Origin of the sequence: Agrobacterium sp. OT33, assembly GCF_017313365.1 — a bacterium.
GTDB classification, from domain to species: domain Bacteria; phylum Pseudomonadota; class Alphaproteobacteria; order Rhizobiales; family Rhizobiaceae; genus Agrobacterium; species Agrobacterium rhizogenes_A.
The window spans coordinates 338788-390620 of sequence record NZ_JAFLMZ010000002.1 but is presented as its reverse complement, the minus strand read 5'-3'; the positions used below and the strand labels follow the sequence as shown (position 1 = coordinate 390620).

General features: G+C 57.7%; 66 protein-coding genes, 2 tRNA genes and 1 pseudogene (2 of these 69 only partly in view). 40 read left to right on the top strand and 29 right to left on the bottom strand.

Annotated elements, in window-relative coordinates:
- The 3 genes in view from JZX88_RS06030 to JZX88_RS06020 are tightly spaced (at most 15 nt apart) and all read right to left on the bottom strand, a layout consistent with a single transcriptional unit that may run on beyond the window.
- Nucleotides 1–282, bottom strand: the 5' end (the start) of a protein-coding gene (locus JZX88_RS06030) for a hypothetical protein (RefSeq protein WP_206912930.1). Its footprint begins 387 nt before the window's first position; only the first 282 of its 669 coding nucleotides appear in the window; the start codon lies at nt 280–282; its stop codon lies beyond the left edge, outside the window.
- Nucleotides 279–623: a hypothetical protein gene (locus JZX88_RS06025; protein WP_246753440.1), complete on the bottom strand. Its 345-nt coding sequence runs from the start codon at nt 621–623 to the stop codon at nt 279–281. The genes JZX88_RS06030 and JZX88_RS06025 overlap by 4 nt, the downstream gene beginning before the upstream one ends.
- Before the next feature lie 15 nt (nt 624–638).
- Nucleotides 639–1037 carry a hypothetical protein gene (locus tag JZX88_RS06020; RefSeq protein WP_246753439.1) on the bottom strand — a complete coding sequence of 133 codons (399 nt, stop codon included), beginning with the start codon at nt 1035–1037 and terminating at the stop codon, nt 639–641.
- Nucleotides 1038–1086: 49 nt separating this feature from the next.
- Here JZX88_RS06020 and JZX88_RS06015 point away from each other — a divergent pair, with 49 nt between their 5' ends.
- Entirely contained in the window at nt 1087–1287 is a 201-nt protein-coding gene (locus JZX88_RS06015) for a hypothetical protein (RefSeq protein WP_206912929.1), read from the top strand.
- Nucleotides 1288–1444: 157 nt separating this feature from the next.
- Here JZX88_RS06015 and JZX88_RS06010 read toward each other — a convergent pair whose 3' ends face one another.
- From JZX88_RS06010 to JZX88_RS06000, 3 genes are all read right to left on the bottom strand, one after another.
- On the bottom strand, nt 1445–1759 hold the full coding sequence (locus JZX88_RS06010; RefSeq protein ID WP_206912927.1) for a hypothetical protein: 315 nt from the start codon (nt 1757–1759) through the stop codon (nt 1445–1447).
- The gene (locus tag JZX88_RS06005; protein WP_206912925.1) at nt 1759–2541 is read right to left on the bottom strand and encodes a hypothetical protein; all 783 of its coding nucleotides are present in this window, start codon (nt 2539–2541) and stop codon (nt 1759–1761) included. The genes JZX88_RS06010 and JZX88_RS06005 overlap by 1 nt, the downstream gene beginning before the upstream one ends.
- A 178-nt stretch (nt 2542–2719) precedes the next feature.
- The gene (locus JZX88_RS06000) at nt 2720–2923 is read right to left on the bottom strand and encodes a Cro/CI family transcriptional regulator (protein WP_206912923.1); all 204 of its coding nucleotides are present in this window, start codon (nt 2921–2923) and stop codon (nt 2720–2722) included.
- Nucleotides 2924–3005: 82 nt separating this feature from the next.
- Between JZX88_RS06000 and JZX88_RS05995 the strand changes: the two genes are divergently transcribed.
- Nucleotides 3006–3755 carry a helix-turn-helix transcriptional regulator gene (locus JZX88_RS05995; protein WP_206912920.1) on the top strand — a complete coding sequence of 250 codons (750 nt, stop codon included), beginning with the start codon at nt 3006–3008 and terminating at the stop codon, nt 3753–3755.
- Here the strand turns inward: JZX88_RS05995 and JZX88_RS05990 are convergent.
- Both JZX88_RS05990 and JZX88_RS05985 read right to left on the bottom strand, forming a co-directional pair.
- Nucleotides 3740–4003, bottom strand: coding sequence for a hypothetical protein (locus JZX88_RS05990; protein ID WP_206912918.1), 264 nt, complete (start codon nt 4001–4003; stop codon nt 3740–3742). The genes JZX88_RS05995 and JZX88_RS05990 overlap by 16 nt on opposite strands.
- A gap of 370 nt (nt 4004–4373) precedes the next feature.
- Nucleotides 4374–4625 carry a hypothetical protein gene (locus JZX88_RS05985; RefSeq protein WP_206912916.1) on the bottom strand — a complete coding sequence of 84 codons (252 nt, stop codon included), beginning with the start codon at nt 4623–4625 and terminating at the stop codon, nt 4374–4376.
- A gap of 162 nt (nt 4626–4787) precedes the next feature.
- On the opposite strand from JZX88_RS05985, the gene JZX88_RS05980 reads away from it, so the two are divergent.
- From JZX88_RS05980 to JZX88_RS05880, 21 genes and pseudogenes are all read left to right on the top strand, one after another.
- Complete coding sequence (locus JZX88_RS05980) at nt 4788–5126, top strand: hypothetical protein (RefSeq protein ID WP_206912915.1); 339 nt, start codon at nt 4788–4790, stop codon at nt 5124–5126.
- A 4-nt stretch (nt 5127–5130) separates the two neighbouring features.
- On the top strand, nt 5131–5547 hold the full coding sequence (locus tag JZX88_RS05975; RefSeq protein WP_206912914.1) for a hypothetical protein: 417 nt from the start codon (nt 5131–5133) through the stop codon (nt 5545–5547).
- 52 nt (nt 5548–5599) lie between these two features.
- Nucleotides 5600–5782, top strand: a complete 183-nt coding sequence (locus JZX88_RS05970) for a hypothetical protein (RefSeq protein WP_206912913.1) — start codon at nt 5600–5602, stop codon at nt 5780–5782.
- A gap of 25 nt (nt 5783–5807) precedes the next feature.
- Nucleotides 5808–6083: a hypothetical protein gene (locus JZX88_RS05965; protein ID WP_206912912.1), complete on the top strand. Its 276-nt coding sequence runs from the start codon at nt 5808–5810 to the stop codon at nt 6081–6083.
- Between the two features lie 23 nt (nt 6084–6106).
- Nucleotides 6107–6289 (top strand): hypothetical protein, encoded by a 183-nt coding sequence (locus tag JZX88_RS05960; protein WP_206912911.1) that lies wholly within the window; start codon nt 6107–6109, stop codon nt 6287–6289.
- Between the two features lie 30 nt (nt 6290–6319).
- Entirely contained in the window at nt 6320–6562 is a 243-nt protein-coding gene (locus JZX88_RS05955; protein WP_206912910.1) for a hypothetical protein, read from the top strand.
- Nucleotides 6562–6795, top strand: coding sequence for a hypothetical protein (locus tag JZX88_RS05950; RefSeq protein ID WP_206912909.1), 234 nt, complete (start codon nt 6562–6564; stop codon nt 6793–6795). The genes JZX88_RS05955 and JZX88_RS05950 overlap by 1 nt, the downstream gene beginning before the upstream one ends.
- The gene (locus JZX88_RS05945; RefSeq protein WP_246753438.1) at nt 6783–7676 is read left to right on the top strand and encodes an ERF family protein; all 894 of its coding nucleotides are present in this window, start codon (nt 6783–6785) and stop codon (nt 7674–7676) included. The genes JZX88_RS05950 and JZX88_RS05945 overlap by 13 nt, the downstream gene beginning before the upstream one ends.
- A complete protein-coding gene (locus JZX88_RS05940) occupies nt 7673–8284 on the top strand; it encodes a lambda exonuclease family protein (protein ID WP_206912907.1) in 612 nt (203 codons plus the stop codon). The genes JZX88_RS05945 and JZX88_RS05940 overlap by 4 nt, the downstream gene beginning before the upstream one ends.
- On the top strand, nt 8284–9051 hold the full coding sequence (locus JZX88_RS05935; protein WP_206912906.1) for a recombination protein NinB: 768 nt from the start codon (nt 8284–8286) through the stop codon (nt 9049–9051). Before JZX88_RS05940 ends, JZX88_RS05935 begins: the two co-directional genes overlap by 1 nt.
- A complete protein-coding gene (locus tag JZX88_RS05930) occupies nt 9048–9251 on the top strand; it encodes a hypothetical protein (RefSeq protein WP_035198509.1) in 204 nt (67 codons plus the stop codon). Before JZX88_RS05935 ends, JZX88_RS05930 begins: the two co-directional genes overlap by 4 nt.
- 223 nt (nt 9252–9474) lie before the next feature.
- Nucleotides 9475–9879, top strand: a complete 405-nt coding sequence (locus JZX88_RS05925) for an HNH endonuclease (protein WP_206912905.1) — start codon at nt 9475–9477, stop codon at nt 9877–9879.
- Nucleotides 9876–10067, top strand: a complete 192-nt coding sequence (locus JZX88_RS05920) for a hypothetical protein (RefSeq protein WP_206912902.1) — start codon at nt 9876–9878, stop codon at nt 10065–10067. Before JZX88_RS05925 ends, JZX88_RS05920 begins: the two co-directional genes overlap by 4 nt.
- Entirely contained in the window at nt 10064–10954 is an 891-nt protein-coding gene (locus tag JZX88_RS05915; RefSeq protein WP_206912901.1) for a hypothetical protein, read from the top strand. The genes JZX88_RS05920 and JZX88_RS05915 overlap by 4 nt, the downstream gene beginning before the upstream one ends.
- Nucleotides 10944–11252: a hypothetical protein gene (locus JZX88_RS05910; RefSeq protein ID WP_206912900.1), complete on the top strand. Its 309-nt coding sequence runs from the start codon at nt 10944–10946 to the stop codon at nt 11250–11252. The genes JZX88_RS05915 and JZX88_RS05910 overlap by 11 nt, the downstream gene beginning before the upstream one ends.
- Nucleotides 11249–11812 (top strand): hypothetical protein, encoded by a 564-nt coding sequence (locus JZX88_RS05905; RefSeq protein WP_206912899.1) that lies wholly within the window; start codon nt 11249–11251, stop codon nt 11810–11812. The genes JZX88_RS05910 and JZX88_RS05905 overlap by 4 nt, the downstream gene beginning before the upstream one ends.
- 3 nt (nt 11813–11815) lie before the next feature.
- Nucleotides 11816–11980, top strand: a complete 165-nt coding sequence (locus tag JZX88_RS05900) for a hypothetical protein (protein ID WP_206912898.1) — start codon at nt 11816–11818, stop codon at nt 11978–11980.
- A gap of 139 nt (nt 11981–12119) precedes the next feature.
- Nucleotides 12120–12302 (top strand): annotated as a pseudogene (locus JZX88_RS26090) (hypothetical protein); the annotation flags it as partial.
- Nucleotides 12302–12505 (top strand): hypothetical protein, encoded by a 204-nt coding sequence (locus tag JZX88_RS05890; RefSeq protein WP_206912896.1) that lies wholly within the window; start codon nt 12302–12304, stop codon nt 12503–12505. The pseudogene JZX88_RS26090 and the gene JZX88_RS05890, both read left to right, overlap by 1 nt.
- The gene (locus JZX88_RS05885) at nt 12493–12819 is read left to right on the top strand and encodes an ASCH domain-containing protein (protein ID WP_206912895.1); all 327 of its coding nucleotides are present in this window, start codon (nt 12493–12495) and stop codon (nt 12817–12819) included. The genes JZX88_RS05890 and JZX88_RS05885 overlap by 13 nt, the downstream gene beginning before the upstream one ends.
- Nucleotides 12820–13021: 202 nt before the next feature.
- Nucleotides 13022–14089 (top strand): tyrosine-type recombinase/integrase, encoded by a 1068-nt coding sequence (locus tag JZX88_RS05880; RefSeq protein WP_206912894.1) that lies wholly within the window; start codon nt 13022–13024, stop codon nt 14087–14089.
- A 65-nt stretch (nt 14090–14154) separates the two neighbouring features.
- On the opposite strand, the gene JZX88_RS05875 is transcribed toward JZX88_RS05880, so the two are convergent.
- Nucleotides 14155–14239: transfer RNA gene (locus JZX88_RS05875), tRNA-Leu, on the bottom strand.
- Between the two features lie 189 nt (nt 14240–14428).
- Between JZX88_RS05875 and lipB the strand changes: the two genes are divergently transcribed.
- The 3 genes from lipB (at nt 14429) to JZX88_RS05860 (ending at nt 17302) form a co-directional block, all read left to right on the top strand.
- Nucleotides 14429–15160: a lipoyl(octanoyl) transferase LipB gene (gene lipB, locus JZX88_RS05870; protein WP_174029459.1), complete on the top strand. Its 732-nt coding sequence runs from the start codon at nt 14429–14431 to the stop codon at nt 15158–15160.
- A gap of 66 nt (nt 15161–15226) precedes the next feature.
- Entirely contained in the window at nt 15227–16294 is a 1068-nt protein-coding gene (locus JZX88_RS05865; RefSeq protein WP_065115711.1) for an NAD(P)-dependent alcohol dehydrogenase, read from the top strand.
- A 72-nt stretch (nt 16295–16366) separates the two neighbouring features.
- On the top strand, nt 16367–17302 hold the full coding sequence (locus JZX88_RS05860) for a DMT family transporter (RefSeq protein ID WP_065116210.1): 936 nt from the start codon (nt 16367–16369) through the stop codon (nt 17300–17302).
- An 18-nt stretch (nt 17303–17320) separates the two neighbouring features.
- On the opposite strand, the gene JZX88_RS05855 is transcribed toward JZX88_RS05860, so the two are convergent.
- From JZX88_RS05855 to yajC, 5 genes are all read right to left on the bottom strand, one after another.
- A complete protein-coding gene (locus JZX88_RS05855) occupies nt 17321–17779 on the bottom strand; it encodes a hypothetical protein (protein WP_065115712.1) in 459 nt (152 codons plus the stop codon).
- A 129-nt stretch (nt 17780–17908) separates the two neighbouring features.
- Complete coding sequence (locus tag JZX88_RS05850) at nt 17909–18754, bottom strand: phytoene/squalene synthase family protein (RefSeq protein ID WP_206912893.1); 846 nt, start codon at nt 18752–18754, stop codon at nt 17909–17911.
- A gap of 23 nt (nt 18755–18777) precedes the next feature.
- On the bottom strand, nt 18778–19170 hold the full coding sequence (locus JZX88_RS05845) for an Mth938-like domain-containing protein (RefSeq protein ID WP_065115714.1): 393 nt from the start codon (nt 19168–19170) through the stop codon (nt 18778–18780).
- Nucleotides 19170–21734, bottom strand: coding sequence for a protein translocase subunit SecDF (secDF, locus tag JZX88_RS05840; RefSeq protein ID WP_174029462.1), 2565 nt, complete (start codon nt 21732–21734; stop codon nt 19170–19172). Before secDF ends, JZX88_RS05845 begins: the two co-directional genes overlap by 1 nt.
- 82 nt (nt 21735–21816) lie before the next feature.
- Nucleotides 21817–22164 carry a preprotein translocase subunit YajC gene (yajC, locus tag JZX88_RS05835; protein WP_003495911.1) on the bottom strand — a complete coding sequence of 116 codons (348 nt, stop codon included), beginning with the start codon at nt 22162–22164 and terminating at the stop codon, nt 21817–21819.
- Between the two features lie 207 nt (nt 22165–22371).
- Between yajC and JZX88_RS05830 the strand changes: the two genes are divergently transcribed.
- Both JZX88_RS05830 and fdhA read left to right on the top strand, forming a co-directional pair.
- Nucleotides 22372–23244 (top strand): ATP-binding protein, encoded by an 873-nt coding sequence (locus tag JZX88_RS05830; RefSeq protein WP_110760452.1) that lies wholly within the window; start codon nt 22372–22374, stop codon nt 23242–23244.
- A gap of 343 nt (nt 23245–23587) precedes the next feature.
- On the top strand, nt 23588–24778 hold the full coding sequence (gene fdhA, locus JZX88_RS05825; protein ID WP_065116211.1) for a formaldehyde dehydrogenase, glutathione-independent: 1191 nt from the start codon (nt 23588–23590) through the stop codon (nt 24776–24778).
- 92 nt (nt 24779–24870) lie between these two features.
- On the opposite strand, the gene JZX88_RS05820 is transcribed toward fdhA, so the two are convergent.
- Entirely contained in the window at nt 24871–25524 is a 654-nt protein-coding gene (locus tag JZX88_RS05820; RefSeq protein WP_065115717.1) for a TetR/AcrR family transcriptional regulator, read from the bottom strand.
- 111 nt (nt 25525–25635) lie between these two features.
- Between JZX88_RS05820 and JZX88_RS05815 the strand changes: the two genes are divergently transcribed.
- Complete coding sequence (locus JZX88_RS05815) at nt 25636–27030, top strand: cytochrome P450 (protein ID WP_206912891.1); 1395 nt, start codon at nt 25636–25638, stop codon at nt 27028–27030.
- A gap of 59 nt (nt 27031–27089) precedes the next feature.
- Here the strand turns inward: JZX88_RS05815 and JZX88_RS05810 are convergent, their stop codons facing one another.
- The 3 genes from JZX88_RS05810 to JZX88_RS05800 all read right to left on the bottom strand — a co-directional run bounded on the left by JZX88_RS05810 (nt 27090) and on the right by JZX88_RS05800 (nt 29247).
- Nucleotides 27090–27293: a DUF3126 family protein gene (locus JZX88_RS05810; protein ID WP_003524869.1), complete on the bottom strand. Its 204-nt coding sequence runs from the start codon at nt 27291–27293 to the stop codon at nt 27090–27092.
- Between the two features lie 151 nt (nt 27294–27444).
- Nucleotides 27445–28269 carry a serine O-acetyltransferase gene (gene cysE, locus JZX88_RS05805; RefSeq protein WP_065115719.1) on the bottom strand — a complete coding sequence of 275 codons (825 nt, stop codon included), beginning with the start codon at nt 28267–28269 and terminating at the stop codon, nt 27445–27447.
- A 201-nt stretch (nt 28270–28470) separates the two neighbouring features.
- Nucleotides 28471–29247: an alpha/beta fold hydrolase gene (locus JZX88_RS05800; protein ID WP_065115720.1), complete on the bottom strand. Its 777-nt coding sequence runs from the start codon at nt 29245–29247 to the stop codon at nt 28471–28473.
- Nucleotides 29248–29417: 170 nt separating this feature from the next.
- On the opposite strand from JZX88_RS05800, the gene JZX88_RS05795 reads away from it, so the two are divergent.
- Together JZX88_RS05795 and JZX88_RS05790 are read left to right on the top strand one after the other, a co-directional pair.
- Nucleotides 29418–29663 carry a zinc-finger domain-containing protein gene (locus tag JZX88_RS05795; protein WP_065115752.1) on the top strand — a complete coding sequence of 82 codons (246 nt, stop codon included), beginning with the start codon at nt 29418–29420 and terminating at the stop codon, nt 29661–29663.
- 30 nt (nt 29664–29693) lie between these two features.
- Nucleotides 29694–30863 carry an FAD-dependent monooxygenase gene (locus JZX88_RS05790; protein WP_206912890.1) on the top strand — a complete coding sequence of 390 codons (1170 nt, stop codon included), beginning with the start codon at nt 29694–29696 and terminating at the stop codon, nt 30861–30863.
- Between the two features lie 9 nt (nt 30864–30872).
- Here the strand turns inward: JZX88_RS05790 and JZX88_RS05785 are convergent, their stop codons facing one another.
- Nucleotides 30873–32060, bottom strand: a complete 1188-nt coding sequence (locus tag JZX88_RS05785) for a cystathionine beta-lyase (protein WP_110760457.1) — start codon at nt 32058–32060, stop codon at nt 30873–30875.
- Between the two features lie 376 nt (nt 32061–32436).
- On the opposite strand from JZX88_RS05785, the gene JZX88_RS05780 reads away from it, so the two are divergent.
- From JZX88_RS05780 to JZX88_RS05760, 5 genes are all read left to right on the top strand, one after another.
- Nucleotides 32437–33459: an amino acid ABC transporter substrate-binding protein gene (locus JZX88_RS05780; protein WP_065115755.1), complete on the top strand. Its 1023-nt coding sequence runs from the start codon at nt 32437–32439 to the stop codon at nt 33457–33459.
- 108 nt (nt 33460–33567) lie between these two features.
- Nucleotides 33568–34764: an amino acid ABC transporter permease gene (locus tag JZX88_RS05775; protein ID WP_065115756.1), complete on the top strand. Its 1197-nt coding sequence runs from the start codon at nt 33568–33570 to the stop codon at nt 34762–34764.
- 3 nt (nt 34765–34767) lie between these two features.
- Complete coding sequence (locus JZX88_RS05770; RefSeq protein ID WP_206912889.1) at nt 34768–35925, top strand: amino acid ABC transporter permease; 1158 nt, start codon at nt 34768–34770, stop codon at nt 35923–35925.
- An 11-nt stretch (nt 35926–35936) separates the two neighbouring features.
- Nucleotides 35937–36710 (top strand): amino acid ABC transporter ATP-binding protein, encoded by a 774-nt coding sequence (locus JZX88_RS05765; protein ID WP_065115758.1) that lies wholly within the window; start codon nt 35937–35939, stop codon nt 36708–36710.
- A 462-nt stretch (nt 36711–37172) separates the two neighbouring features.
- Nucleotides 37173–37247, top strand: a tRNA-Glu gene (locus tag JZX88_RS05760).
- A gap of 263 nt (nt 37248–37510) precedes the next feature.
- Here the strand turns inward: JZX88_RS05760 and JZX88_RS05755 are convergent.
- On the bottom strand, nt 37511–37804 hold the full coding sequence (locus JZX88_RS05755; RefSeq protein WP_206912888.1) for a hypothetical protein: 294 nt from the start codon (nt 37802–37804) through the stop codon (nt 37511–37513).
- 998 nt (nt 37805–38802) lie between these two features.
- On the opposite strand from JZX88_RS05755, the gene dgt reads away from it, so the two are divergent.
- Together dgt and JZX88_RS05745 are read left to right on the top strand one after the other, a co-directional pair.
- Nucleotides 38803–40275 (top strand): dGTP triphosphohydrolase, encoded by a 1473-nt coding sequence (gene dgt, locus JZX88_RS05750; RefSeq protein ID WP_206912887.1) that lies wholly within the window; start codon nt 38803–38805, stop codon nt 40273–40275.
- 82 nt (nt 40276–40357) lie between these two features.
- A complete protein-coding gene (locus tag JZX88_RS05745; RefSeq protein WP_206912886.1) occupies nt 40358–41275 on the top strand; it encodes a hypothetical protein in 918 nt (305 codons plus the stop codon).
- Nucleotides 41276–41439: 164 nt separating this feature from the next.
- Here the strand turns inward: JZX88_RS05745 and JZX88_RS05740 are convergent, their stop codons facing one another.
- The 4 genes from JZX88_RS05740 to JZX88_RS05725 all read right to left on the bottom strand — a co-directional run bounded on the left by JZX88_RS05740 (nt 41440) and on the right by JZX88_RS05725 (nt 43531).
- Nucleotides 41440–41766, bottom strand: coding sequence for a hypothetical protein (locus JZX88_RS05740; protein ID WP_206912885.1), 327 nt, complete (start codon nt 41764–41766; stop codon nt 41440–41442).
- A 535-nt stretch (nt 41767–42301) separates the two neighbouring features.
- Complete coding sequence (locus JZX88_RS05735; RefSeq protein WP_206912884.1) at nt 42302–42475, bottom strand: hypothetical protein; 174 nt, start codon at nt 42473–42475, stop codon at nt 42302–42304.
- A 1-nt stretch (nt 42476) separates the two neighbouring features.
- Entirely contained in the window at nt 42477–42803 is a 327-nt protein-coding gene (locus tag JZX88_RS05730; RefSeq protein WP_206912882.1) for a cell wall anchor protein, read from the bottom strand.
- A gap of 23 nt (nt 42804–42826) precedes the next feature.
- Nucleotides 42827–43531, bottom strand: coding sequence for a peptidoglycan recognition family protein (locus tag JZX88_RS05725; RefSeq protein ID WP_206912881.1), 705 nt, complete (start codon nt 43529–43531; stop codon nt 42827–42829).
- A 127-nt stretch (nt 43532–43658) separates the two neighbouring features.
- Here JZX88_RS05725 and JZX88_RS05720 point away from each other — a divergent pair, with 127 nt between their 5' ends.
- Nucleotides 43659–44423 (top strand): class I SAM-dependent methyltransferase, encoded by a 765-nt coding sequence (locus tag JZX88_RS05720; protein WP_206912880.1) that lies wholly within the window; start codon nt 43659–43661, stop codon nt 44421–44423.
- Nucleotides 44424–44549: 126 nt separating this feature from the next.
- On the opposite strand, the gene JZX88_RS05715 is transcribed toward JZX88_RS05720, so the two are convergent.
- Nucleotides 44550–45119 (bottom strand): hypothetical protein, encoded by a 570-nt coding sequence (locus JZX88_RS05715; protein WP_206912879.1) that lies wholly within the window; start codon nt 45117–45119, stop codon nt 44550–44552.
- A gap of 9 nt (nt 45120–45128) precedes the next feature.
- Nucleotides 45129–46541: a hypothetical protein gene (locus JZX88_RS26085; protein ID WP_246753437.1), complete on the bottom strand. Its 1413-nt coding sequence runs from the start codon at nt 46539–46541 to the stop codon at nt 45129–45131.
- 95 nt (nt 46542–46636) lie between these two features.
- Between JZX88_RS26085 and JZX88_RS05705 the strand changes: the two genes are divergently transcribed.
- On the top strand, nt 46637–46837 hold the full coding sequence (locus tag JZX88_RS05705) for a hypothetical protein (RefSeq protein ID WP_206912878.1): 201 nt from the start codon (nt 46637–46639) through the stop codon (nt 46835–46837).
- A gap of 3 nt (nt 46838–46840) precedes the next feature.
- On the opposite strand, the gene JZX88_RS05700 is transcribed toward JZX88_RS05705, so the two are convergent.
- From JZX88_RS05700 to JZX88_RS05690, 3 genes are all read right to left on the bottom strand, one after another.
- Nucleotides 46841–48742 (bottom strand): hypothetical protein, encoded by a 1902-nt coding sequence (locus tag JZX88_RS05700; RefSeq protein WP_246753436.1) that lies wholly within the window; start codon nt 48740–48742, stop codon nt 46841–46843.
- Nucleotides 48743–48946: 204 nt separating this feature from the next.
- A complete protein-coding gene (locus JZX88_RS05695; protein WP_206912876.1) occupies nt 48947–51262 on the bottom strand; it encodes a hypothetical protein in 2316 nt (771 codons plus the stop codon).
- Nucleotides 51262–51833 carry the 3' portion of a tail fiber domain-containing protein gene (locus JZX88_RS05690; protein ID WP_206912874.1) on the bottom strand. Its footprint extends 934 nt past the window's final position, so 572 of the gene's 1506 nt are visible here — the last part of the coding sequence; its start codon lies off the right edge, out of view; its stop codon occupies nt 51262–51264. The genes JZX88_RS05695 and JZX88_RS05690 overlap by 1 nt, the downstream gene beginning before the upstream one ends.

The window sequence follows — 51833 nt, the reverse complement described above, 5'->3', positions numbered from 1 at the left end:
GATCAGGTCGCTGTCATAGGTGCCGATTCCATGAGCGCGTAGTTCGTTGCCGATGACACCGGTGCCACAGGCCGGCCCCCAGATGACCGGGAATTCCTTCAGGCGATCCAGCTCGGCGTGGATAACAGCACGAATGGGTTCGATGGGCGTCGGATAGAATTCGTTCTCCTCACGCTCCAGCGCATCGATCTTTGAATATGTGCCATCGAGAAGCTTGACTGGAACAGGCTTGCTCTTCTTGCCAGTAGCGCGGAACAGCCCGCGTGCGGAAGGAGCGTTCATGCCGCCGCCTTACTGGCGATAGATATCGCCCAATCCTGCGCTTCCTGTGCACTGCCCAGGCGAACCATCTTGCCGCCTCGCCAGAAGTCGTTGAAAGCTTGCTGATTGCTGTTGAGGTCTTTGCCGTAGGCTGTGCCGTTGGTCTTGCATTCGACCAGATAGTTTTTGCCACGGAAGCCGACGAGCAGATCGCAGGGCTCATTCAGGCGAAAAACCGAGAACCCGCACTGCTCCAGCGCTGTGACGATCTCCGGTTCGCTGGCGTCACGCTTTGCGGCGCGACGTGCGAGGCTCATACCCCGCTTGGGCTTCACGCCCTTTTTGTATGTCGCTGCCTTCATCGTGACTTCCTCTTCTCAAACCTCAGACGAATCCATTCCCAAGCCCGCCTGAGCAGGCTTTTCGTCAGCCGTTTCATGATTGCCTCGTATCCTCATGCGTTCGGCGTGGTGCCGATCCGCGGCCTCTTCATTCAGGCGGCATAGCTCGTTGTAAGAGAGCATCAGCGCCCGGTATGCGGAGCCGGCAACGTCCTTCATTTCGCGGGTCTTGTACTGGAGACGGAAGAGGTAGCTTTCCGGAATGCCGGTCCGCTTAGAAACACGGCCGCGCACGGATTTCTCACGGTCACCGCGACCGCGATACTCGCTATCCATGAGCGCATCCGCCCAACCTTTTGCCTCGTTCAACGCAACACTGTTCATCTCAACCTCGGAAACTCTTTTTCCGTTTTCGGAAAGACTTTTGCCGTACATCCTTCATCCTCTGTGCGAAGTTGGCCTCGTTCCAAGGAGGCCGATGCACATGCACAGAGGCACTGAAATCGAGGGAGACAACGGAGCTGACGCCAATCAGTCTGATGTCTCCCTGTCCGCCGCACTCGACGGTTTTGTTCCATTCGAAATCCCCCTCGCCGCAGTCATCGCAAGGCTACGGGGGAGGACTTTGGTAAGAGTGCTGCGGGTGGATGACCGGGAGGAGACGAACACCACCCACCCGCGCTGAGCGACTGTTTCAGGGCCGCTCAGATTGAAATTGAAAGCGCGTCACTTCCGCCCCGAGAATGCCAGGTGCGCCAGTACCGCCGACACGATGAATGCCGAGAAGAATACCGATGCCCATACGAGGAGTTGCCGTTCGTCGGCAGAGAACGATGACAACATCACTTCCTCCATCCGAAAGGCTGCTTGCCGTTTTTGATAAGGACCGCGTCGATCCGCTGGAAAAGCTGCTCATGGCTGATCCGCTTGGGATGACCACGGAATCCCACCTTCTCCATCGAGAAGAACCGGCGACCGTGGTAAATCACGTTGTATCCGTAACCGGCCATGAGGTGCTTGAGGTAATCGAGATCGGTGCAGAAGCCCCGTTCGAACTTGCGTGGCTCACCGTTCTTCGCAATCCATTCCGCGGTCATTGCGTTGATTTCCGTGCGGTCGTGGATGTGACGGTTGGGGGCTTGAAGTGATGTGTTCATCATGCCGCTTCGCTTTCAAAAAGGTGCGGCATATGTTTGCGAGCCCAGATGTAGATGCCAGCGTACGTAATCGCGCGTCCATCATGAGAGGAAAGACGAACCGCACACTGCTCCCACGTCAAGCCTTCTGCCCTCCAACGATCGATCAGTTCACGTCTCTTGGAGAAATCATCATGCCTGCTACGACCGCGGACATTGAGACCTTTCTGGAGCAAATGCCGACGAACCTTCGAGGCTTTATAAGCATTGCCTCCAGCCGCTCGCCTGCAGCTCTCACCATCTACGACTACTTGGGCCAAAACATCGAGTTCAGCTTCCTCTTCGGAAGTCATAGAAGCTGGCTTGATGCCACTTTCTTTGCAGTACCTCCAAGCGTTTGCGCGGCTGATTTTGAACATCTCAGCAGCCTGCGAAACTGTCAGCTTCTTGCGCGCCACCGTACCGGCGACCACTGCTACGAACTCAGCATGGCGCTGTGTTTCGGATACAAGTCCAGCTTTCTCAATGATCTGCCTCACACGCTCCCGCGTCAGGCCGAACTCTTCGGCAAGAGTGACCTGCATTTCACCAGCCAGATACCGACGGCAAATCTCCTCATTTCGACCCTTCACATTTTCAGGGACGAGAGACCGCTTCTTGAAGGGAATGGAGTGCGCCTTGGAAAGCACAGCCCCGTGCGCATATGTGTAACCGATCTTCTCGGCAGCTTGCTTTTTTGTCAGCCCAGCCGAAGCAAGCCCGCACAACTCTTCAATCAAAAGTTCGGTAGATTTTCTGGTCATGCTGCGCTCTCCTGCTTCGGTCCTACAGGCGGGTATGCGCAGATATGACCGCGACCCGTTTCTTCCTTGCCATCGCGATAAGGCAGTCCGCCGCACCTGTCGCAATACATGCGCTTGCGGTAGTCGATCTGTTCAGTGCGAAGCCTTCCACCGCACTTCGGGCACCCGACAACAGCACTCATTCCGCCACCTCCGGCTGGCCGAAAACGTCTGGCCGAAGCTCATGCCTCGAAATCCCGGTGATGCGCTCAACGTCAAGCACACGCTCGGCCGGAACTTTCTTCCACTGGGATACGGCCTGGGGAGTGACGCTCCCTAGAGCCTTAGCGAGGGCAGCTGGGCCGCCTACAGAGTCTTTGGCTTTTTCGCAGATGTTTTCCATAAACGTATGAAAGCATATCTTTCACACAAGCGCAAGCATCTCTTTCGATGAAAGTTCGCCTTTCTTGTTGCATATTCCCCGCATGACACAGAACCGCCCAATTGACGCCGAGCGCGGCAAGCGCATCCGCCAGGTCCGCAAGGAATTTCTCGGTTTGAACTCTCAGGAAGAGTTTGCCGAGCGCATCAGCACGCAAGGCAGTACCGTCAGCCGCGGCGCAGTCGGCAACTGGGAACAAGGCAAAGAGATCGGCCTGAAAAACCTGCGCGCCATCTGCGATGTAGCCGGCGTCAGCTTTGACTGGCTCTCGGATGGCATTGGCGAGCCTTTCATGTCGCAGCCAGCCGCAACCGAAGAACACGCGCCCACGCGGCGCCCTAAGCCGAATGCGAGCTTTCCGCCGAAATACCAGACGTTCGAGGGCGACGGCTATGTGCCGTTGCTCGGCCAAACGATCGGCGGACCCAACGGGCGCTTCATCCTCAACGGCGCGGAAGTCGGCCGGCTATTCGTTCCGCCGATGCTGGAAGGCGTGGAAGGCGCCTATGGCGTTCGCGTCTACGGGACCTCGATGGAACCGCGCTACGTGGCCGGGGAAACCGTGTGGCTTAACCCTCACGAGCCAGTGCGCCAAGGTGACGATGTTGTGGTCCAGATAGTCACCGACGAGGAAAACGGTCGCGAGAGCTATATCAAGAAGTTTATATCGCGATCATCGCGCGTCACCCGCCTCTGGCAACACAACCCGGACGAAGGCGAACAGAATGAAATTGAGTTCGATACCGACCGGGTTTTCTCAATCCATAAGATCGTTTTTCACGCCACCGTGTGAGATCCGCCATCGATCCAGGTCGGCCTGATCGTAAGATTCCGCAGCGACGGCACGGTCTTTGGGCACTCGCTGCAGCGGATTTTGCGACAGAGCTGCATGTAATTGTGCACACCCAGCTCGGAAGCCTTGAAGAGATTGTCAAGGCCGAGAATACGAGAATGGCCGCAGTCGTCGCAAGCCACATAGAGGCTTGATAATTCAACAACAAGTCTCATCGCGTCTGGATGATTGACCGGCGGCCGCTTCATTTTCTTCTCCCGTTTGTTCTTATTCCGTTCACGGTAAAAAAGCACCTTCTAACGGAAGAGTCGAGTCGTTTTTGATTCGTTGCCGGGAAAATAAAATCTCTCGCGAGCGCTATCACTCACACACGTAGAACCTACTACCTATTCAACTCTCTGTTCTATCTCTGAAAACTTGATCTTGAACCTGATGAGAGGGAGGGAGACAGCAAAGCTCCCCCTACCCCTCAGGACCGTCAAAGTCCCAAAAGGCAGGGAGAGCGCTTGCTCGACTTGAACCGTCAGGTCGGTCGGTCGATTTGCAGGGCGCCTCTCAGCTAACCCGTCCTCATTTTCTGGCAGCACAGTAGGACTCACGCTCCCCGCGCTTCGGGCTTCACCAGCTCGGGAGTTGCACCCGGTCGCCCGTCGATGGTCCGCAAGATACGCTTTCATTTTTTGGAAAGCAATGCTTTCTTTTCGCTTGCGCATGAATGAAAGATATGCTTTCATAAATCATCAGCAGCGACGAAGCATCACCAACACCTGCCGATCTCGCTGCCACCACAAGAACCGGAGATGAGACGATGGGAACCTGCAAGCTTTGCTCTGGAACTGGAAAGATCGTGACGGCGCGCAGCTGGTTCACTTCTGATGGCTTCCGCTTCATCCGCTGCGGGTTCTGCAAGGGAGAGGGCGAAACCAGAGTTCAGGCATCACCAGAATGGGTGCGTGACCAGAACCGACTTCGCGAAATCTTCTGCATCGCCGACTGACCTCCAATTCGATCTCAACCACGGAGGATGAGCAAATGGAAAAGCACCTCGAAGCACTGAAAGCCGCTCTGGATGCAGAAGCAGCCGGCATGAACCAGAGCAGGTCTTTCAAGGTCAATGCCGAGGCATTCAAAGCCGCATCGGTCGCGTTCCATGACTTCCTGCTCAAGAGCATCGAGGCTTGCGGCGGCGACACCGACTACATGCCGGACGCGAATGTCCTTTCGCTCGATATCGACCATGCATTTCAGGCTGGCGAAGAAGAAGCAGACGCGAAGGTTCCGCTTGTTCCTGAGTACGGAACCATAAACCACGCCGCGCTCGGCCTCGTCCTTGGCGCTGATCTCGGCGGTCATCTGGTGGCAGCGGAGTAAGAGGATGAGCGCTCCGAAGATGATAGAGAAGAACTGCGCGGCTTGCGGTGCCCCGATGTCGGTACGGCTGGCAGACCACAAGCGCGGATGGGGTAAGTTTTGCGATAAGTCCTGCGCCGCCGGTTACAAGTGCGGCATGCGCCCTCGGGACGTGAACAAGGCACACGCAAAAAAGAGTGTTTGGGCTGAGAAGGCTTTCAAGGAGCGCGAAGCGTCTGGCGTTGAGCAATGGCCGAAAGCCGCTCCGGTTCATCATCAGGTTGGCCACAAGGTCAAAATCAAGCCGATTTACCACTCGCCGGCTCAGTGCCGTGACTGCGGAAAGCCCGTGAATGGTCCCGGTCGATGCTGGGAGTGCGATGCGCATAACGACGTAATCAACGCGATGGAAGAGGGCTGGCAGGGCCACAAGACTGGATAACCGCGCCGCCGAATAGCCGCCCCGCATAGGGCTTCAGACAAGGGATAGGGAAATGGAAATCCAACTGAAATTGCGCGTCATCTCCAAGCACATGGAGACCGGCGAAATCGAGCTTTCGAAAGTCATCGACCACAACGACCGCGATGATCGCGTTTGGCTCGGGAAGCACTGTTTTTGGGCCTTCCGTAACGGCCGATCAGTGACGACAGAACCTTTTCTCTCCCACGCCGAGTAACAGCGAAACACAAAGGATAGGGAACATGAGCGAAGAACTCGGAGAATGCCGTTGCTGCCGCAAGCCGATTAGTCGGTCGCAACTCGCCTGCCCGCCGCATTGGGCGATGCTTCCTAAGCCGCTCAAAGACGCAATCCGCGAAACGTACATTCGGAAGGCATGGCGCGAATACGCAGCCAACGTCACTCAAGCCGACCGAATTTGGCAGGCTGCTGGGATTTGGAAGCCTCCGGTTCCCATGTCGGTTCGCGCCCAAAAAGGCGTCGATGGTCTTCGCGACCTTCTGACCCCCACCAAGTAACCACAGCACAGCGGGATAAGTAGATGCGGCGCGACAAGCATTCAATAAAGCAAATGAAGACGAAAGAGCTTCAGAGCGAGTTGAACAGGGCCGATGCCATCTTCTTGGCTTGGCAGGCTGACGGACCGAGACCTTGCTTTGATGTCGAAGCCTACGCGGAAGAGCTTACTGAAGAGCTAATCGCGAGAGGTCAATACTTCGAATAACCAACCGGCTTTGATATGAAGGGTAAGGAAATGGCAGTGAAAACCAAAATCGATACCGGCGGACCGGCCTTTCCAAGCCAGACCAATGACTTTGGCGAGATGATTTCGGGCGGAATGACGCTTCGCGATTGGGTTGCCGGACAGGCTCTGGCTGGTATTTGCGCTAATTCAGCTTGGGAAGACACGTTTCATGCATCGATGATTATGTCTTCCGCTGAATTGGCTGTGAAAATGGCAGACGCTCTCATCGCAGCGCTGAAAGAAGGTGCGTGATGCCCTCCGCTTTCCCCACCACCAACACACAAGAAGCGGACGCGCTGCTCGAACGCATTGAAGCGATCGACAAGCGTTACCAGGCCGCCCAGCGCAAGATGCGCTCCATCGAACAACTCACCCTCGTTCTCGTGTCATGCAGCCTCATGTTCGGCGGGTGCTTGGCGCTTGAGAGCGTCCTGAAGGAACGGGCGGTTATCAATCAGGAGGTCAGCGTCACATGGAAAAAGTGATCGACATCCCCGGCAATGAAATTTCCATAGGCGCTGCATCGAACAGCGTCATCGATAATGCACGCAAGGCCATGGAGGCACGTAAGATGGGCACCGCTGTTGAAATTCATGACCAGCAGGAAGCGAAAATCATTCCGTCCAACGACGCGCCCATGGTCGCGATGATAGAGCGTATCGTGATGGACCCCAACATTCCTATCGACCGCCTTGAGCGTATGCTTGAGATGAAGGAGCGAATGGAGGATCGCGCGAGGCAGGATGAAGAGCGCGAGGCTCGCAAAGCCTATTACGCCGCCATGTCTCGCTGCCAGAAGGCTCTTCCGGTTGTCACCAAGACGAAGCGAAACGACCATACGAAATCGACCTATGCCGACCTTGCCGCCATAGAAGAGCAGGCAATGCCGATCATACACGACTTTGGCTTCGGCGTTACCTTTCAGCCCGCCGGCTACAACGACAAGGGCGAGTTGCAGATCAAGTGGACGATCTCGCACGAGGCTGGCCACAGCGAAAGCGACATTGCCGGCATTCCCGTTGATGGCGCTGGCTCGCAAGGGAAAGTCAACAAGACCGGCACTCAGGCTTTCGGCAGCACCGCCACTTACGGACGTCGATACCTTTTGTGCATGCTGTTCAACATCAGCACAGGCGACGATAGGGACGGCAACAGGCCGCCAGTCTTGGAGGAGCCGGATCGCATCACCCCGGATCAGGTGAAAATCATCCTCCAGCTTCTCGAAGATAGCCAGGCCGACGTTCAGCAGTTCTGCAGTATGGGAAATCTTGAAGCCGTTCCCGACATGCTCGCCGTCGATTTCAATGACGCGGTTCAAATGCTGGAACGCCGTAAAGCCAAACTGGCGCAGCGGGTGGCGTCATGATGCAGGTCTTTGATTTTGAGCAGGGCGAGGAAGAATGGTTTCGCGCCCGTATGGGCATCCCCACAGCAAGCAAGTTCGCCACTGTTATGGCCAAGGGCGAGGGAAAGACGCGCAGCGAGTATATGCGCAAGCTGGCCGGTGAAATCCTCACTGGCGAGCCACAGGAAGCCTTTTCCAACAGCCATACCGAGCGCGGCAATGCGATGGAAGACGAAGCGCGGCAACATTACGCCTTCGTTGAGGTGGTCGAAATACAGCGTGTCGGCTTTCTTCGCAACGGCAACAAGGGCGCTAGCCCGGATAGCCTCGTCGGCGACAATGGCGGGCTGGAGATCAAGACCGCCTTGCCTCACATTCAGATCGACCGGCTTGAGCGCGACCGCTTGCCGCCGGAGCACAAGGCGCAGGTACAGGGCAATCTCTGGCTGTCTGAGCGCGAATGGTGGGATTTCGTTTCCTACTGGCCGAAGCTACCGATCCTGACCGTGCGTGTCTACCGCGACGAGGATTACATCAAGACCATGGCTGACGAGATTGACCGGTTCAACGATGAGCTGGCCGCACTGGTCGAGCGCATCCGCCACTACGGCGTGAGGGAGGCGGCATAATGGGACGCGCGCTCCTCGTCATGGACAGTGACCAGAACCGCCGCAAGGCTGTTGACTGGATCGGCAAGGCACCTTTCGGCACCCGCGTTGAGTTCAAGGCGTCGAAGCGCTCACTGCCCCAGAATGATCTTCTGTGGGCGCTACTGACTGAAGTTTCACAGCAGTTGGAGCTTGGCGGACGGAAGTATGAGCCCGCGCAGTGGAAGGCGATATTCCTCCATGCGTTCGGTCGCGAAGTCAGCTTCCTGCCCAGCCTGGATCAGAAGACATTTCTGCCGATCGAGCTTTCATCATCCGACCTGTCGAAGGACGAGATGACCGACTTTATCGAATTCATTCTCAAGGAAGCGGCCGAGCGCGGCGTGGTCTTCAATGATCCTCGTCAGCACGAAACGGCCGGCTCCGACAATTCTGGCGACAATCCCCCTGCCCGGTCGCCAGAGGATGAGCCAGAGGCAACGCCCCCAGCCCCTGGCTCATCAACCCATCCAGATGCCGAATGGCTGAAAACCGCCGCACGGATGCTGTGGGCGGCAACAAACACCAACGGCAACACAGATGCCAACCTTGGCGTACTGAACGCTCAGCGCCTTGCTGTGGGCGATTTGGTGACGGCTGACATTACACAGGGTGCCAAGGACAAGGCCGGGTCGATCTACAAGACCTGCAAGCAAGTCGTGATGCACGAAATCAACCGGGAAAAGGCACTCGAAATCATCTGCCGCCACGCCGGCATCGAAGCAAATCAAATCGGAGGTGAAGCATGAACCGCTTAATCCGCCGCGCCATCCACCACTGGCTCGCTTGGAAGTCGAGACGGAACCTTGCCCGTGAATACAACTGGCAAACCGAGATCGACGCCGAGATCCGACAGGCAAAGCAATCCCACGGCAAGACAGGGCGCGTCCGCGATCTGCAGCGCCGCAAGCGGGACATGATGACACGCGCGCTGGGAGGGCAGAGGTGATGGGGAGATACATCAATCTGAAACATAACTGCGACTACTGCGGCGAACTGGCGAGACGACCGAGGCACAAGGAAGTACCTGATACGTGGCACGACGGACAACCGATTAAGCCGATCCGCAACAAGACGCTGGGGATCAAGTGTGCGGATTGCCAATGGTATGACTTTGATGAGTTCTGCCGGTCACAGGGTGCGAGCGCCGCTAATCCGGTGAGGTATTATCCATGAGCCGGCGCGAGTTCACCCGAAACCAGAAAGAGCAGATTGTCGAGCGGTCGAAAAACGCCCGTGGCCAGATTTGCTGTGAGCGCTGCGGCTTGGTTCTCGACGGCAAGCCTCACGAGATCGACCACATCATTCCAGAGGCGTTGCGGCCGGAAGTCGACAAGAAGGCCAAGCTGACGATTGCTGAAGGCCAGTTGCTCGGGAAATGCTGCCATCGCGGCGAAGATGGGAAAACTAACAAGGACGTTGCCCAGATCGCCAAGGCTAAGCGCCAGTACAATCGAGCCAACGGCATCACGCGCCCGAAGCAGACGATCAAATCTCCCGGCTTCCCCAAACCCGAAAAGCCCAAAAAGGCCGTCGTCTACCGGCCCGTCACGTTCTATCGCGAGGATACGCCATGACAAACCTTCAGAAGCTCAGAGAAGCGCTCCAAGACCTCACCTATGCAGAAATGATGATTTTCGCCGGCTGGTTTGCAAACACAGAAAAGACGGAAGACCAGTTGAATGACGAATCCTTCTGGGCATTCACCATCAACGAATGGGCGCAGAATGCAGAACTCGCGGAAGACGAGGATGATCAGCCATGACCGCATTGGAAGAGATCAAGAAGGCGATTGAAGAAATCGGTTCACTGAAAGTGGAATTCACGCCTGATTGCGATGAGTCCAATTCGATTATCGCGCCAATCAACGACGATTACGACGGCACGTTTTTCACCGTCATCGGCTGTGGCGACAAGCAGGACAAGCTTGGCGGGTTTATGGCTATGGCCGTCAACGCCGTCCCGGAACTCCTCTCCACCCTCGAAAGCTTGCAGCGCGAGAACGAGGAACTGCGCGCGTGGATCAAAGCCGCGACAACCGAGATCACCAAAGCCATTGGTGGCGGTTCCGAAATGTTCACGCCGCACGGTGATGAGTTCCGCGTCGATCCTGCATTTGTCTCCTCATTCATCCAGTACCGGCGCGAGCGACATGCGGAATCCAAAAAGGCTTCCATCCAAAAGGAACGTGAGCTTATCGCCCGCGCCGAGGCAGCAGAGGCCGAGGTTGAGCGGCTGCGTGAGGCTTTGAAGCCATTTGCCGAAGCATCTGCGTGGAATGTGGAAGGTGTCGATCTTACGCAAGGTGATCGGCCGGCATTCCCCAGCGACATCGACCTCATGAACCTCGAAGGCAACAGCCTCACGCTATGCGATTTATTCGATGCGCGAGATGCCCTTGCAGGCACTGCAAGGTATGAGCCAGAGCCAGCATCATCTTTCGTGGAAAAATCACCTTTCGAGTTCGACCGTTATATCAACGGTTCTCTTATGGCTGAAGGCGTCCGAATTGAAAAAGTCGAAACCTTGGAAAAGGCCATGGTGATAGCAGCGAAGGTTGCGTCTCGCGGACCAAACGGGGAGGTGCCGGTTTTGATTATGCGCGCCCGCCAAGCCCTCGCCAGCACAGGAGGCGAACACAATGCAGAGTGAAATGAAGCCGTTCAATCCTCAAGATCAAGCCGATCTGATGGCCGATCAAATCCGGTGCCAAGTAGCGATGATGGCGGCTGCCTTGTTCGAGACGCCGGAATTTCGGTCGCTCGACACGGTGAAGCAAATTGAGGCTTTCACTGGCGGCATCACGACCGCCCTCATGGGGGTTCTATTCGCTTTCATCGAGAACAGCGGTGCCAGCCATGATGAAATCGAGATGTTTGTCACCTCGTACATTCCTCAGGCGCGGATACTGGCTGAGGCTATCGCATCGCATGGAGATCAACTTCAATGAACCACGAAGCATTCGCCTCCAAAGCCGCCGATGCTGTTGGCGTTACTCCACACTCAGACATGCGCCTGTTTGTCGAACAGGCCGTGAAATGGGCTTTGAAAGAAGCCGCCCTGTCCGCTGCGGAGCCGCAGAACGAGCCATCCGTGGCCGTGGAGCATCTTATTACAGAGGTGCACGATGCTATTGACGAGTATCGGGAAGGCATGAAGGGAGATAAGTTTGGTCCTCACGAATGGCCTACCGTAGACGGCATTAAGACCACCGTGGCGCAGTCCCTGCGGCGCTCCGCCCTCTCCGCACAGGTGCAGGACGTGGCGGGGTGGCAGCCGATTGAGACGGCGCCGAAGGACGGTACACCTGTCATGCTTTGGACGGTCTGGGTAGGTGATGAGATATCACCTGATCCATTTTCCGAGGTCCAAATTGGATATTGGGATCACGGCAATGACCTCCCAAAATCTCACGATTTTAGCCGTAGGCCTGAGTGGGTCGTTCAAAGGATAGGTGAGCCAACACACTGGATGCCAACCCCCGCAGCGCCCGCAAGGAAGGAGGGCTGAGAGATGGAGAAGGCGACAGAGTATCTTGCCTATCTTGGCTGCATCGGAATGGCGTTCACTGGATGGTGGGCATTCGACCACAAAGAGATATGGGGCGCATCGGCCATCATCACCGCGCCGTACATGCTCCAAATTCTGCGGAAAGCATTGGAGGGCGGACATGACTGATATCGTGGAACGGCTGAAGTTCATCGCCATTGATAATGCGGAGACGCTTACTGAGGACGAACACGCTACGCTCTCGGAAGCTGCTGCTATCCTATCCGAAGCAGAGAAGCGCGAGAGGGAGGCAAGGACCGGGTGGGTATTTGCCGAAGGCGACCAAGTGCGCAAGAAATCCGGCTCATGGTGGGAAGGCCGCGTCGTCGGCAGGTATTCAACCGAGCAGACGCCACGCGGGTATGCCGTCCAGTTGGATAAGCCATTCGGCCCTGTACAGATTTACCCGGAATCGGCTCTTGAGAGCGCCCTGCAATCGGAGGAGCGCTGATGAAGATGGAATCCGCCGGGAAGGACATGCGCCGCATCGTCTCCGATACCGGAGAGGTGGTTGGCCTTGCCGCAAAACTTATGAATAACCGTTGGTGTGCCCTTGATTGTGACGGCGGCCGTATATCGCGGGCGGGTTTTTTCGACACTCCGCGCCAAGTTTTGCAATGGTTTGAGAAAGAGGAGCGGGGATGGTCAAGCTGATCCTGCCGCTGAAAGCGGAATACTTCGACGCGATCCGCGCCGGTACCAAAACCGAGGAATACCGGCTGGCGAATGCCTATTGGACAAAACGCCTAATCGTTGGCGGTGAGCGCGGCATCCTCCATCGCTCTTTCGACAGCATCGTTCTGACGAAAGGCTATCCGAGCCGCGACGACCAATCCCGGCGTCTAGAACTGCCTTGGAATGGCTTCACCATAAAAACGATCACGCACCCACACTTCGGCCCCGATCCGGTTGAGGTCTTTGCAATCGATGTTTCGCACCGAGCGGCGCTTGAAAGGAGCGAGGGATGACGGCGGAAGCCAGAACAATCTCCAGAAGATCTAGAGCCAGCGAAAGAGCTATCACAGCCGCCCTCGCCGCGATGAAGTCTGCGGGTCTGCCTGTGGATAAGGTGTGCGTAAACGGTGGACAGGTCGAGATCCACGTCAATGCCGTTGAGGGCGCGACCGAAGCTGAAAATGATGGAGGCCTCAAAGATTGGTGAGGCTTCAAATGAAAATCGACTTTCCGGGCCTGATAGAGCAGAAGCTTCCTTCGGGCACGGTCATTTATCGCGTCAGGCCGAAAGGCCAACACAGCAAGCGCATCCAGATAAGCGGGGAGTTCGGCTCAGACGAGTTTATCCGCCAATACTGGATAGCCAGGCGCGGAGAAAAACCGGAGCAGGAGAAGAAAGCGTCCGAGCAGGAAGCCCCGAAATCTATCGGGTGGCTTGTTCAAAGCTACTTCGAATATTTGGAAGAGCGCGTGAAGGCCGGAACAACCAGCGCAAAAACGGTGAAGAAAAAGCGTAATCTTCTCAACCGGCTAATTGTCGAACCGGACAGGAAAATGCTCATTCCGCGGGAAAAGCTCATTGAGATGCAGGACAAGATGGGGTCGACGCCGGCACAGGCCGACGCACTCATGGAAGCTGTTAGCGTCATGTACGATTGGGCTGTTGAGCGGAGATATATTCTTGAGAACACGGCCAAGGGCATCAAGCAGATATATCGCAAGGGCGAAGGCGCCACACCGTGGAAGGCAGCGGATGTCAAAAAGTTCTTTGCCGCCCACAAATACGGTAGCAAGCCCTATATAGCCATGAACGTTCTGCTGTGGACCGGGTGCCGAATTGAAGACCTGACGATTCTTGGACGGAAATTCGAATGCGTCATCGAGGGGATTGAAGCGCTTCGCTGGACGCCGCTGAAGCGCGGGTCGTCGGAAGTGTCCCTTCCCTTGTTCGCGCCGCTGAAAGCAGCAACGAGATCGGCAACAGTGCAAGGCAACACATACGTTCTCGGCAGAGGTGGCAATCCATACGCCAGCGGAGACGCAATGTCCGCTATGTTCAAGCATTGGTGCCGTGATGCCGGCCTAAACGAACTGTCTGCCCACGGGGTCAGGAAAGGTCTGGCAGAGGTGTTGGCTGAAATGGGTTGCACCCAATACGAGATCATGGCGATACTCGGTCATTCCGAAGCCAAAACGAGTGAAATTTACACACGCAGGGTCGAAAGATGGAAGCTTGCTCAGGGTGCTATGGAGAAAGTAACCGCGACGGGCGCTTGGTTCTGATTGGTCCAATGCCGGTCCAAAATTGGACCGGTATCATTGAAACATCTCAACAATTTCTTGTTGAATGGTGCGGTCGAGAAGACTCGAACTTCCACGGGTTGCCCCACAGCGACCTCAACGCTGCGCGTCTACCAATTCCGCCACGACCGCATCGTGGTAGATGTCAACTTGCGCCGACGGGGGTGCATGTAGCAAAAGGATTTTCGGTGCACAAGAGCGTCGTGACAGTTTTTTGAAATTAAAAATCGCACCGCGCCGCCCTATATGCAGGAAGCCCGGAAATGCTGGGGTTGCCGGCCTCCCGCCATTTTGCGAGAAGGCTGTGGAAAGGACTTTTTCATGCTCACACGCACGGATATCGAGACAAATATGCTGCCGGCCCCCGGTTCGCCGCCCGTTCGCTGGCGAATCTCCGAAGGTCTCGTCCCTTACGGGCAGGCAATCGAGGAAATGGAGCGGGAAGTTGCCGCCATCGCCGCCGGCGAGGCCGACGAACTCGTCTGGCTTCTGGAGCATCCGCCGCTTTACACGGCCGGCACCAGTGCCGATGCCGCCGATCTGATAGAACCGGACCGTTTTCCCGTCTTTGCGACGGGCCGCGGCGGCGAATATACCTATCATGGCCCGGGACAGCGGGTCGTCTACGTCATGCTCGACCTGAAACGACGCCGGCAGGATGTCCGCGCCTATGTGGCGGCGCTGGAAGACGTGATCATCCGCACGCTGGACAAGATGAATGTGCGTGGAGAGCGGCGCGAGGACCGGGTCGGCGTCTGGGTCAGGCGGCCTGAAAAACCGCTTCTGCCGGATGGCGGCATGGCCGAGGACAAGATCGCCGCGCTTGGCATCAGGCTGCGCAAATGGGTGAGCTTCCACGGGCTGTCGATCAACGTCGACCCCGACCTCGGGCATTTCTCCGGAATCGTACCCTGCGGCATCAGCGCCTATGGCGTCACCAGCCTTGTCGATCTCGGATTGCCGGTTATGATCGGTGATGTCGACGTTCTGCTGCGCGAGGCCTTCGAGGAGGTTTTCGGCCCGGCAGTGCCCGAAACCGGCGCAGGCGGCTAATCCCACCGCAACCTTTGCCGCAGGCCGGTGTTTCCAGCATCGATCACCACAAGAGGAGGAACGACCATGTTCACAACGTCCGCTTATGCCTGCGATGACGGTTCTTCACCGATGAAGCTCGCGACAATCAAGCGTCGCGATCCCGGCCCGCGCGATGTCGAAATCGAGATCGAATTCTGTGGCGTCTGCCACTCGGATATCCACACGGCCCGCAGCGAATGGCCGGGCTCCCTCTACCCCTGCGTTCCCGGCCACGAAATCATCGGCCGTGTCGCACGGTTGGGTTCGGATGTCACGAAGTTCAAGGCGGGCGACCGTGTCGGCGTCGGCTGTATCGTCGACAGTTGCCGGGAATGCGCAAGCTGCGCCGAGGGGCTGGAGCAATATTGCGAAAACGGCATGACCGGCACCTATAATTCGCCTGACAAGGCGATGGGCGGCGGCGCCCATACGCTCGGCGGTTATTCCGCCCATGTGGTGGTGGATGACCGCTACGTGCTCAATATTCCAGAAGGGCTCGATCCGGCCGCCGCCGCTCCCCTGCTCTGCGCCGGCATAACCACCTATTCGCCGCTGCGCCACTGGAATGCCGGTCCCGGCAAGCGCGTCGGCGTCGTTGGCCTCGGCGGCCTCGGCCACATGGCCGTGAAGCTTGCCAATGCCATGGGGGCAACGGTGGTGATGATCACCACGTCGCCCGGCAAGGCGGAAGATGCAAAAAAGCTCGGCGCCCACGAGGTGATCGTTTCCCGTGATGCCGAACAGATGCGGAAGGCCGCTTCCAGCCTCGATCTCATCATCGACGCGGTGGCCGCCGATCACGACATCAACGCCTATCTCGCGCTGCTGAAGCGCGATGGTGCATTGGTGCAGGTGGGCGCACCGGAAAAACCGCTGTCGGTGCTGGCCTTCAGTCTCATCCCCGGCCGCAAGACCTTTGCCGGTTCCATGATCGGCGGCATTCCCGAAACCCAGGAAATGCTGGATTTCTGCGCCGAGAAAGGCATCGCCGCCGAAATCGAGATGATCGATATCGGTCAGATCAATGACGCTTATGAACGCATGATAAAAAGCGATGTGCGTTATCGTTTCGTCATTGATATGAAGAGCCTGCCGCGCCAGAAGGCCGCCTGACCTTGAAAGGGGGCGGCCTTTCGGGCGTCCCCTTCCTCATTGGACCTTTCGGTCGAAAGCGCAGCCCGAACCATGACCAGCCAGACCGGTTTCAGCGATGTCGCCAAGGGCATGACCATCATGGCAGGCTGCATGTTCGTGCTGCCGGTCATGGATGCGATCGCCAAATACATGGCGGTCAGCGGCGGCATGTCGCCGGCGCAGGTCACCTTCTATCGCTTTTTCTTCCAGGTCCTGTGCACCCTGCCGCTGCTGCTCGTGGTCTCGCCCAGGGCGCTGTTCAGCGCCAAACGGCCGTGGATGAACTGCCTGCGCGGCGTGCTGCATGCCTCAGCCAGCCTGATGTTCTTCGCCGCCGTCAAATACATGCCGCTTGCCGATGTCTTCGCCATCTATTTCGTCGAACCCTTCATGCTGACGATGATGTCGGCCCTCTTCCTCGGCGACAAGGTCGGCTGGAAGCGCTGGATGGCAATTGTCGTCGGTTTTGGTGGCGCGCTGATCGTCATTCAGCCGAGTTTCGAGATCTTCGGCTGGACCTCGCTCCTGCCGGTCGCCTGCGCCTTTCTCTATACGCTTTACCTGTTCCTGAACCGCGCCATCGGTGACGCCGACAGCCCGCTGGTCATGCAGACCATGTCCGGCATTGCCGGCACCATATTCATGGGCGCGGTGCTTTTGGCCGGTGATGCGCTGGGCGACAGGGATTTCGCGATCTCGCTTCCGCAATCCGGCTTCGCGCTTGTCCTGCTCATCCTGCTGGGATCGATATCCGGCTACATGCACCTGCTGATCGTCAGGGCTTTCAGGCTGGCCCCGCTGTCGCTGCTGGCGCCTTTCCAGTATTTCGAGATCATCTCGGCGACAGTTCTCGGCTATGCGCTGTTTTCGGATTTCCCGACGCCATCGAAATGGCTCGGCATCCTCATCATCGTCGCATCCGGCCTGTTCATCATCTGGCGCGAAAGCAAGCAGGCCCATGCGACACCGCCGCTCGACGGGCAATGACGCCTGACGCCGGTCCCGTCAGGTGCCGGAGGGCAGCGGCCCTTCATCGTGATGATCCTGCGCTTCGACGAGACTGCCAAGCAGCCAGAGCGAAACCTCCGCCGCTTCACCCGCGGATTTGAAACGATAGGAGCCGCTATATTTCGGCATGTCGAAGAAGGTGACCACGAAACCGTCGCCGCTTTCCAGACCCTCTATCCTGATGCGCTCGGGATCGATCATCACGCACACATAATGCGAGCCCATGTTGCGCATGAAGCCGGCCTTGTTGTCGTGCAGCCGCACAAAGGCCGCGCCGCCATCCGCCGTCATATGAAGGCTTCTGATCGCCTCGTTCGGAAAGGCACGGGCGAAATCCATGATCGCCTGCCCCACATCATGGCTGTTGTCATCCTCCGTCGCCCGCGACATGCGCCAGGCATAAACGGCAAAGACCGAAAGCAGCACGAAGACGATAATCCAGATCGCCAAATTCATCCGGGACGCTCCCTAAGCACCGAAACCTTTGGATTCGCGAATCGAAACGACGCGAACCCGTTTCAGGTTCATATAGGTCGAGGCTTGCGTGAAGTGTGGCGTGGCGGAGAGACACGGCGCCGCTGAAGATCAGAAGCGCTTGAGAAACGATGCCTTCGCGAGAAGCCATTGCCGGCGAAGCTGCGAGAGCTGCAATTCGCCTTCGAACACTCCCGATCCAGCCTTTCGGGCGGCAACGATAACAGGGCCGGACAGGGCAACAGGCAGATAGGCGGCAAAAACGGTCTTGGAGGTCGTCGCGCGCCGGGCCTTTTCCAGATGATCCAGCGCGTGCGCGGCAAACAGCTCGATGGCAATACCGATCCGTTGCCGATCCGCGCCCTCGAGGAAGGTCTCGCGATCGAGCCCGGCGGCCGAGAGCATGTCGGCGGGAATATAGACCTGCCCGCGACGGCGATGCAGCGGCATGAGAAGCAGGATACCGGCCATGGCCTGCGCCACACCCGCATGCCCTGCCGCTTCCGCGCTGGTCGTAGCGTCCTGCGGGGAAAGCACCAGGCTCGCCAGCTGAATAAGGGCGGACGCGGTTTCCCCCGCATAACCCTCAAGCGCGTTGCGATCCTCGAACAGATCATCGTAGAGATCGAAGATACGCGCCTCGATCATATTGACCAGCACCGGGCGCGGCAGGCGATGCTGCTCGATCACGGCCAGAAGCGCCGCCGCGACGGGGTGGGACTGGCTGTCCCCATGCGCACTGCCCTCAAGCAGGTCGCGCCACCATTGCATGCGCACTTCGCCGGGCAGCGCCTCGCGCACGGAATCACGGATACGCGCGATTTCGGCGTTGAAGGCATAGAGCGCCGCCAGAGCGTTGCGCTTATCGGCAGGCGACAGAAGACAGGCGAGATAGCGGTCGCGATCGGTATCGCGCAGCGTCGCGAGGCAGACGTCGAGATTTTCTGTGGGTGCCATGGTTCCCCGCGCGAAACGTCCTGTCAGCCTTCGACGGCAATCAGCGCCGCAGCCACGGCGCGCGATTCCGAAAGCATGATATTATAGGTGCGCACGGCAGCACCCGTGCTCATCGGGTCGACGGAAATGCCCGCTTCCCTGAAGGCCGCGCGCAATTCCTTTGGCAGCACCCGCATGCCGTCACCCGTGCCGATCAGCAGCACTTCTATGTCCTGCGCTTCCGCCAGAACCTTCTCGAAATGCCCGAGGGTCAATTCTTTCGCATCGACGGGCTCCCACCCGTAAATGCCCGAAGGCAGAAGCAGAAGCGAGCCGCGATGCGACATCTCGGCAAAACGGAAACCGCCATTGCCATAGGCATCGATGGGCGCCCGGCCGGGAAAATGGGCCGGGCGTATTTCGATCCCGCCGGCCATCAGACGGCAGGCTTGCCGCCGATGGCATTGCCGGGCTTTTCGTCCTTCTCGTCTTCCGCATCCTTGTTATCGGGACGCAGCTTGAAGGCGATCAGCACCGGTGCGGCAATGTAGAGCGACGAGAACACGCCGATACCGACACCGAACAGCATGGCGAAGGTGAAGGACCTGATAACCTCGCCACCGAAGAGGTAGAGCGCGAGCAATGCCAGAAGCACGGTCAGACCGGTGAGGATCGTGCGCGACAGCGTCTGGTTCAGCGATGCATCGATGATCATCGACAGCGGCATCTTTTTATAACGCCTGAGGTTTTCGCGGATACGGTCATAGATGACGACGGTATCGTTCAGCGAATAACCGATGATCGTCAGGATCGCCGCGATACTCGTGAGGTTGAACTCTATCCCCAGGAAGACAAAGAGCCCGATGGTGAAGACAACGTCATGCACCATGGAGATGACAGCGCCGAGCGCAAACTGCCATTCGAAGCGGACCCAGATGTAGACCATGATCGCCGTCATGGCGAGCATGATACCGATCGTGGAGGTGTAGGTAAGGTCACCCGACACGGCCGGACCGACGACTTCCACACGGCGGAAATCGTATTTGTCCTCAAGTTCGCCACGCACCATGGTGATGGCGGACTGCTCGGCATTCTCGCCGCCTTCCTGCGCCTGAATACGGATGAGGACATCCTGCGGCGTGCCGAAGTTCTGCGCCTGGATTTCACCGAGGTTCAGCTGGTTCAGACGATCGCGGATATCGGCGAGATCGGCTTCACCCTGCTTGGCGCGCACTTCAATGACGGAGCCGCCCTGGAAGTCGATGCCGAGGTTCAGGCCCTTGGCCACGAAACCGCCGATACAGGCGAGCATGATGGCGCCGGTGATCATGAACACCACGCGGCGATAGCGCATGAAGGGAATGTCGCGGCCATCGAACATGGCCGTGCGCACGCCCTTCGGCAGGTGCTTCGGACGGCTGCGGCGAACCCAGTAGCCGAACATCCACGCCGTCAGCGTATAAGCGGTGAAGACGGTGGTGATGATACCGACGGCGAGCGTGACGGCGAAGCCCTTGACCGGGCCGGTGCCCATGTAGAACAGCACGCTCGCCACGATCAGCGTCGTCAGGTTGGCGTCGATAATGGTCGCAAAGGCGCGGGTAAAGCCGTTATCCAGTGACTGGATCAGCGGCTTGCCGCTCTTCACCTCCTCGCGTATTCGCTCGTAGATCAGAACGTTGGAATCCACCGCCATGCCGATCGTCAGAACGATACCGGCGATACCTGGCAATGTCAGCGTCGACCCGATCACACTGAGAACGGCGAGCAGCATGACGACGTTGACGACAAGGGCGATGTTCGCCAGCAGGCCGAAGAAGCCGTAGAAGACGAACATGAAGATGAGGACGCCGACGGCGCCGATGGCACTTGCCGTCAGGCCGGCGGTGATGGAGTCGTTACCAAGGCTCGGACCGACCGTGCGTTCTTCAACGACGGTCAGCGTGGCCGGCAGCGCGCCCGCGCGCAGAAGAACAGCAAGGTCGTTTGCGCCCTGCACCGAGAAGCTGCCGGAAATCTGTCCCGAACCGCCGATGATCGGCTCGCGGATGACAGGTGCGGAAATGACCTGGTTATCGAGCACGATGGCGAAAGGTTTGCCGACATTCTGCTGCGTCGCCTGCGCAAAGCGCTGCGCACCGCGGCTGTCGAAGCGGAAGGTGACGACGGGTTCGTTGGTCTGCTGGTTGAAGCTCGCCTGTGCGTCGACGAGATTGTCGCCGGAAACGAGCGCGCGGCGTTCCACCAGATAGGGAACCGGCGGATCGTCCTGCGAATAGAGAACTTCAGAGGTCGCGGGCGGACGGCCGTTCATCGCTTCCTGAACCGGCATGGTGGTGTCGACCATGCGGAAGGACAGCTTTGCCGTCTGGTTGAGCAGCGATTTCAGACGCTGGGGATCCTGAAGGCCCGGCACCTGTACGATGATGCGGTCGGAACCCTGGCGCTGGATGAGCGGCTCGGTAGTGCCGACTTCGTCGACGCGGCGGCGCACGACTTCGATCGACTGCGATACGGCCGACGACAGGCGGTAATCGACGCCTTCATCCGTAAGGTTGAGCCGCAGCAGATTGTCGCCGCCGTCGCTCATCGTCACTTCGGTGATGGAACCGCCAACCAGCGTTCCGGCGGATACCGGCTGCGTCAGATCGCGTAGCGCCGTCTTGGCGGCTTCCAGCTGGGCGGGATCGCTGATGCGAACCTGAATTTGCTGGCCGTTGCCGGTGAGCCCCGAATAACGGATGTTGGCATCGCGAAGCTGGGTACGCACATCGCCGACAATCGTCTCAAGCCGTTCCTTGACAATGTCGGAACGCTCGATCTTGAGCATGATGTGCGAGCCGCCCTGAAGGTCGAGACCGAGCGTTACCTTGTTGTCCTTGTACCAGGCAGGCATGCTCTCCAGCTGTTTTTCCGAAAACAGGTTGGGAGAGGCGATGAAGACGCTTGCCAGCACAAGCAGCCAGATGAAGACTGTTTTCCAACGGGAAAAATGAAGCATTTCGATCTCGGTCAGGGTTGGGGTTGCGCGGACAGCGCAACCCGTCAAAATTCGCAATCGGGCGTCCGGTTATCCGGCAGGATCAGGAAGCGGCTTCCGTCTTGACCACTTCACCCTTGACACGCACTTCGGCGATATAAGCGCGGGCAGCGCGGATTTTCACGCCTTCGGCGATTTCGACTTCGAGTTCATTGTCGTCGATGACTTTGGTCACCTTGCCAACGATGCCGCCGCCAAGAACGACCTGATCGCCACGGCGAATGCTGGTCAGCGTTTCCTGGCGCTTCTTCATCTGCGCGCGCTGCGGGCGGATGAGGAAAAAGTACCAGACGACCATAAGGGGCGCAAACAGGAAAAGCATTTCCAGGCCGGAACCGAAGGCCGATGCGCCGCCCGTTGCGTCCTGGGCAAAAGCTTGACTAATGAACATATAAAACTCCTCAACGATTACGGCACGACCTCGTATGCCGCCCCAGCTTTCAAGCCGCCGGAATATAGTGGGGAACGCCGGGATTGCAACAGATGCAGGGCCCACGCCGTACCGATTCCGGACCTCTTAACCTTTATGGGCCGGAAACACCATGCTAGGCCGGTCGCAAAACAGAGTTTTGAACACCAGACAAGCGGAAGAAACACCATGATTCGAGAAGAAACGGCCACCCTGCTTCTTGCCGAACTGCGCCGGCTGAACGTTGCCGTGGAGCGGCTGGCCGGCCCCGCCCCCGCCGTAAACGACTGGAATGCCGCCGATTGTTTCGTCTGGTCGCCGGTCAATTCCTTTCTGCAGCCGGTCCCCCGCCCCAATCGTATCGCGCTCAAACTCATTCGCGGCGTCGATCATGTGCGTGACATCCTGCATGAAAACACCCTGCGTTTCGCCGATGGTTTTCCCGCCAACAACGTGCTTTTGTGGGGCGCGCGCGGCATGGGCAAGTCCTCGCTGGTCAAGGCGGTTCACGAAGATGTGCGCACCGCAAGCGGCGTTCCCCTGAAACTGGTGGAAGTGCACCGGGAGGATATCCACACCCTGCCCGCTTTGCTCGACATACTGAAAATCTCGGATCAGCGCGTCATTCTGTTCTGCGACGATCTCTCCTTCGATCACGACGACACGGCCTACAAATCGCTGAAGGCGGCGCTCGATGGTGGTATCGAAGGCCGGCCGGACAATGTCCTTTTCTATGCGACCTCCAACCGCCGCCATCTGCTGCCACGCCACATGATGGAAAACGAACAATCGACCGCCATCAACCCGTCGGAAGCAGTTGAAGAAAAAGTCTCTCTCTCCGATCGCTTCGGCCTGTGGCTCGGCTTCCACAAATGCGGCCAGGAAGACTATCTGACGATGATCGATAGCTATGCCGAACACTTCGATCTGGGTCTGGACCGCGAAACCCTGCATCACGAGGCGCTGGAATGGGCAACCACCCGCGGCGGCCGTTCCGGCCGTGTGGCCTGGCAATATATTCAGGACGCCGCCGGACGCCTGAGAAAATCCATCGACCGATAACGACACCGTGACATCAGGCGAAAGCCGGTGTCGTTACGGCCACAAAGCGTGTCGTATTCCCGAACGACAAGCCTCGCCCCGCATGGTTTGCTGCAGATATCCGGTTCCGCTTCGAATTTCAGGGCGGAACAGTCGGAACACCGGCGAAATGCCGGTGGCTGCGGCGGGCGGTGATCGGGAGACAGGCTGCGTCTTTCAGGACGTGCGGCAATACCCCTTTCCATCCCCTTGCCGGACGATTCCGTGTGAGCCGAACAGCGGCTCGCACGCGTGCATTGTGACGATATCCTGCCCGCGGAGGAGCGGGCCGGCATTGGCGTTCAACCCCCAGGAGGAGATGGATATGAGCAGGAACAGAGGCGTCGTCTACATGCGGCCGGGTCAGGTGGAGGTCCGCGATATTGACGACCCCAAGCTGGAGGCGCCGGATGGCCGCCGTATCGAACACGGCGTTATTCTCAAGGTGATTTCCACCAATATCTGCGGCTCCGATCAGCACATGGTGCGCGGCCGCACCACGGCGATGCCGGGTCTCGTCCTTGGCCATGAAATCACCGGCGAAGTCATCGAAAAGGGCGTCGATGTCGAAATGCTCGAAATCGGCGATATCGTCTCGGTGCCGTTCAACGTCGCCTGCGGCCGTTGCCGTTGCTGCAAGTCGCAGGATACCGGCGTCTGCCTGACAGTGAACCCGTCACGCGCCGGCGGCGCTTACGGTTACGTCGACATGGGCGGCTGGATCGGTGGACAGGCCCGCTATGTCACCATCCCCTATGCCGATTTCAACCTTCTGAAATTCCCCGATCGCGACAGGGCGATGTCGAAGATCCGCGACCTCACCATGCTGTCGGACATCCTGCCGACCGGCTTCCACGGCGCGGTCAAGGCGGGCGTCGGTGTCGGCTCCACGGTCTATGTCGCGGGTGCCGGCCCGGTCGGCCTTGCGGCTGCCGCCTCCGCCCGCATTCTCGGCGCCGCGGTCGTCATGATCGGCGATTTCAACAAGGATCGCCTCGCACATGCGGCAAAAGTCGGTTTCGAACCCGTCGATCTCTCCAAGGGTGACCGGCTGGGCGACATGATCGCCGAAATCGTCGGCACCAACGAGGTGGACAGCGCCATCGACGCCGTCGGCTTCGAGGCACGCGGCCATGCGGGCGGCGAACAGCCGGCCATCGTTCTCAACCAGATGATGGAGATCACCCGCGCCGCCGGTTCGATCGGCATTCCCGGCCTTTACGTCACCGAGGACCCCGGCGCGGTCGACGCCGCGGCAAAACAGGGCAGCCTGTCGCTGCGTTTCGGCCTCGGCTGGGCAAAGGCGCAATCCTTCCACACCGGCCAGACGCCGGTCCTGAAGTATAATCGCCAGCTCATGCAGGCGATCCTGCATGACCGCCTGCCGATTGCCGATATCGTCAATGCGAAGATCATCGCGCTCGACGATGCCGTGCAGGGTTATGAAAGCTTCGATCAGGGCGCGGCAACCAAATTCGTGCTCGATCCCCACGGCGATCTGCTCAAGGCGGCCTGACGCCTGCCGTCGGTAAACCAGAATGACGAAACGCCCGCGACATATCTCGTCGCGGGCGTTTTGCAAGCCAACCATGTCTCCGGCCGGAGATATTACATGTCGTTCTCGACAAGAGCCTCAAGCTCGACCCTTGCCTCGGCGGAGAGATAGGGCCGGAACAGGCTGGAGACCTGTTGCAGCCCCCAATCCAGCTGCTGCGGCCCGAATTCGCCAACACCCTCTTGCAGATTGAGATAGGCAGCCCAATAGGTCGAGACGATCCATAGATTCGTCAGAACCGCATCGCGCTCGCTTTCGGGAATGGTCACCAATCCGGCTTTCTGCATCCGGCCGACAATGTCGCCAACCGCCAGCCGCATGGTGGCGCTTATGGCCCTGACCGGCTCCACCAGCCCCGGCGCCAACGCGACGAGCCCGACCAGATCGCGAAACAGAAAGCGGTAATTCCACACCAGCGAGAACCATTGCCGAAGAAAACCGGCATAGGTGGCCGCCGCCGCCTCGTCTGCCCCGTCAACGGTTGCGACAAGAACCATCGCATCGGCTTCGAACCGCGCAAACAGGGCGAGAACCAGCGATTCCTTGGTGCGGAAATGATAATAGAGATTACCCTCGTTGATACCGACCGAAAGGGCGATCTCGGCCGTCGTCACCCGGTCAGGCCCGCGCTCGTTGAAGAGGTCAAGGGCGGCATCCAGAATCCTGTCCCGCGTGCGCCGTGGTCGTTCCGCATCATTGTTCTTCATCAAAATCGCGTCCCGTCATTGAAATCTAAGGCATGCACCTTAAGTATCTAAAATAAGGTATACACCTTAACAGCAATGTCCCGTCATTCAACGTGAATTAAGGAGCTGTCGATGATCGGAACCGGCCTTTCCACCCCGTCCATGGATGTAACCGAGACGGAACCCCTGTCGAAATTCGCGGCGGCACGTCTCGCAATCTCGCTTGTCCGCAATCCATTGAAGGCACTGCCGCCGGAAATCTTCAGCAAACCGGCGGTCTTCACCCGTCTCGGTGGCACGATGCGTGTGCATCTTGCCGATCCCGCACTGATCCATGAGGCACTGGTCAAGAACGCACACCTGCTCGGCAAGGGTGAGGACGTGCGCCGGGTGCTCGGCCCTGCCCTCGGTCAGGGTCTTCTGACCGCCGATGGCGACCACTGGAAATGGCAAAGACAATCCGTTGCCGCCGCCTTCCGCCACGAAAAGCTGCTGGATTTGCTGCCGGTCATGATCGACACGGCACGGCGCACGCAAGCGCGCTGGCGCGCCCCCTCGACGGGTAACATCGATATCGGCCACGAAATGATGCGAACCACCTTCGACATCATCGTGGAAACCATGATGTCCGGCGGATACGACATTGATATCGCGCGCGTCGAACAGAGCATCACCGATTATCTGAGGCCGACGGGCTGGACCTTCGCCCTCGCCATGCTGGGCGCACCGGAATGGCTGCCGCATCCCGGCCGGCGCAAATCCCGCGCCGCCGTCGATTACCTGCGCGCCAGTCTCGCGAAGGTGATTGCCGGGCGGCGGGCAAACCCGACCGACAGAACCGATCTCGTCTCCATGCTGCTGGAAGCCAGGGACCCGGAAACCGGGCGCATGATGAGCGATGAGGAAATCATCGACAATCTGCTGACCTTCATCACCGCCGGCCATGAAACGACGGCGCTCGGCCTTGCCTGGAGCTTCCATCTTCTGTCGCGGAACCGGGAAACGGAAAGAAAAATCATCGAGGAAATCGAAGCCGTCACCGCCGGCGAACCGGTCGCGGCCGAACACATCGCCAATCTCACCTACACCCGGCAGGTGTTTTCGGAGGCGATGCGGCTTTACCCGCCCGCCCCGGTCATCACCCGCACGGCACGGCAGGATTTCAGGCTCGGCGAGCACGATATCCCGGCCGGAACCATTCTTTATGTGCCGATCTATGCCGTGCACCGGCACGCCGCGCTGTGGGACGAGCCCGAACGCTTCGACCCGTCACGCTTCGAACCCGAAAAGGTCAAGGCGCGCCACCGTTATGCCTATATGCCCTTCGGCGCCGGTCCGCGCGTCTGTATCGGCAATGCCTTTGCCATGATGGAGGCCGTGGCGATTCTTGCCGTCCTCTTGCAGACGATCCATCTCGAAAACACGTCACCGGCTGCGGCGGAGCCGCTGATGCGCGTGACATTGCGGCCGCAGGACCGGCTGATGATGAGGATCACGCAGCGAAAAAACAGATCGCCCGCGGCGTGAACCACCGCGGGCGACTGATAGATAAATGCGAAAATCCACCCGTCACCGAGTGGTGACGATCAGAGGTCGACGTCGAGGATCGCCATGGAGAAATTGTACGAGCGGTCGCCGTCCTCGTCGTCGATATAGACAACGCCGAGAAACTCTTCGCCAAGATACACTTCGGCGGAATCGTCCTTGCGCGGACGCGCCTTGACCACCATCGTCGGGTTGAAGGTGCGCTTGAAATAGGCGTCGAGTTTTTTGATTTCGTCGGCTTTCACCACTATTCTCCTGTGCGGTTCGCGTTGGCCCGCTTTTGGCATGGGACAAAGGCCAAAGTAAAGTGAAAGCGGCGCATCGCCCCAGCCTTTCACAGGCCATGTCTTTCGCACGCTGTCTTCCATACGGACGACCGCGAAAATTCCGGGGTGGTCAGATATCGGCTCCGATAAGCTGGTCCATCAGTCGCGAGGGTTCCGAACACCCTGCTTCTCCCACCACGCGCGCCGGCACGCCGGCAACCGTGGTCTTGGGCGGAACCGGCTTCAGCACCACCGAGCCGGCGGCAATGCGCGAGCAGCTGCCGATCTCGATATTACCGAGGATTTTCGCCCCCGCCCCGATCATCACGCCATTGGCGATCTTCGGATGGCGGTCCGCCCCCTCCTTGCCGGTGCCGCCGAGCGTGACGCCATGCAGGATGGAGACGTTATCACCGATGACGGCCGTTTCGCCGACCACCAGCCCGGTGGCGTGGTCGAGGAAGATGCCCTTGCCGATGCGCGCCGCCGGATTGATATCGGTCTGAAAGATGCTCGATGAGCGGCTTTGCAGATAAAACGCAAAGTCCTTGCGGCCCTTCTGCAGCAGCCAGTGGGCGAGGCGATGGGTCTGGATGGCCTGGAACCCCTTGAAATAAAGGAGCGGCTCCATGAAGCGCGTGCAGGCCGGGTCGCGATCGTAGACGGCCTGAATGTCGACGCGCAGCACGCTTCCCCATTCCGGCCAGTCATCCAGCATGTCCTGAAAGGTCTGGCGCAGAAGCACGGCCTGCATGTCGGGATGATCGAGGAGTTCGCAGATACGGTAGATCACACATTCTTCGAGAGACCGGTGATTGAGGATCGTCGAATAAAGGAAGGCGGAAAGCAGCGGGTCCTGTGCCGCGGCACTTCGGGCTTCATTGAGCAGGCTGCCCCAGATGGGATCGACGATCGCCAGCTGTTCGGGCTGACGGGCCTCGGTACGTGCGACCATGAATGGTCTCCTCGTTTGCAGTGGTCGTTCTTTATACAGAAAAAGACGTGCATTAGAAATGGGATTCGAATGACGACTTTAAAGGCGGCAAGGCTTCAGTTTTTCTTCATGCAGCATGAAAAACCGTTTCTTGCCGTCCTGAGCGTTGCCGCATTTGCGGACGGAAAACCGGGTTCCACTTTTTCCCGGAAATGCTCCCGATCAAAGCGAGCGGTAAAACTCCAGAACCGCCGCCTTGAACACCCGGTCGCCGACGGCCAGCATATGGTCGCGGCCGGGAATGTCGATCGCCCGCGCATGCGGCATGATCGCTGCAAGCTCCGCGCCGGAACCGGCAATATCGTCCTTGGTTCCGACCGCGATCAGCGTCGGCGCGTCGATTTTCTCAGCCTGTTCGCGCGTGACGAGAACCCGCGATGTCTCGATACAGGCGGCAAGCGCCAGCCGGTCGCTTTTCGTCTGGTCGGCAAAGGCGCGGAACATGCGACCGCGCTCATGGGTGACGACATCGAGCGAGGGAGCAAGCAGCGCTTCCGCAATCGGGTCCCAGTCGCCGACACCTTCCACCATGCCGATGCCGAGCCCGCCGAAGACCAGCGAACGCACGCGCTCGGGATGCGCCATCGCCAGAAAGGCGGAAATGCGCGCGCCCATGGAATAGCCCATCACATGCGCTTCGGCGATACCGAGATGATTGAGCAGCGCCACGGCATCCTCCGCCATGACGGGCGGATAATAGGCTTCAGAATCGTGCGGCTTGTCGCTTGCGCCATGGCCGCGATTATCGATGGCGATCACCCGGTAGCCCGCTTCACCCAGCGTCTTCAACCAGCCGGGATGCACCCAGTTGACATTGGCGCTGGAGGCGAAGCCGTGGATCAGCAGAACCGGATCGCCCGCCGGATCGCCCTCGTCGAAATAGGCAAGGCGAAGGCCGTCATGGGAAAAATCGGAAAACTGCGGCGTGTTGAGATTCATCAAGGACATCCTTTTTGCCGGACCATATGGCAGGAATTAGCAATGTTGAACATGTTTCGCTGACGATTTTTATGGAGATGCAATGCGTTTGAGGCTACATATCCGCAACGGCGAGCCGACGCGCGAAGGCGGATCGCGGCTCGATAACGATATTGCATTTGGAGACGAACATGGCCGGGCATCCCATTCCCCACTTCCAGAACGATGGCGGACACCGCATGATCGAGATCGGCGTCAAGGAATTCATGTGCACCGGCGCTTCCGTGCCCTACGATCATCCGCATATCTTCATCGACATGGGCGACGACAACGAGAAGGTCTGTTCCTACTGCTCCACCCTTTACCGCTACAATCCGTCGCTGAAGGCCGAGCAGACCAATCCTCCGGGCTGCGTCTTCCATGTGAAGGCCGCCTGACCTTCCACCTTTCCTGATCGGGGCGCACCAATGCCCATAAAATCCGTAGCCATTGTCGGTGCCGGCATCGCCGGTCTCACCGCCGCGCTTTCTTTTGCCCGGCACGGGATCGGCTGCGACATCATCGAACAGGCGGGTGAACTCACGGAAGTCGGCGCCGGCCTGCAGCTGTCACCCAACGCCGCCCGCATACTTGCCACGCTTGACGTGCTGCCGGAAATCGAGGCGCGCTGGACCGAACCGGTCAGCGTCGATCTTGCCTCCGGAAAATCGCTTGCCACGCTGCTCTCCCTGCCGATGGGCACGGTGGCCCGCACACGCTGGGGCGCACCCTATGGCGTGCTGCACCGCTCGACACTGCAAGGTGCACTTCTCCATGCGGCGACACGCAATCCGCTCTGCCGGCTGCATCTCGGCAAGCGCATCGAAAACGCCACCGCCGACGTCATTGCCGCAACCACCTTCCGCGATCACGATCTGATCGTTGGCGCCGATGGCGTCTGGTCGGCGGCCCGCTTTGCCGTTCCTGCCGCGCCGACAGCCACCTTTTCCGGCAATATCGCCTGGCGTTTCACGGTCACCGAAAACAATGTTCCGTCCGCCATCAACAAAAGCGCCGTTACCGCCTATCTCGGCTCCCACGGCCATATCGTCGCTTATCCGCTCAAGGAAGTCGGCGGTTTCAACATCGTCGCCATTGCACTGGGCGCCGATCCCGGCGCCACCTGGCGCGCCGAATCGAGCGGACGGCAGAAATCCATGCTGCTCGAACAGTTTCGCGGCTGGAGCCCGGATTTGCTGCGGTTGCTGGAAAAAGCCGAAGATCCAACGTTCTGGCCGCTCTATCAGGCCGGTCCGGGGCGCTGGCATAATGGCCGTGACACGGTGCTGATCGGCGACGCGGCGCACGCCATGATGCCCTTTGCCGCCCAGGGCGCGGCCATGGCGATAGAGGATGCCTTCGAACTTGCCGGCGTGCTTGCCGCAGAGCCCCTGCCCGTGCCGCAGGCCCTTGCCGCTTTCGAGGCCTTGCGCCTCCCGCGCATAGAAAAGGCCCGCAAACGGGCCTCTCTCAATCGTTTTGCCTATCACGCCACAGGCCCGGTCCGAATTGCGCGGGACTTCGTGTTTTCAACGCGTCCCGCCAGTGCCTTCCTGCACGACTTCGACTGGCTTTATGGCTATCACGCCAGGGGCTGATGGCTAAGGTCAGATCCCGGCTGCGGCCGCAAAGCCGGCCTCGAGGTCTTTCTTCAGATCAGCGACATCCTCAAGCCCGATCTGAAGGCGGATGACCGGCCCTTCGGAGGGACCTTTGGCAATCGTCCTGTCGATGAGCGAGACCGCCACGGCAAGCGATTCGTATCCGCCCCAGGAATAACCGAGCCCGAAGAAGGTCAGCGCATCGAGGAAGGCCGCCGCCGCCTGCTTGTATTTGCCCTCTTCCGCCTTCAATACGAAGGAGAAGACACCGCTCGCGCCCTTGAAATCACGCTTCCAGAGTTCGTGACCGGCAAAGCTCGGTAGGGCCGGATGCAACACGCGCGCCACATCGTTGCGGCCTTCCAGCCATTGAGCGATATCGAGCGCGCTTTTCTGATGGTGTTCCAGCCTGATTCCCATGGTGCGCATGCCGCGCAGGATCTGGTAGGCATCATCGGAGGTAACGCAGATGCCGAGATTGGTATTGGCCTGGTAAAGCGCCTTCCAGTGTTTTTCATTGGCCGAGACGAAACCCATCAGCACATCGGAATGCCCCGAGGGATATTTGGTGGCGGCGTGAATGGAAATATCGACGCCGAAATCGAGCGGCTTGAAATAAAGCGGCGTCGCCCAGGTATTGTCCATCGTGACCACACAGTCATGCCTGTGGGCGATCTCCGTGATCACCCGGACATCCTGAATCTCGAACGTATTGGAACCCGGCGCTTCCAGATGCACGAGTTTCGTATTCGGCCGGATCAGCGCTTCGATGCCAGCCCCGATCGCGGGATCGTAATATTCGATCTCCACACCGAGCTTCTTCAGCATCGTGTTGCAGAAGCGGCGTGTGGGGAAATAGACGGAATCGACGACAAGCGCATGATCACCCGCACCGAGATAGGCAAGGAACGGCACGGTGATCGCCGCAAGCCCCGAGGGCACGAGGATAGTTCCGAAAGAACCTTCCAGCTCGTTGACGAGGTTGCACAGCGCATCGGTCGTCGGCGTGCCGTGAGTGCCATAGGTGTATTTCTGGTTTTCGGTCGAAAGCGTCTCCGCATCCGGGAAAAGGACGGTAGAGCCACGCACGATGGGCGGGTTGACGAAACCGAAACAGTCCGCGGGATCATTGCCGCCATGGGTCAGGCGCGTATTCACACCTGCGGCGGAAAGCAGGTCATTTGTCTTGGTCATTTCAGATCAGCTTTCGAAGGAATATTGACGCGTGCGACAATGCGGAGAGCGGAAGGCAAGGTCAAGTCCCGTGAACCCTCGCAGGATGGGTCGATTGATCCATCATGAAACAGCATACAAGAAGTATACAAAAATCGTGCAAGTGCAAATTTCCGCAAAAATATGCTTATATTTTCACCCTTTGCACACTTCCCGACCAAAATTTCGAAAATTCCGTTTTATAGGCACAATTATCGCCGGCACGTCTTGACCCCGCTGCCAATTGCGATTGTGATAGAAAAAGCGGATCGAAAAGATCTCGCTGAGGGGGGAGCTGGGGCAAAACAAACATGCCGGTCCCCTTGCGATTGACGATAACAAACAAAGGTTGGGAAAAATGAAAAAGGCAATTCTGTCAGCCGCCATTGGCGCAGCAGTTTTGGGAGGAGCCTCGGTCGCTTCGGCTGCGACACTTCAGGACGTGAAGGGAAAAGGTTTCGTCACCTGCGGCGTGAGCGCCGGCATTCCGGGATTTTCCAATCCCGATGACAAGGGCGAATGGTCCGGCATCGACGTGGACTATTGCCGTGGCATTGCCACAGCGGTTTTCGGTGACCCTTCCAAGGCGAAGTTTGTCGCTCTTTCGAGCAAGGACCGCTTCCCTGCCCTCCAGTCCGGTGAAGTCGACGTTCTGACCCGTAACACCACCTGGACCATCAGCCGCGACACGTCGCTCGGCTTCAACTTCCGCACCGTCAACTACTATGACGGTCAGGGCTTCATCGCCAAGAAGGGCCTCAACGTGAAGTCCGCTCTTGAGCTTTCCGGCGCCGCCGTCTGCGTTCAGACCGGCACGACCACCGAGCTCAATCTCGCCGACTACTTCAAGACCAACAACCTGCAGTACAATCCGGTCGTTTTCGAAAAGGAAGCCGACGCAACCTCCGCCTATGATTCCGGCCGTTGCGACGTCTACACCACCGACCAGTCCGGCCTCTACGCCATCCGCCTGAAGCTGAAGAACCCGGACGACAACATCGTCCTGCCCGAGGTCATCTCCAAGGAGCCGCTCGGACCGGCCGTTCGTCAGGGTGACGACCAGTGGTTCGACATCGTGACCTGGGTTCACTACGCGATGGTCAATGCCGAAGAGCTGGGCATCACCTCCAAGAACGTCGATGAGCAGAAGAACAGCGCCAATCCGGACATCAAGCGTCTGCTCGGCACGGAAGAAGGCACCAAGATCGGTACCGATCTCGGCGTGACCAACGACTGGGCCTACAACATCATCAAGCTGGTGGGTAACTACGGCGAAGTCTTCGACCGCAACGTCGGTGCGGGCTCGCCGCTGAAGATCGAGCGTGGCCAGAACGCGCTGTGGACCAAGGGCGGCCTGCAATACGCACCGCCGGTCCGTTGATCGACCCCATCATCGGCTAGATCATGACAGGAGGCTGGGCAACGCCCGGCCTCCATTTAAAATTATATAAATAAGCTCGCAAAGAGCATATAAAAGGGAAAGGTGCCTATGGCAGGCAACGCGGTCAGTTCGCAACGATCGCGCGCGCAAAGCGCGTCGTCACTTATCTACGATCCACGCATACGCGGAGTTTTCTATCAGGTCCTGACTGTCGTCATCCTGACCGCCTTCGTCTGGATCATCGTGACGAATACGATCACCAATCTTCAACGGTCCAACATTTCATCCGGCTTCGGCTTCCTCAATGGAAGAGCCGGCTTCGATATCGGCCAGTCGCTGATCGCTTATACCAGCGACGCGACCTATGGCCGTGCATTGCTCGTTGGCATTCTCAACACGATCCAGGTCGCATTTTTCGGCATCATCGCCGCCTCGATCATCGGTTTCATCGTCGGCATCGCCCGGCTCTCCAACAACTGGCTGATTTCGAAACTCGCGCAGGCCTATGTGGAAATCTTCCGCAACATCCCGCCGCTGCTCGTCATCTTCTTCTGGTACAAGGGCGTCATCTCAGTTCTGCCGCAGGCCCGCGAATCGCTGGAACTGCCGCTCGGCAGCTATCTCAACAATCGCGGTTTCTTCTTTCCGAAGCCGCTCTGGGGTGACGGTATCTGGCTCGTGCCGGTGGCCTTCCTCGTCGCCATCGTCATCAGCGTCTTCATCTATCGCTGGGCCAAGGCGAGGCAGGAAAAAACCGGTCAGCAGTTCCGCACCGGCCTTACCCTGACGCTTCTCATCATCGGCCTGCCGCTTGCGACATTCCTCGCGCTCGGCGCACCGCTGACATTCGACTATCCGATCGCCGGACGGTTCAATCTCACCGGCGGCGCGGTCGTTGCGCCTGAATTCATGTCGCTGTTCCTCGCGCTGTCCTTCTACACCGCCTCCTTCATCGCCGAGATCGTTCGCGGCGGCATCAAGGCTGTGGCCAAGGGGCAGACGGAAGCTGCGGATGCGCTCGGGCTCCGTTCCAGCACCACGACACGCCTGATCGTCGTGCCGCAGGCGATGCGCATCATCATCCCGCCGCTGACGAGCCAGTTTCTCAACCTGACCAAGAACTCCTCGCTTGCGGTCGCTGTCGGTTTCGCCGACATCGTCTCCGTCGGCGGCACGATCCTGAACCAGACGGGTCAGGCGGTCGAAGTGGTTGCGATCTGGCTGGTCATCTATCTCTCGCTGTCCCTGCTCACGGCCGTGGTCATGAACTGGTTCAACGCGAAAATGGCCCTGGTGGAGCGATAATCGATGACAATAAGCAATCACGCCTTCGTGCGACAGACCATCGAGGAAGCCCGGCCCGCACCGTCAAGCGCCGTCGGACTGGGCCATTGGCTGCGCACCAAACTTTTCGCCACGCCAAAGGATACGGTCCTCACCGTCCTTGCCATCGCCCTGCTCGCCTATCTGGTGCCGCCGATCGTCAAGTGGCTCTTCATCGACGCGGTATGGACCGGCAGCGATCGTATCGCCTGCCTGACCGCTTCGCAGGGCGGTGCGCTGCCGGACGGCCAGTCCGGTGCGTGCTGGGCCTTCGTATCGGCCAAGCTCGGGCAATTCGTCTTTGGCCGCTATCCGCTCGATGAGCGCTGGCGTCCGATCCTTGTGATGGTGGCGTTCGCCATCCTCCTGATCCCGATGCTGATTCCAAAAGCGCCGTTCAAGCGCCTCAACGCGCTGGCACTTTTCATCATCCTGCCTTTCATTGCGTTTTTCCTGCTCATCGGCGGCGTCTTCGGTCTGCCGAAGGTGGAAACGCAGCTGTGGGGCGGCCTGATGGTGACCCTGATCCTGTCCTTCTTCGGGATCACGGTCTCCCTGCCCTTCGGCATTCTTCTGGCACTCGGCCGGCGCTCCAACCTGCCGGTGATCAAGATGCTCTGCGTGCTCTTCATCGAAGTCATCAGAGGCATTCCGCTGATCACCGTCCTGTTCTTCGCCAGCATCATGCTGCCGCTGTTCCTGCCTGACGGCTGGACCTTCGACAAGTTCCTGCGCGCGCTCGTCGGCGTGTCGCTCTTCTCGTCCGCCTATATGGCGGAGGTGATCCGCGGCGGCCTGCAGGCCATTCCCAAGGGACAATATGAAGGTGCGGATTCGCTCGGCCTGAACTACTGGCAGAAAACCAGGCTGATCGTGCTGCCGCAGGCGTTGAAGCTTGTCATTCCGGGCATCGTCAACACCTTCATCGGGCTGTTCAAGGACACGTCGCTGGTCTCGATCATCGGCATGTTCGACCTGCTCGGTATTGTCACACTCAACCAATCGGATGCGAACTGGGCCACGCCCGTCACCGCCATGACTGGCTATATTTTCGCAGGCTTCGTATTCTGGATATTCTGCTTCGGCATGTCGCGTTATTCGCTGTTCATGGAACGGCACCTCGACACCGGGCATAAACGATAAGGGACGCTCAAATGGCAGAAACCCAAGCAAAAAAACTGGCCGTCTCGACAACGGACGTGGCAATCGAACTCATCGGCATGAACAAGTGGTATGGCGACTTCCACGTGCTGCGCGATATCAACCTCAAGGTCATGCGCGGTGAGCGTATCGTCATTGCCGGCCCTTCCGGCTCTGGCAAATCGACCATGATCCGCTGCATCAACCGGCTGGAAGAGCACCAGTCCGGCACCATCAATGTCGATGGCATCGAACTCACCAACGATCTGAAAAAGATCGATGAGGTGCGTCGTGAAGTCGGCATGGTGTTCCAGCACTTCAACCTCTTCCCGCATCTGACGATCCTCGAAAATTGCACGCTGGCGCCGATCTGGGTTCGCAAGATGCCGAAGAAGGAAGCCGAAGAAGTGGCGATGCACTATCTGAAGCGCGTCAAGATTCCCGAGCAGGCGAACAAGTATCCCGGCCAGCTCTCCGGCGGCCAGCAGCAGCGCGTGGCGATTGCCCGCTCGCTCTGCATGAAGCCGAAGATCATGCTGTTCGACGAGCCGACCTCGGCGCTCGACCCGGAAATGGTCAAGGAAGTGCTCGATACCATGGTCAGCCTCGCCGAAGACGGTATGACCATGCTGTGCGTCACCCACGAAATGGGCTTCGCCCGCCAGGTCGCCAACCGCGTCATCTTCATGGACCAGGGCCAGATCGTCGAACAGAACTCGCCCGCCGAATTCTTCGACAATCCGCAGCACGAGCGGACCCGGCTGTTCCTCAGCCAGATTCTGCACTGAGACCTTTACCATCGAAGCATCATCCAGCGGGGCCGTTTCGGCCCCGTTTTTCATTGGTAACGGCCAGCCCGTCCCTGCATTCAGCGTCATCCCCGGGCTTGACCCAAGGACCTGAACACATCACCAAAATCAATCGGCGGCAGATACCCGGGACAAGCCGGTGATGACGCCGGAGCATCTGGCGAAGCTCACCATTGATCTGATGACGGCGCATTCCGCTCACATCCAGAGCTGCCTTGAGTGAATCGCAGCCCCTTCCAGATTGGTGTCCCACATCGTTCTCCACACGCGAAAAGCGCTGGAACTACGAATGCAGCGACCATTTAACCATTTGTTACGAAACGGAAATCCTTGTTTTGCAGGGGCTTTGGCCGCCCATGTCATTTTTTTGTCAAATCATGCATTTTTCCGCTTGCGGAGCAACCGGAGCCTGACTATAAGGGCGCCACACCACAAGCGCACGCGCCCTTCGTCTATCGGTTAGGACGTCAGATTTTCATTCTGAAAAGAGGGGTTCGACTCCCCTAGGGCGTGCCAAAATCCCTTAAAATACAACTACATACAAAATAGTGAGACAAAATCTCGCTGTTTGATTTCATTATACGTTTTTTATCGTTTGTCTCACCGAAAAGGTTGCCAAAACTCTTCGGCTGGACTGCATCGGCGAAACGACGACAACACCGGAATGTTCTCATTTAAGATGTTCTAGATTTGGCTTCCGACATTGCCACGGCGTTCGGCTAGCATTCACGATCATCGGGGCGTGACGTTTCTGTCCTTTAGATGCGGTGGGCGTCCTTTTATCCCTTTCGCGCTTCTTGGAGGCGGAACGCAGCGCACGCGATGTCGTTCTTGTCAAATTCGCTGGGGAACTTCTCTACGGCGGACTCAATCGTCCAGTCCAAAAGATTGAGATCATGAAGTCGCATGAAGCCACTCTGAAGATCGCCACTTCTCACAAGCTTCGAAATCGCCGGTATTGTGCCAAGGTTTTGCCGCATGCCAATAAAGATAGTGGGATGATATCCCTTTTCCCGGCCACGGCGGATCGCCTCATCAATGAACGATTCTAATTCACTGCTAGCGTTGCGCATCGTCTTTCCCGCTGCTTTCCGATAGGCATACAGAGAAGGCCAGCGCCACGCGACAGTCAAGCCTGATCCGCCGGGCTTCTTTTTATCTTCCCTAATGAAAATTCTAGTTGAGCAGACTCGACTCCAATCTCTCTGCGTGTTTTGTATTAGCGGGGACTATATTGGGGGCTTTCTTGACAATTATATATTTGCGGGTGCTCGGCGCCCTATTCATTTCGTGCGCCTTGAGCGCATGCACCACTTCGCGCGAAGCATTTAACGCCAATCCGAAATCGGTCGATAAGCCAACGCTCTGTCGCACTTACTTGCAAAGCCAAGATCCAGCATTCCAGCAGGACCTCGCCAAAGAACTCAGCCGGCGAGGCGTGCAGTTCTATCAATGTCCGGAAATGGTGAGGAATCAGGATGCGGCGGCCGCAGCTTTGGTTGCTGTCGCGCTGGTCGGAACGGCAGTCGCTGTTTGCGCCAACAACAATTGCGGGGGCGGCTACCCGACAAGAAACTACCCGGGGAACTGCCACTCCTACTACGACCGAGCGGCCAATGGTAGCCTATGTGGCCATCGAAGTGCGATGTCTCGCCCTGGCGGATGGTGAATTAAAAATGAGTTGCTCATGGCAATGGCAGCACCAAATGAAAGGAGCGAAGACATGAATGACATGGCCGTCAGCATGCACATCGCGAATATGACAGAAAAAGTCGTCTATTACGATCCAGTAAGACTTGCCTGCTATAAGTGTGAATAGACGAAACGCGATAAACTTCGTATTAACGACTCAGACAAGGCTTGGGAGAGCGACATGGCAACTTTGAGCAGAACGAGTGCAAGCGTCAGACTCGGTAGAACGAGAGCGACTGAAAAAAACCCAGCGTTTCGCGTGGTTGAAAACGAGCTTCGAGTTCTACATTCAAGCATCGGCCGAGATACCGAAGGCAAATGGTCAATGACTATCCGCTCTAAGCGCTCGCGTGACCAAATCAAAGAGAAATAATTTCAGATGAACCCACTCTACGGCCCCTCTGACCGCAAGAGAGAGGCTGGGATAATTGAACACGGGGAGATCGAAGCCCATCGCTCCCCGTGGCGAAGAGATTATGCCCGCCTCATACACAGTAGCGCATTCCGTCGGCTTCAAGGTAAAACGCAGGTTTTTCCGGGCCATGAAAGCGACTTTTTCAGAAATAGATTGACCCACTCTCTCGAGGTCGCCCAAATCGCAAAATCGATTGCGATCAGGTTGAATGCCACGCACCCGCTCTTCAAGGTAAAGAGTCAGAAGATTGATCCAGATCTTGTCGAGTTCGCAGGAATGGCTCACGACCTTGGTCATCCTCCGTTCGGTCACAATGGTGAAGAAGCGTTAGACGAGTGCATGCGCGAACATGGCGGGTTTGAAGGCAACGCGCAAACACTGCACATCCTTGCCAAACTAGAAAAGAAAAGCACACTTACCCAGCCCGACGATTTTCAGCCATTTCAGGAGGGCGGGATAGACTGTCGCGCGGGCCTCAACCTTACGTATCGTTCTCTTGCCGCGATTTTGAAGTACGACGATGTAATTCCAATGACTTCGGACCATCGCGGTCCGGGAAAAACAAAAAAAGTCGTTAAGGGATACTACGATGAAGAAAAAGAGCTCGTAGAGCGCATCAAGGAAGCAGTCGTAGGGGATAAGTCCTATCAGGATTTCAAGACGATCGAATGCTCCATAATGGATATAGCAGACGACATCGCCTACTCTACATATGATCTTGAAGATATTTTTAAAAGCGGCTTCTTAAGGCCCCTAGACCTATTTGTTCTCGACAAAGAAATTTATGAAAATGTTGTGAAAACAATAAACGAGCGGCTCGGGAAGCAATACAAGGACACACCGACGACCGTCACCGAGAAGAACGTGTATCAAGTCCTTACATATGTTTTTGAAGAAGTATTTTTTGTTTCCAAAGCGGGAGAACGACTCGTTAAGAGACAAGACGTGACCAAAGAAGAGAAGAAGATGGCGTTTGCCACAGAGGCGCAGAGTTGGTCTAAACTCATGGCGGACGACGGCTACTACCGAACAGATTTCACCGCGGCGCTCATTCAGTTGTTTTTGGAGGGAGTTGAAGTACTAAAAGACCCCAACCATCCCCAGTTACATAAAGCTCGGCTGACTGTTGATACCTTTATAGCTGTCGAAACACTCAAGAACATCACATATCAAGCTATTATAAGATCTCCTACACTCCAAGTAGTCGAGTTCCGTGGTAAAGATATTATAAAGAAAATCTTCAAGGCGATCGTGACGAACGATGGAGATAGGCTTCTACCAACCGACTTTAGAAAAATTTACCAGCGAGCAAATAATGATTCACAAAAACGGCGAGTGGTATGTGATTTTATTGCCGGAATGACCGACCGGTACGCAATTGAGTTTTATAGCCGTCTCTTTGGGGCCAATGGTCTTACAATGCATAAGCCTTTCTGAGCGGGATAAGTGGTTTAACTTTTTCGAGGCGAGTTTCGGACAAGCTTCGCAGTGTAATTCGGGGCCATACTGGGGGATATAATTGGACGTCTTTCTCTACAATGGTGAGATTAAGAGAAGCGCCGATCTCAGGTTCATCGAGTTGGTGAACAAGGAGAAGCGTCACAACGATTGCCTAATAATTATTGTAACGCCAGGCGGTGATCCCGATGCAGCTTACAAAATGGCCCGCTACCTCCAGCACCGGTACACATCTTACAAGGTTTTGATCTCCGGATACTGCAAGAGCGCGGGAACACTTTTCGCCATCGGAGCGGACGAGGTGATTTTTACGCCATACGGGGAACTAGGCCCCTTGGACGTCCAGATGGCCAAGACGGATCAAATCGCAAGTTTGGAATCGGGTCTAAACATAACCGAAGCATTCGTTACCCTAGAAGATCGCGCACGGCAGACATACCAAAACGTAATCACAGACATCTTGTCATCAAGCGGTGGTATCGTATCATTCCAAACGGCGTCGCATGCAGCTACAGAAATTGTAACCGCGCTTTATGGACCCATTTTTGGCAGGATAGACCCGGAGGAAGTAGGCTCTCGATCTCGAGCAATGCGAATTGGCGAAGATTACAGCCATAGGCTTGCTGAAAAATGGAACAATTTGAAAGGAGATGCGGTTTCGACCCTGTCTCAAACGTATTCAAGCCACAACTTTGTAATAGATTACGGAGAAGCTCAATCGTTATTTAACAACGTACGGCTTGCGACTGAAGAAGAAATGAAACTCGTGATCGAACTCGGTTCGCTGGCGAGGCATCCGCAACGGTCATCATTGACTATCGAAAAGCTTAGGGATATTGGCGCGTCTAACCAAGAGAGTGAAGACAATGAACAAGACACCGAACAAAGCCCAGCCACAGACAGAGAAGACGGAAATGCCGATGGACTCGATTCTGAAGCAGCAGGCGGAGCGGAAAGTTCTACGTCCATCCGAGACTAAGTTCGCGCCGCCGTCGCGCGACCAATATCGGCCTATGAGGCATGGGCACAAGACTGCCGCCTTCAGCGAATGCTCGTTTTAGCTCACAACGAACCCCGCCTTGGCGGGGTTTATGATTCTAGTCGACAACCTCCAGCCCTCATTTGTTGCAAGGGGAGTTATCGCTAGTCCGACCGACCACCCCTTACCCACCGTTGCATTGCCTCTATAAGAACATCCGAAATCCACATCGCGCTGGCACCGGTCAGGAAGGCTGCGGCATTCGTGGTGGCGATAGGGTCTTCCGGCAGCGGCCAATTAATGCTGTAGAGGTAGTGCAGCAGCGGGGTGGTGAGGTACGCCGCAGCTAGAGCCCCGCACACTGGCGAGGCCAGCATTTCGCGCCAAGTGTATTTCTGCCTCGACAGCGCGCGGAGAAGGCCGCCAGCAAGGCCAGCGATAAGCACGCCGAGTTTGATGCCGATGGCGTCGAGTAGATCGGTTAGGTTCATGAGGTGGCTCTTGCGGTGCGAGTAAAGAAAATCCCCCGGCCATAAGTCGAGGGACAGATGCATGAAAACAGTGCCCCCACTCAGACCCAAAGACTGACTCGACTCCCGATTGCATCCATGCTTCCTTTGCCCATCATTGGATGGGGGAAACAATGAAATTAAATCTTTCTGTGGTGACCATTGCAATTCTCGCACTAACGGGCTGCGTGGCTAGCAACACTACTACGTACGTCGAGCACAGAGATGGGACGCAAACGCGAATTACTTCGGATCAATATGGGCATCGAGCCGCCGGCCCGCATTCGGCGACAACCTATTGGACTAACCGCGGGAATAGCGTGGAAAGTGTCATACGCCACATGAACAATGCGGGCTGGGGTGGAGGCGTAAGGAGTTATTCTTCCGGGGGAAGCACATCGGTTCTAGACAACCGTACCGACCGTTTCAGGCTTCAAAAATGAATTCCGGTGGACGGCCTAGGGTTTGAAGCAGGCCGCCCCACTCCGATTGAGGCAGGATGGGGAGCCGGTCTTCATCATTTCACTTCCTTCTTGTTCCAGGCGATCCACCAGACGACGGACGCCACAGAGATGAGACCGCCGGTCAAGGTAACGGCCATCTCTTCGGTCAAGACACCCTTGCTGATAAGGACGCCCGAGCCGAACTGCAGAAGGATGCGCAAAAGCTGCTGTACGGTGTTCCAGTCCATTTTACTTCTCCACTTTCTTGGCTTCGGATACGGCGATGCTGATCGTCAGGTAGGAGCTGGAAGCGGCCACCAGCGTTGATGCGAGTGTTGCCGTGTCTTTGTTCGCGCAAAGCTGCTGAAGGCTCTGGTAGGCTGCCTGCGCGGCTGCTGCGGTCTTCGGCTTGAGCTTGTCGGCAGCAATGAAGGGCTGGAGCACAGCAAAGGCGGTTTCGCCGGCAGAGCAAACCTGCGGCAGACTGTTGCGAATGCCGGTGTCGATCGATCCGGTTGACTGGCAAGCGGACAGGCCAAAGGCTGCCGCCGCCACGATGAGCAGAGACTTGAACATGATCGTTCCTTTGATGGAGGGGTTCAGAGTTTCGCGAGGACTTCCGCGCGCAGTTTATCGCCGCAGGCGCGAGCGCCTTTTACGGACAGGTCGAAGGCAAGCACGGTGTAATCCCACTTGCCTTTCTGGGTGATGCCGAGATTGTGCTGAACCTCGGCGTGGGAAAGGACGGTGCGATCCGTGACCTTGATCCCGTATTTCCGGCAAAGCTCAGCAACGACGGATGTGAGCTTGTCCCACTGCACTTTCGTCATTGGATATTTGCCAGGCATGAACGGAGCTTCGACGGAGCCACCCATGCAGCACAGCGAAACGCCGATCGATCCGGTGTTGCAGTTCAGAGTGTGGGCCGCATACCCCTTCTTCGTCGGAGCCTCGTTCAGCTTGATCGAGGGAATGCCGCGAACCAGATTGCCGTCAGCTTCGATCAGGATGTGATAGTGGCCACGATCAAACTCGGTTGCCTTATGCGTGCCAGCCGTCCAATGGCAGATAATTCGGTCCATCTTGGCCGATGGCATCCAGTCGGCCGGCACCACTACGTCAGCCTTACCGGCAACCGGCGGCGCTGGCGTGGGCTTGCTGCCGCCTCTCAGCGTCACGAGTTCGTCAAGTGCACCATTCATTGCAGTCAGCGTTTCGCCGCCGGCGTCTCCATCCGCGCCAAACCGGGGCAGCGGGAAGCCAAGCGAAATCAAGCGCCGCTGTACCTCGCGTACAGTCGCCATAGTGTTCTCCTGATTGTGGGTGATTTTAGGATTGCTGGCGTTGGCCGGAACATTTTCAAGTTGCAGGTATTACCATTTTCATGGAGCGATTGTGGGTATCCCAATCGCGCTACACGAGGAGGAAATAATGGACTGGCTGCGACGGCTTACTGGTAAATCCAAATCAAAGGTGACTTGGCACGACAGGGCGACTTTCTCAGTCGGCGGCCATCGCATCACGATGGATTACGAGTATGGCGGCAGCAAACGGAAGTCGCAGCAGTCCGATTTCACAATGATGAAATCTCGCTCATTCCTTGACCAATACCTCGTCCACGAGGGTGAGGACTTTAAGCGGATTTTCGAGCTTGGCGTTTACCAGGGAGGCTCGTTCGTCTTTCTAAACGAGGTCTTCAAACCCAGGAAGATTGCCGCCGTCGAACTGTCGGAGGTTCCGATCCCCGCGCTCGACACGTACATTGAAGCTCAACAGGGCCGTGCCAAGCTATATTACGGGACTTCTCAGGACGATGAGGCAAAGCTTGCCGAGATCGTGGAAACTGACTTTGGCCGCGAACTGGATCTGGTTGTTGACGATGCCTCGCACTTTTATGATCAGACCAAGGCGAGCTTCAGGACCCTGTTCCCGAAGCTGCGGCCCTGTGGCCTGTATATTATTGAGGACTGGAGCTGGAGCTTTTTCGATAGTTACCAAGCGCCAGACCATCCGTGGGCAGAACATGGATCACTGGCCAATCTCGCGATCGACTTGATGGAAGAGATGGCTCTTAGCACCTCAATGGAAAGCTTTGAGGTGTCGCCACACATGATTAAGGTTCGACGTTCGAAAAAGCCATCCAGCGCCGTTTTCCAAAAATCATCGAGGCGTGGCCGCGAATACTCAGTTATTTAACGCCGTCACGGCGCGACAGCGGAAGGCGCCAGAATTTCCCCCGCACGCTCCGCACCGAAGAGCGTCGTGGCGATCTGATGAAGAAGCGGCCACAGTTCATGGTCGTCTCCTGATTTTCGAGAATGTCTAAGCGGTGACGGCTTCTGCCCACATGGCATCAACCTGCGCTTCGGTCAGCCCGAGAGCGGCGGCGATAAGCAAAAGCGTCGGATGGTTGCGGTTGAACTCACTCGCATCCGCCCATTCGATCTGGGCTTCCTCTTTGGAAAGTCCTTTCGGCATTGCCGCAATCGCGGCTTCGACACTTGCAAGAGAAATGCTGTTTCGAACCAGCGTCAGGCGGAGTTGCCGGCGGGTGATTTGCTGGAATACGGGAGGCTCTGGCGGAGCATCGACCAGAGACCCCTCCTGATAAAGCATACCCTCTGCGATATCGGCGGGGTCCGCATCGATGCCAAGCACAATCCTGTCATTTGGGACCATGCGTGAAGGGTCTTGCTCAACATTGGTGACTTTGAGCGTCACCGGGTCAACCGTCGCCCATGCGCCATAAATCGCTGTCAGAAAGTTCCCCTGCTCGTCCCATGTCGTGAGGCCACGCCGTAGATCGTACCAGTCTTGGCCTTCCTCATTGGCAAAGAACTGGATGCCGGTCGTGGAGGTGAGCTTGAAGTGTCCGAAGTTGATGATTTCCATAGGTTCACCTCAAGCGTTATTCGCCGTGATCCAGCCTCGGACCGGATCGAACAGTTGGAAGTAGCGGTAGCATAGGTAATCGACAAGACGTGTAGAGCTACCCAAGTATAGGCCTGTTATAGCCGCACCTGCTGGAACCTCTCGCCAACTGCCGCCACCCGCCATGTTTATTTCAGCTCGTGCAACCCAACGGGTAGCGAGGTTGGACACGCGGTTATCAGCGTACTGTCCGGCGCGTAGCTCAATGCGGTCGCTCACATCACCGATCGAGGCGATCCAAAGGCGGCCAGTATCACTGAGCGCCATAAGCTCAGTGCCGTTGTTGTAGAACCACCTCAACCAGATGTCAGTTGGATGGCCGCCTCTTAGGGACCACTGATAGCCGCTCGACTGGCTTGGCGTCTGAAAAGTCAACTCGCTGTTTTTCAACGTCAGAGAGCCGGACATCGTGTCGCCAGTTTTGCTGACCCTGAGCGCATCCTGCGCATCAACGTAGGTTTTGTCGGGCTTGGCATTGATGGCCGCCTGTTGAGCAGTGGAAACAGGCTTGTTCGCGTCCGACGTGTTGTTGACGTTATTGAGGCCAAGGTTGGTTTTTGCCGCCGCTACCGTCGTCGCGCCCGTGCCACCACTCGCTATGTCGAGAAAGCCATTCAGCGTGAGGTTTCCGTTTGTGAGGTTCAAACGTAGGCGCTCCGTAAGAACAGTCGGATCGGTATTTACAGCAGACCAGATACGATAAAGGTTAGCGTCAACATTTTCTACGGCATTGTAAGCACCTGTCGTCCGGTCCTCGAAACTGATACCGGGGGCGAAACTGCTTAGATTAATGAGAGGTACGGATTGACCTTGGTTTGACGTGACATTTAAAGCGCCGGTAGAAGTGGATACAGAACCAATTGTCACCGCACCGGCGGCAGTCACACTACCAAAACTACCTGCCCCTGTGGCAGTAATTCCACCAGACAATGCGAGATTGCTGAAACTGTAATCCCCGACCAGGCGAGCGTTCGGAAGCGTTCCGGTCGTAAGGTTCGCCGCGCTGTTTGCGCCAATGGTGGCGCGCATGGTCGCAGCATCGGCGTCGTCAAGCAGGGTCCTTGCAAACGGCGTAAGCGCAGTGGTCGCGTAAACGTCAAGCGCCGTCGTGTAAATCATCTGGTTGGCGGCAGTCGTCAGACCCGCAATCGACTGCAGGCCAGCATCATACGCCTGAACGTTAGAGCCGATACCCACCCCGAGATTGGTCCGAGCGGCGCTTGCATTGGTCGCGCCGGTGCCACCGGCTGTGATCGGCCGCGCGAGGTTGGCGTCCTGCGCGAAGTCATCGAGCTGGGCGTTGTAAGGGTTCGACTGAATAGTGGTGTTTGGAACACCTTTCGACCCGGAGAGAAGCGTAAAGACACCGCCTACTCTTGGCATGGCATTTCTCCATAGAAAAAGCCCGCCGAAGCGAGCCGCCTAAATCGTATTTCTGACATTGACCAGGGGCCTTAGAAACAGGCATTGTGCGCCCCATGCAGATCGACCACGACCCAAATGAAAAGAACATTGACCGGAAGCCGGAAAGCTTCTGGGTGCTCTTCGCCGTTCTCGGCCTAGCTTGGGTCGCTCTGCTTTACACGGTCCCGCTGGATTGGACTTCGATCGTTGCGGGGTTTGCAACCGGCGCTGTGTTCATGCTCTGGGCATCGATCCGCTTCAAGCACCTCTGGTAGGCGCTATTTCAACCTCGCCACACCGGCATTCGAGTTCTGCAACATGCTGCCGAGGATCATAGCCCGGAGCCTGTCGCGGCTGACTTGCTGGCTGCTGACGCGGGAAAGCGCCTCGCGCGCCGCTTCCGGGTTTGTCTCGATCAACTGTCGCCCAACCCGCTCAACCACCCGAGGCGGCATGCCCTTGCCCGCATTGAAGGCCTGACGGGCACCGGCAAGCGCCGCCTGCGTGAAATTGCCCGAAAGCAGGTTTGACAAGACAGCCGGATCAAAGTTGGCCATATCGTCAATGTCGCCCAGGTTATCCATTGTGCGCGAGTTCCCAAGGGCCGCATTGTTCGTTTCGAACATCCGGTTTTCCCGACCGATCCGCGCGCCTAGTTGCTGGGCCCGACCGTCGGCGGCAAACTCCTGAAACTCCTGCTCGTATTTCGGCGTCGTCAACGTGCGTGCACGGTTGGTGGCCGGGCCCATCGCGGCGCTTTCAACATCGGCAATGATGGGATCAACATAACCAGACCGGAATGCCTGTTGCTGATCAGGCGTCATTCCGCGGTACTGCTCGATGCTGTCTTCAGCTCGCACACGGCCGGATTTTGCAGCCTTGCCCGCGTCGATCGCGTCAATCACCTGGCTCCGCGTGCGGAACGTGTCATTGGCCGTCCGATAAGCGGGAGAAGCGTTTTCAAGTGCTCTGTCGACCTCGCGCTTGACCTGAGACAGATAATGCGCCCGGTTGCCTGCCCCCTGCGCTTCTGCCCGCGTGATCATATCATCCAGATCGAGTTTCGCCCGGAAGAGCGTGCTGAAATCTGTGACCTGAGAATTACTGTCCGAAATCATCTTGCGAACACGAGACAGTGCGCCCTCGATGGTGTCATTGCCGATATTGTCGCGAGGGCTGAGCATCTTGTTCACGCCGGGAGAAAGCGTCTCATCGATGCGATCGAGGATCGGGGTGACGTTCACGGCGCCGGCTTCCTTTCGAGCGGCACCATAAAGCTTGTTCGCCTCAATGCCTCGTGCTTCCGTAAGAGATCGGGAGACGCGTTCCGATGTCTGCGGAGCGTCAAACCCCTCCGCGAGAGCATTTGCCAGACGCTGCGGCTGCCCCATCTGACGACGAAGAAGGAAGTCCGTCACCTCTTGACGAGCATCGTTCGGCGTGCGCGTAACGGGAACGAGTGCACGCTGACCGGCATTGCCCATGGCGTCAGCCATCGTATACATCGTTTGCCCGTCGTCGGCCGCCAGCTTCATGATTGATGCGATTTCGTCAGGCGTTTTGCCGGAGCGGCGAAGATAGGTTCCCATCGCTTTGTCGGTGTAGGCGGCCGGTCGGAAAGGCGCAACCAGCGGCGCAGTCGCGCCTTTGAATGCTCCCGAAACGCCTGTCGCGACCGACGGGAGAACGGAACCAATACCAGCACCGATGAAAGCACCTTTACCGAAATTCTTAGCTCTGTCTTCGAAGCCTTCGCCGCTGCCCGCGCCCTGCAAGCCGCCGAGGATCGCACCTTCCTTGGCTGATGCCAGAGACACGCCGGCAAGCCCCTTGCCCTTGTTGATGGCGTTTGCCGACGCCGACAGGCCCTTATTGGCGAGACCGACGCCGCCCGTGATACCGCCGAGGATCTGGCCGCTGAGACGCTGCGCAACACGGTTGGTGCTGTCGCTCTGATCAATGGCGCGCTCTTCGGCAAGTGCACGGTCGTAATCGGCATTCTTCGTTTCGGATTCGAACGGAAAATTGAGGGTGCGTGCGATCATGCCCAGTGGGTTATATTTGCCGGCATAGATGCCGCTCTCATAATAATCGTCGTCAGGCTTCTGCACCGAAAACGCACCGCTCCGGGCGTGGGCTGCCATCTCGTCGGCCAGGCCGAAGGAAAGCGTATCGGCCATACCACGACCGAACGCATCCACCTTGCCGGCGAAGGTATCGCGCGCATCAGGCTGCTGCACTGGCGCGGGCTGCTGGGCAGAAGGTTGCGAGCCGGCGGCCCGCATCCTCGTAATTTCAGCCGCAAGCGTGCGGGCAGCATCAACGTCGCCCGCCTGATCGGCATTCACCAGCGCAGTCGTCAGCTGTTCAAGAGTTGCCACTTACTAGCCTCCATATTTTTTCAGGAGATCATCAACGTTTGGCGCCGCCGGAGTGGCGGGCGCCGTGCGTCCCGTCTTGTAGTAGTTGCCGGAGCGGAGGTCGGCGGCTCGGGCACTGTTGAAATCAATTCTCCTTTGAACCGCGGCTTGCGCTCGCTTTAGGATGTTCTCGCGAACTTCCCGTGGCTGGTTTGAGGAACCCTGAATTTCAAGCAGGATGGCCCGCTCCCCTTCGGTCGGCGCGGCACCGAAGATTGCCTTCAGCTGACCTAGTGCCTGATCTTTGATGATGTTGTCATATTCGATCGTCGCCTTGCCGCTTTCCGGGCTCGAAATAAAGTCAGGAAACGCATTGTCTGGCAGGTTTGCACCAAGCCATGCGCGAGTTCCGGAAAGAAAGCCCTGATTTGCTTGCGGTGAAAGTTCCATCGCTTGTTTGAGCAGGTTCGTGGTGGCCTCTCCCTGCATCACGACATCATCGGCTTCACGAATAGCCTGCCGATCACCAGCGGTGACGCCTTTGTCTGAGGCCGGCAGGGTGCCCGTGAGTATGAAGCGCTTTCCCTCTTCGGAATTCGGATCAAGCCCATACTCACTCGCCATCTGCTGGCGTTGACGAGCTTTGGCATCCAATCCATCGCCCGGCGTCAGCGGGATCATTCCCTGCCTTTGCGGAGCCTGCGGTGGCGCTGGAGGCGTCGGGACGGCCGGAGACTGAAGAGGCCCGCCAAAGATATCAACCCATTCCACCGGCGTGACAGGAGCCTGTGGTGGAGACGGAGGCTGGGGAGCCGAAACGGGAGCCACCAGACCATCAGGAGAACGGCCAAACACTCCTTGAGGCGTCATGAAAATAAGCGACCCGGTGGAGGGGTCAGTTATCTGTTTGCCCGCCGCCAATTGCTGCGCCTCTGCAGGTGTCAGCTGTCCCGATTCCATCAGGCCGTTAAGAGCTTGAGCCTCGACCGATTTACCTTCGAAACGGAACTGGCCACCAGACACCGGCGCATCACCCACGCGCTGTGTCTCACCCGTTTCCGGATTAAACAGCGTCGTATCATCCAGTTTTTGCCAAGTCTTCTGAGGTTTTGCCCTCAGTGCGTCCAACTGCGCCCGCTTGGTCTCCATATCAAGCTGATAACCGGGGTCATTACGCTGCATCTGCTGCTGGATGATGCCCTGAATGATCTGCTTCTTGTCTGCGTCCAAGAACGGGTTCGAAAGCAGCTTCAGCATTTCCGGGTCAACACCCTGATATGGGTTGGCTGGCGCCTGCGGGGGTGCGGGAGGCTGGGGAGCGGCCGGGAACTGGCCGTTCTGCGCAACCTGCATCGGCGCTGGCTGCTGAACGGGCGTCTGCGGTTGCGCCGGCATAGGCAGATTTCCGGCCTGCGGAGGCTGCTGGGCCGGAGCAGAGTTTGGCGCGCTCACCATGGGATCACGATAGCCGCCGGGGTTCGGCGTGCGCGGTGCAGCAGCTTCGATTGCCTGAAATGCCGACATGCCGGCAGACGGATCGAGGCTCGCCACCTCAGTGCCGCCACCCTGAAAACCGGACAGATAACCTTTCGCAAAGCCCATTCGCCGCGCGGACTCTCCGCCCGGACGATTGTAACCGGCGAACGCCCACGCGTTGTTCATCAACTGCTGCGCTTCTTCGAGGCTTCTGGCGTTGTTGAGCTTCTGAATAAGGCCGGGGTCTTCATTCAGGAAGAACTTCGCCTGCCCCTGCGGAGACAGATCGCCTGTTGCAGCCAACGCCTGATAACGCGGCCCGCGCCAAGACATGATGCCACCCGCACGACCTGGCTGCCCACTTTCGCTCGGGTCACTCCATGTCCGGTTTGCATTTGCTGCCGACCAGCCACTTTCTGCGCGGCCAGTGGCAGCGATTGCAGCGAGAGCGTAAGGATTATTCACGCCACCGGCTTTGATCGTGTCCATAAACGGCGCGAAGGTGTCACCGGTTGCCGGCGACGTGGCCGCAATCTCTGCCGCCGCACCCGGCATGGGAATGGAACCACCATTGCCGCCACTCGATGCAACGGAAGGTGCTGTTGACGGTGAACCGCCCATAATCCGGCCAAGGATGGATTCATAAGCGGAGTTCACGCCGTCGGTGCCTTCCTTGAGGCCCTTGTTTGCCGAATAGCGACCCATACCGGCGCCGATACCCTTCATAAGCGCCCCGATGCCTTGAGCGGTCGTTTTCGGTGTGTCGCCCATGATCTGCTTGGACAATGCGTCCGCAATCTCGCGACGGCGCTGAAGGTCGCTGTAGGAAACGCCGGTATTCCCGCCGAACAGATATCCTGCCATTATCGTGCGCTCCCCGCTGCGAACAATGCGCCATAATTGACGCGTTTCTTGCCATCCGCGCCCTTGCGAACGACGCCAGGACGGACCTTCTCAACTTCCTGCGCCATGACGCCGATGCGCTTCGGTGCGTTCTTGCCTTCGCCTTTGTACCGGTACTCGTAGAGGCCACCCACTTTCTTGATGTCCTTCTTCGCCGTCTTGTCCGAGAGACTGAACAAGCCAGCGAGTCCCCCGAGTATCGCGCCGGAATTCGCCTGGCTCTGGTTGTAGGCATTCAGATCAGCATTGTATTTCTGCTGAACCATCGAAGCGTAATCGATGTTCGGAATGCTCTGCCCCTGTGTCGGGACGAAGTTTGGGTTCGTCACCTGCCCACCAGAGAGCAGCGACGAGATTTCATTTATGGGCTGGTTGCGAAGCGCATACTGCTCATTCATCCAGTTTGCGCGCTCCGTATTCTGCGCATTGATTTTCGCCTGCTGGGCGTTGAACGTCTGATCCTGCAAGGCATTGTTCGCCGCCGTCGCGCTGGTCTGGTTCTGGTACTGCTGCTGCGCAGTGGAGTTTGCCA

Excerpts from the sequence above, each read along its gene's own strand:
- JZX88_RS06025 (WP_246753440.1), bottom strand. The coding sequence starts at position 623 with ATGAAGGCAGCGACATACAAAAAGGGCGTGAAGCCCAAGCGGGGTATG.
- JZX88_RS06020 (WP_246753439.1), bottom strand. The coding sequence starts at position 1,037 with ATGTACGGCAAAAGTCTTTCCGAAAACGGAAAAAGAGTTTCCGAGGTT.
- JZX88_RS06015 (WP_206912929.1), top strand. The coding sequence starts at position 1,087 with ATGCACAGAGGCACTGAAATCGAGGGAGACAACGGAGCTGACGCCAAT.
- JZX88_RS06010 (WP_206912927.1), bottom strand. The coding sequence starts at position 1,759 with ATGAACACATCACTTCAAGCCCCCAACCGTCACATCCACGACCGCACG.
- JZX88_RS06005 (WP_206912925.1), bottom strand. The coding sequence starts at position 2,541 with ATGACCAGAAAATCTACCGAACTTTTGATTGAAGAGTTGTGCGGGCTT.
- JZX88_RS06000 (WP_206912923.1), bottom strand. The coding sequence starts at position 2,923 with ATGGAAAACATCTGCGAAAAAGCCAAAGACTCTGTAGGCGGCCCAGCT.
- JZX88_RS05995 (WP_206912920.1), top strand. The coding sequence starts at position 3,006 with ATGACACAGAACCGCCCAATTGACGCCGAGCGCGGCAAGCGCATCCGC.
- JZX88_RS05990 (WP_206912918.1), bottom strand. The coding sequence starts at position 4,003 with ATGAAGCGGCCGCCGGTCAATCATCCAGACGCGATGAGACTTGTTGTT.
- JZX88_RS05980 (WP_206912915.1), top strand. The coding sequence starts at position 4,788 with ATGGAAAAGCACCTCGAAGCACTGAAAGCCGCTCTGGATGCAGAAGCA.
- JZX88_RS05975 (WP_206912914.1), top strand. The coding sequence starts at position 5,131 with ATGAGCGCTCCGAAGATGATAGAGAAGAACTGCGCGGCTTGCGGTGCC.
- JZX88_RS05970 (WP_206912913.1), top strand. The coding sequence starts at position 5,600 with ATGGAAATCCAACTGAAATTGCGCGTCATCTCCAAGCACATGGAGACC.
- JZX88_RS05965 (WP_206912912.1), top strand. The coding sequence starts at position 5,808 with ATGAGCGAAGAACTCGGAGAATGCCGTTGCTGCCGCAAGCCGATTAGT.
- JZX88_RS05960 (WP_206912911.1), top strand. The coding sequence starts at position 6,107 with ATGCGGCGCGACAAGCATTCAATAAAGCAAATGAAGACGAAAGAGCTT.
- JZX88_RS05955 (WP_206912910.1), top strand. The coding sequence starts at position 6,320 with ATGGCAGTGAAAACCAAAATCGATACCGGCGGACCGGCCTTTCCAAGC.
- JZX88_RS05950 (WP_206912909.1), top strand. The coding sequence starts at position 6,562 with ATGCCCTCCGCTTTCCCCACCACCAACACACAAGAAGCGGACGCGCTG.
- JZX88_RS05945 (WP_246753438.1), top strand. The coding sequence starts at position 6,783 with ATGGAAAAAGTGATCGACATCCCCGGCAATGAAATTTCCATAGGCGCT.
- JZX88_RS05940 (WP_206912907.1), top strand. The coding sequence starts at position 7,673 with ATGATGCAGGTCTTTGATTTTGAGCAGGGCGAGGAAGAATGGTTTCGC.
- JZX88_RS05935 (WP_206912906.1), top strand. The coding sequence starts at position 8,284 with ATGGGACGCGCGCTCCTCGTCATGGACAGTGACCAGAACCGCCGCAAG.
- JZX88_RS05930 (WP_035198509.1), top strand. The coding sequence starts at position 9,048 with ATGAACCGCTTAATCCGCCGCGCCATCCACCACTGGCTCGCTTGGAAG.
- JZX88_RS05925 (WP_206912905.1), top strand. The coding sequence starts at position 9,475 with ATGAGCCGGCGCGAGTTCACCCGAAACCAGAAAGAGCAGATTGTCGAG.
- JZX88_RS05920 (WP_206912902.1), top strand. The coding sequence starts at position 9,876 with ATGACAAACCTTCAGAAGCTCAGAGAAGCGCTCCAAGACCTCACCTAT.
- JZX88_RS05915 (WP_206912901.1), top strand. The coding sequence starts at position 10,064 with ATGACCGCATTGGAAGAGATCAAGAAGGCGATTGAAGAAATCGGTTCA.
- JZX88_RS05910 (WP_206912900.1), top strand. The coding sequence starts at position 10,944 with ATGCAGAGTGAAATGAAGCCGTTCAATCCTCAAGATCAAGCCGATCTG.
- JZX88_RS05905 (WP_206912899.1), top strand. The coding sequence starts at position 11,249 with ATGAACCACGAAGCATTCGCCTCCAAAGCCGCCGATGCTGTTGGCGTT.
- JZX88_RS05900 (WP_206912898.1), top strand. The coding sequence starts at position 11,816 with ATGGAGAAGGCGACAGAGTATCTTGCCTATCTTGGCTGCATCGGAATG.
- JZX88_RS05890 (WP_206912896.1), top strand. The coding sequence starts at position 12,302 with ATGAAGATGGAATCCGCCGGGAAGGACATGCGCCGCATCGTCTCCGAT.
- JZX88_RS05885 (WP_206912895.1), top strand. The coding sequence starts at position 12,493 with ATGGTCAAGCTGATCCTGCCGCTGAAAGCGGAATACTTCGACGCGATC.
- JZX88_RS05880 (WP_206912894.1), top strand. The coding sequence starts at position 13,022 with ATGAAAATCGACTTTCCGGGCCTGATAGAGCAGAAGCTTCCTTCGGGC.
- lipB (WP_174029459.1), top strand. The coding sequence starts at position 14,429 with ATGCTCACACGCACGGATATCGAGACAAATATGCTGCCGGCCCCCGGT.
- JZX88_RS05865 (WP_065115711.1), top strand. The coding sequence starts at position 15,227 with ATGTTCACAACGTCCGCTTATGCCTGCGATGACGGTTCTTCACCGATG.
- JZX88_RS05860 (WP_065116210.1), top strand. The coding sequence starts at position 16,367 with ATGACCAGCCAGACCGGTTTCAGCGATGTCGCCAAGGGCATGACCATC.
- JZX88_RS05855 (WP_065115712.1), bottom strand. The coding sequence starts at position 17,779 with ATGAATTTGGCGATCTGGATTATCGTCTTCGTGCTGCTTTCGGTCTTT.
- JZX88_RS05850 (WP_206912893.1), bottom strand. The coding sequence starts at position 18,754 with ATGGCACCCACAGAAAATCTCGACGTCTGCCTCGCGACGCTGCGCGAT.
- JZX88_RS05845 (WP_065115714.1), bottom strand. The coding sequence starts at position 19,170 with ATGGCCGGCGGGATCGAAATACGCCCGGCCCATTTTCCCGGCCGGGCG.
- secDF (WP_174029462.1), bottom strand. The coding sequence starts at position 21,734 with ATGCTTCATTTTTCCCGTTGGAAAACAGTCTTCATCTGGCTGCTTGTG.
- yajC (WP_003495911.1), bottom strand. The coding sequence starts at position 22,164 with ATGTTCATTAGTCAAGCTTTTGCCCAGGACGCAACGGGCGGCGCATCG.
- JZX88_RS05830 (WP_110760452.1), top strand. The coding sequence starts at position 22,372 with ATGATTCGAGAAGAAACGGCCACCCTGCTTCTTGCCGAACTGCGCCGG.
- fdhA (WP_065116211.1), top strand. The coding sequence starts at position 23,588 with ATGAGCAGGAACAGAGGCGTCGTCTACATGCGGCCGGGTCAGGTGGAG.
- JZX88_RS05820 (WP_065115717.1), bottom strand. The coding sequence starts at position 25,524 with ATGAAGAACAATGATGCGGAACGACCACGGCGCACGCGGGACAGGATT.
- JZX88_RS05815 (WP_206912891.1), top strand. The coding sequence starts at position 25,636 with ATGATCGGAACCGGCCTTTCCACCCCGTCCATGGATGTAACCGAGACG.
- cysE (WP_065115719.1), bottom strand. The coding sequence starts at position 28,269 with ATGGTCGCACGTACCGAGGCCCGTCAGCCCGAACAGCTGGCGATCGTC.
- JZX88_RS05800 (WP_065115720.1), bottom strand. The coding sequence starts at position 29,247 with ATGAATCTCAACACGCCGCAGTTTTCCGATTTTTCCCATGACGGCCTT.
- JZX88_RS05795 (WP_065115752.1), top strand. The coding sequence starts at position 29,418 with ATGGCCGGGCATCCCATTCCCCACTTCCAGAACGATGGCGGACACCGC.
- JZX88_RS05790 (WP_206912890.1), top strand. The coding sequence starts at position 29,694 with ATGCCCATAAAATCCGTAGCCATTGTCGGTGCCGGCATCGCCGGTCTC.
- JZX88_RS05785 (WP_110760457.1), bottom strand. The coding sequence starts at position 32,060 with ATGACCAAGACAAATGACCTGCTTTCCGCCGCAGGTGTGAATACGCGC.
- JZX88_RS05780 (WP_065115755.1), top strand. The coding sequence starts at position 32,437 with ATGAAAAAGGCAATTCTGTCAGCCGCCATTGGCGCAGCAGTTTTGGGA.
- JZX88_RS05775 (WP_065115756.1), top strand. The coding sequence starts at position 33,568 with ATGGCAGGCAACGCGGTCAGTTCGCAACGATCGCGCGCGCAAAGCGCG.
- JZX88_RS05770 (WP_206912889.1), top strand. The coding sequence starts at position 34,768 with ATGACAATAAGCAATCACGCCTTCGTGCGACAGACCATCGAGGAAGCC.
- JZX88_RS05765 (WP_065115758.1), top strand. The coding sequence starts at position 35,937 with ATGGCAGAAACCCAAGCAAAAAAACTGGCCGTCTCGACAACGGACGTG.
- JZX88_RS05755 (WP_206912888.1), bottom strand. The coding sequence starts at position 37,804 with ATGCGCAACGCTAGCAGTGAATTAGAATCGTTCATTGATGAGGCGATC.
- dgt (WP_206912887.1), top strand. The coding sequence starts at position 38,803 with ATGAACCCACTCTACGGCCCCTCTGACCGCAAGAGAGAGGCTGGGATA.
- JZX88_RS05740 (WP_206912885.1), bottom strand. The coding sequence starts at position 41,766 with ATGAACCTAACCGATCTACTCGACGCCATCGGCATCAAACTCGGCGTG.
- JZX88_RS05735 (WP_206912884.1), bottom strand. The coding sequence starts at position 42,475 with ATGGACTGGAACACCGTACAGCAGCTTTTGCGCATCCTTCTGCAGTTC.
- JZX88_RS05730 (WP_206912882.1), bottom strand. The coding sequence starts at position 42,803 with ATGTTCAAGTCTCTGCTCATCGTGGCGGCGGCAGCCTTTGGCCTGTCC.
- JZX88_RS05725 (WP_206912881.1), bottom strand. The coding sequence starts at position 43,531 with ATGGCGACTGTACGCGAGGTACAGCGGCGCTTGATTTCGCTTGGCTTC.
- JZX88_RS05720 (WP_206912880.1), top strand. The coding sequence starts at position 43,659 with ATGGACTGGCTGCGACGGCTTACTGGTAAATCCAAATCAAAGGTGACT.
- JZX88_RS05715 (WP_206912879.1), bottom strand. The coding sequence starts at position 45,119 with ATGGAAATCATCAACTTCGGACACTTCAAGCTCACCTCCACGACCGGC.
- JZX88_RS26085 (WP_246753437.1), bottom strand. The coding sequence starts at position 46,541 with ATGCCAAGAGTAGGCGGTGTCTTTACGCTTCTCTCCGGGTCGAAAGGT.
- JZX88_RS05705 (WP_206912878.1), top strand. The coding sequence starts at position 46,637 with ATGCAGATCGACCACGACCCAAATGAAAAGAACATTGACCGGAAGCCG.
- JZX88_RS05700 (WP_246753436.1), bottom strand. The coding sequence starts at position 48,742 with ATGGCCGATACGCTTTCCTTCGGCCTGGCCGACGAGATGGCAGCCCAC.
- JZX88_RS05695 (WP_206912876.1), bottom strand. The coding sequence starts at position 51,262 with ATGGCAGGATATCTGTTCGGCGGGAATACCGGCGTTTCCTACAGCGAC.